Genomic DNA, 57,671 nt, shown 5'->3' on the forward strand with positions numbered 1-57,671 from the left:
TACCTCTACCTCTACCTCTAGTTCTGCTTTTAGTTTGAGCCTTAGCCCAAATCGCTGCGCCATGTTAGCGGCTTGATGTTCTACAGCACCAATAAAAAACGCCGTAACCCATAGGATTACGGCGTGTTCTTTGATGGTACTAGTTTATGGCACTAGTTTATGGCACTAGTTTATGGCATTAGTTTGTGCCGCTAGTTTAAGCGCCGCGCCAATTGCGCATTTGGTTCGCTTCAACCGACAGTACTACGACTTCTGATTGGGTCATTTTATCTTGTAGGGCCTGTTTATCAGGATTGATAAGAATAAATAAGTTACCAATACCAGCCAGTGACCACACCACGCGGGCAAGCGCAGTAACAAAACTTAAGTTTTGTCCATTAGGGTGCTGCACTTTTAAGCGCCATGCTCTCATCCCTAATGTTTGACCGCCGCGGCTCCAAAATAAGGCATAAAAAGCGACGACACAAAGTACGACCCATAACTGATAAATACCTTTATACAGTGGGGTTTGATGCAGTGCATCTGCAATGTGCTCGTAACCATCCATTGAAATAACGCCGCTGCTGGTAAGGCCGACAAACAGGCCAAAACCAATGGCACCGGCAACCATATATACGGCTACAGCCAATAATGAGTCATATATTATGGCGCCACAGCGGCGGATAAAGCTGGCTCTAGGGAAATTAGCGTGGTCTGAATTTATCATGTAAATCCTTTTATTGTTGTTGTCACTAATAATTGGTGATGCCACTAATACAAATGCGCTTAACTCTTAACTCTTAGCGGTTAGTTTTTGACTGTTAGCTTTGCTCGTCATCATCACGAACAAATTTGATGCTACTAAAACCGAAACGGGCAAACTCGGTTTTACGGTAATCTTTTTCTGCTTTAGCCCCTTTTTTAGAGGTCATTGCAATTTGCTGTTCCATAGCCAAGAAGTTGGTTAAATCAATACCTTCAGCTTCAGCCGCAGCTTCGTATAGGTCATGATGTATATCGTAACTGAATGCGATTGTTTTGGTTTTACCTTTAAAGGTATAAATGACTTGGCGAGCCATGGAAACTCCTGAGTTTGGCGGCTTAACATTAGCTTGCTAAGCAACACATACGACTAAGATAAGCTGGCGGTTAAGCATTGATACTTGATTACGCAGCTTTTGAGATTGATACCCCTGAGCAATTTATTTACAGGGGTAAAAATTTGAGGGCTATTATAGCTAAATGCAGCGTTTCAAGATAGCTTTGTCATAATGCAATCAATAAGGATAAAAGATGCACAAAATATCAAGTCTCAAATTGCTGATGGTTAGCTTACTATTGGTAACCTCTAGTGCTGCTATGGCAGGAAAAGAGGCCTTTAAAGCTGGAACTGTGATAAAAGGCTATGGCGAAATCGCGACAATTGACAGCCAACTGGCCTTGCCAAAAGGCATGCAATTTAATATCGCTTTTGATATGAGCAAAGCGGCTAAGGTTGGTGAGGTTAATCGCAGTTTAAATACCCTTGCTAGATTTATTAATATGCATGAGGCTGCAGGGGTTAAATCTAAAGATATTAATTTAGCTATGGTCGTACATGGCAGCGCCGTTGGGGACTTAGCTGATGATGGCTATTATCGCCAGCAACACGGCTTAGCTGCGCCCATCGAAAATGCCAATAAAGCTTTGGTACAGCAATTAACTGAATATGGGGTGAAGGTCTATATTTGTGGTCAAAGCGCAGCGTATTACAACCTTAGTAATCAAGCATTATTGCCTGGAGTTGAAATGGCGTTATCAGCAATGACGGCCCATGCTATTTTGGCGGAGCAAGGCTATAGCCTTAACCCATTCTAAAGCCGTTTCTAAAACCCTTTCTAAAATGTTCGGCTAAACATCATCTTAAAACTCTTTAAGAAACCCAACCAGAAACAAAAAAAAGCGCCGACATTAAGTTAGCGCTTTTCGTTACAGCAGTTAATTAGCGAGTTAAGCCAGCGACTCTACTAATAAACATAACTCTGATAACTGGTTGTTTGGGTATACCAAATAGGTTTTATGATGTTTGATAAGACTGGTTTTTTTATTACCTTGGCTAACCAATAGCCCTTTATTGAGCGCTTGCTCGGCAAAATATTGCTCATCACCACGCACATAGATAGCTAAAGGCTTAATGAGTCTATCTACATCAAAATAGTGCGACAGCTGATGTTCACAAATCACCATACTCGATTGACCATTACCCGCCAGTTTGAGCTTTTTGGCACCTGAGTCTGAAAACGCAGTATCAGTAATAACAAACCATTCGTTGCTATCTAAATGCTCGATAAGCGCATCGATTGCGCCTTTTTCAGATAAGGTCGTGGTGAGCACTTGTTGGTATTGAGTTGCGATACGTTGCAGTAGCTGCGGTAACATGGCGCCAGCGCCTTGGCTGCGAGCCATACGGATCCAGCTATTGAGATCATCTGCAACCATTTTAGGAAAGCGCTTATCCCGTAATGACTCCACCATCCATGCACACAGAAAATGACTTTCTTGGGCAGGGGTTCGCTTGGCTTTTTGCTTTAATGCAGACTCTTGCAAGGCTTTAATCCCTGCTTCAGCTAGGGCCAAAATCGCTTGGTTGTATGTTGGTGCTTGTGTTGTATTTTGCATAAATAACTCCGCCGCAGAAAAATGGGAAGTGCGGCGAGGCTATTGTAGCAAAGGCGAGTTATTGCTGCTGCAAATTATTGCCCTTGCAGTAATTTAGCCGCGGTTAAGATAAGCTCAGGTGCGGGGCGCACTTTATAATTTGGATTTATGTATTGAAAGTGTACCAAGCCGGTTTTATCTGCCAGATAAACTGCAGGCACTGGTAAGACTAAGCGCTGCTCACCTGCAGGTGTGGTCCAAAGAGTATTTTCAACACTGAGCTTGGCGCGGTACATACTAGTGACTTTTTCACTGGTATAAAAGGCAATACCAAATGCTTGGGATGCGGTCATATTTTCATCTGATAGCAATAGGTAATCCAGTTTATTGTCATTCATTGAGGCTTTAAGTTTAGCGGGTGAGTCAGGTGAAATCCCCACTAATTGAAAACCCATTTCAATTAATTTAGGCTCAATAGCTTTAAGTTGGCCCATTTGAACATTACAAAATGGGCACCAACCGCCACGATAGAAAAAGAAGATAGTGGGCTTAGCTGCGGTTAATGCTAGTAGGTTAACCTTATTGCCGGCAACATCTTTAAGGTCAAGGTTCGGGATTTGTTGTCCATTCATTAATGGCATGACGTGGTATTCATCGCTAGCAATAGGTTTAGCCATTGAAGGTAAGCTAAATAAGGCCATTGCGACGACTAATATAAGTTTTTTTAACATGCTGAAATCCATAATCAATTAAAGTGATGATCTTAGTGAGCGCCCTAATTGGCACTTCTTATCGCCGAGTTATACTGGTTATAATATTCGCTGTTACGGCGACAATGATTAGACCTGATCACCACAGTTTTTATTTCATCGAACTTACTTAAAGCGAATAATGAGTTACTTATTGGTTTTTAGGCATAAAAAAAGGCGCTAATAGCGCCTTAATATTGAAATAATAAAGGGATGATTACTTCAGTTTTTTGTACTTAACGGTACTGGTTGATTTACCTACCGTTACGCGGCGACCTTGCATGTTACGCTCACCGACAACTTGCTCACCCGCGCTATCAGCACGTTGTTGTTTCTTCGCAAAGCTACGACGCTTTTGAATTTGCTTTAACAGTAATTCACGGCTGCCAACTTCATAACCTGGCGCAGTAATTCGGCGAATTGGTTGACCGATTAATTTTTCAATATCATGTAAGGTGCGCTCTTCTTCGCGGCTCACAAATGAAATTGCGGTACCTGATTTACCTGCACGTCCGGTGCGGCCGATACGGTGCACATAATCTTCAGCAAGAAATGGTAAGTCATAGTTAACAACATAGCCTAAATCTTGAATATCCAATCCACGAGCGGCAACTTCGGTTGCAACTAGCACACGTACTTTACCTTCAACAAATTCACGTAATGCACGGCGTCGACTGCCCTGGGCTTTTTCGCCATGAACCACAGCTGACGGAATACCATCAAGGTTAAGTTCTTTCACTAGCTTATCTGCAGCATCACGGGTTGCAGTGAAGACTAACACCTGTTGCCAGTTTTTAGTGCCAATCAATTCAGATAGTAATTCACGCTTACGGCGCTGCTCAACGGGATAAACCACTTGGCTTACGGTATCTGCGGTGGTGTTTTGTTTGTCAGCAGTAATGACCACTGGCTTTTCAAGCATTTCGTTAGCAAGCTTCTTAACTGAGGTTGAGAAGGTGGCTGAGAATAATAAGTTTTGACGCTGCTTATTCACGGCTTGAAGAATTTTTTGAATGTCGGTGCTAAAGCCCATATCCAGCATACGGTCAGCTTCATCAAGGACTAAAAACTCAACATTTGAAAGGCTTAAGTTACATGCGTTTAAATGCTCAAGTAAACGCCCTGGGGTTGCTACAATAATGTCAGCACCACGTTTAAGCTTTTGCGCTTGGCTAGTCAGCTTTACGCCGCCATAAATGGTCAGTACTTCCATGTTGATGTTCTTGCTGTAATCAGCAATATTGTCAGCAACCTGAGCAGCTAGCTCGCGCGTCGGGGTTAAGATTAACGCGCGGGTATTTGAATGCTGTAACTCACGTGGGTTTTCAACCATTTTTTGCAGCATAGGTAATGCAAATGCGGCTGTTTTACCAGTACCGGTTTGGGCGCTGGCAAGTACATCTTGGCCACGACGAATTGCTGGAATAGCTTGTTGTTGAACGGGTGTCATAGTTTTATACCCGCAATCAGCGATCGCACTTAATATTTCTGGGGCGAAGCTAAAAGATTCAAATTTCATTGGTATCTTGTTCCTATCATTATCACGTCATTCAACAGTTCAGTGGCTAGTTAACTAAAAATATTAGTTTTCAACCTGCCTGAGTATAGTTCATCGTGCTAGTACCAAAACGACTTAGCATGTCATTTTAACATGGGTTTTAAAGTTCGCTAATGGATCAGCGGCGGCGGAGTATAACAAAGTTTTTTGATTAATTCTTAACTAAGTTTTGTGGTCAGTTTTTAGGGCATGATTATGGCGACGTTATGGCAATTAGAAGCGGGCTCTGAAAACAAAAATGCCCAATTTAAATGGCTTAAAATTGGGCAAGTATGGGGATAATGACTGAGTTATATTAAAGCTCAGTCGTTACCTCAGTTAACCATGCAAGGTCATCACCTGTGAGCATAGTTGATAAGGTGGTAAACACTTTTTGATGGTAGCGATTTAACCAATCAATTTCAGCTTGAGTGAGTAAGGATTTATCAATTAAACGCTTATCAATAGGGATTAGTGTTAAGGCATCAAACTCCAGCATTTCACGCTCAGCATTAACTAGGCTTGGTGATGGGAGCACAGCCACTAGGTTTTCAATGCGAATACCAAATTCATTAGCGCGGTAATACCCCGGCTCATTGGATAACACCATACCTGGCAATAATGGCACGCCATTCACGTTTTTACCAATGCGCTGCGGGCCTTCATGAACACTTAAAAAATGTCCTACGCCATGGCCTGTGCCATGGTCATAATCAAAACCATGTTGCCACAAGTACTGACGAGCAAAGCCATCTAACTGCTGGCCTGATGTGCCTTTAGGGAATTTGGCTTGATCAAGGGCAATATGACCTTTTAATACTAAGGTGACCATTTTTTGTTGCTCAGCGCTGACGTCACCAATGGCAATAGTACGGGTGACATCTGTGGTGCCATCAAGGTATTGCGCCCCAGAATCTACCAAGTAAATGCTGTTCATGGTCATTTGACTTGGCGTGGCGTCATTATGATTGTAATGACACATAGCGGCGTTAGCACCGGTGGCTGAAATGGTATCAAAGCTTGGCTCACGATAAAGCGGGTCAATTAATCTGAATGATTCCAGTTTATCGGCAAGCTGGGCTTCATCATAAAGACGGTTGGCGGCAACTTCCATATCAAGCCAAGCAAGAAAACGACTTACTGCTGCGCCATCACGGATATGACATGCCCGCATACCGCTGAGCTCGGCGGCATTCTTTTGTGCTTTTGGTAGTGCGACAGGATCTGAACCTGTGACTAATATTGCCCCAGCTTGCTTTGCGGTTAGCTGAGTCCAAGCGTTGGTGGTATTAGGATCAGCCAGCAGTTTTACGCCGTTAAGTTGCTTAAGCGCTTCAGCTAACAATGATTCATCTTTAAATTCAACACCAGCGCCAACATGCTCAGTAAAGCCTTGGGGCAGTTTGTTGCTATCTGCAAATAAGGTCATATCACCGTTGGCACTCAGTAACGCGCAGCCTAAGGTGACGGGTAATCTTGGCACATCGTTACCACGAATATTGAGTAACCAACAAAATGAGTCTAAAGCAGCAATCAATGCCATATCGGCGCCTTGCTTGGCAACGATGTCACCAATTTGTTGGCGTTTATCAAGGCTATTATGGCCTGCACCCTCATGGCTGAATAAGGTAATGGGCTCTGTTGGTAGTTTTGGGCGTTGCTGCCAATGGATATCAATTGGGTTTTCAGCAACTGACACTAAGCTAATATCAGCTTTTGTTAATTGATGCTGTGCTTGTTGATACCAAGCTAAGGTATGTAATCGGCTATCTATGCCAACACGTTTACCTTGAGCTAACTTATCAATCAGCCATTGAATTTGCGGCGTATCCGTTAGGCTTTCATAACTAAACAACTGCGCATCAACTTGCAGTGCCACTTGCACTGTGTAACGACCGTCAACAAAAATAGCGGCCGTGTCTTTTAAAATAATAGCCATGCCCGCCGAGCCGGTAAAACCAGTAGCCCAATGCAGCCTTTCATTGCGCTCAGGGACATATTCACCGAGGTATTCATCTGCTCGGGGAATAATAAAAGCATCGAGATTTTGTTGCGACATGGTTTGGCGAATGGCGTCAAGGCGCTGAGTGATCGTATCTGGCATGGTTGCTCCATTGGAGGTGGCTGATTGATTCAGTCTTATTAAGGTAAAGCGATTATCGCAACGGCGGTTTATTTTCAAACAAAGCGCTGACGATAGTCATCATCTGCAGGGTAACCGCAGCGAGTGTAATGTTGAAATACAATTGATAATTTATATTGTATACATTTTGTGGTTGAAGTTTACACTATGCGGATTATCGGATCACTAATAGAATAAAATTTGCTTATCTAGCATTAATTATCGGAGCGTACTATGACAGTCGGAGTCGGAACCCAAACCCCACAACAAGCATTAGCGAGTTTGTCAGATATGACCCATGATGTGGCTGCTATTGGGGTAGGAGAGTTTGAACAGCGAATTAGCCAAGCACAGCAATTAATGCAGCAACAAGGCATTGAAGCCATCTACATTAATGCTGGCACTAACCTGTACTATTTTACCGGTACTCGCTGGTATGCTAGCGAGCGTATGGTTGGGGCGATTATTCCTGCCTGCGGTGAGCTTGAATATATTGCCCCTGCATTTGAGCTTGATACCTTACAAGGTTATATGGCCGTCAAGGGCAAGGTGAATACCTGGCAAGAAGATGAAAGCCCTTTTCAGTTATTTGCCGACATGCTAGCAAATAAAGGCATTAATGCTGGCAAGGTGGGCATTGATGAAGCCAGCGCTTTCTTTATTTTTGATGGTATTCGCAGCGCCAATGATCAACTCAATTATGTGAATGCCAAAAGCATCACTGCCGGTTGTAGAATGATTAAATCGCCAGCGGAGCTGGCCTTGTTGCAACGAGCTAAGGACATGACCTTAGCGGTTCATATTGCTGCCGCTAGTATCTTACGTGAAGGCATTAGCACCAAAGAAGTGGAAGATTTTATCCATCAAGCCCACATCAAGGTTGGCGCGCCAGCAGGTTCATATTTTTGCATTGTATTGTTTGGCGAAGATACCGCTTACCCCCATGGGGTTAAGTCGCCTAAAACACTGGATTTAAACGACACGGTATTGATTGATACCGGTTGTCAGCTAGGCGGCTATAACTCAGATATTACCCGCACTTATGTATTTGGTGAGCCAAGTGAGCGCCAACGTGAATTATGGAATTTAGAGCAACAAGCGCAACTGGCGGCGTTTGCAGCTGCGACTATTGGCGCAACGTGTGCAAGCGTTGATAAAGCGGCTCGAGAAGTAATCGTTAATGCAGGTTTTGGCCCCGATTATGATGTGCCAGGTTTACCCCATCGCACCGGACACGGAATTGGCTTAGATATTCATGAATGGCCCTATTTAGTGCTAAACGATCACACCCAGCTAGCAGCAGGAATGTGCTTTAGTAACGAGCCGATGTTATGTGTACCAGGTGAGTTTGGCGTTAGACACGAAGATCATTTTTATATGACTGAATCTGGCGCTGTGTGGTTCACCCAGCCGGCTAAATCAATTGATGATCCATTTGGGCTAAGCTAGATATCGACATCACTATTTAGTGAGTTGCGATAAACAATATAGATGAACCAATAAAAAATCCCTTGTAGCTTGGCTATAAGGGATTTTTATTTTCTGGCGCTTAAACCTTAAACCTTAAACCTTAAACCTAGAGGCTTAAACTTAGTCGCTAAAACTTAGTTGTCTAAACTTAGCCGTCTAAACTTAGCCACTTAAATTGTGATCTTTAGTCAGAGTAGATTTTTAGCTGATTTCATTCTTAGTTTATTGCTAATAGCTCAACTTCAAAAATGAGTACTGAACCGCCTTGGATTTTACCTGCCGAGCGATTGCCATAAGCTAAGCTGCTAGGAACAAAAAAGCGGAACTTATCGCCCACTGACATTAATTGCACCCCTTCAGTCCAGCCAGGAATAACCCGATTTAGTGGGAAGTCGATACTTTCACCACGTTCAACCGAACTATCAAATACCGTACCGTCGATAAGTGTGCCGTGATAATGAACGGTCACTGTGTCAGTCGCTTTTGGATGCTCAGTTGCATCACCTTTATGCATTATTTCATATTGTAGCCCTGACAAGGTGGTAACGACATCTGGATTTTTTTCATTTTCTAATAAGAAAGCATTGCCTTTAATGATGTTCTCTTTCGAGGCTTTTTCATTGTTTGATTGCGTGTAAAAGTAAAAGATGATCCCTGCGATCACACAAACGGACAAAATGATTTTCATAACTTCTTCTTATGGTTGCTAGCAATAAATGAATGGTACTCACCCAAGTGCAGTGGGTAAAGTGCAGCTAGGTATTTTTACGGCTAAATCATGTTTTTAACAGCTACAGGTTAGTTGGCTGTTTACAAACATACGATATAAGCTTGCAGCGCTGTTAAAACCCTTGATATTGCAGGTAGGCTAATCCTGAAAAAGCCAAAATGTTAATCAATATGCTACAGAGGTAAATCCACTTAAAAGGTGTTTTTTGGGTTTTGTGCCTAAATGTTTGTTGAGCCAAAAGCCCTGCTGGCCAGCCACCGAGTAAGGCAAAGAGGTGTAAAGTGCGCTCTTGTGTTCGCCATGTTTGATTTGCAGCAGCGCGTTTATCAAGCCATGTAATCAAAAAGCTCAACAGGTTTGTAGCGGCAACATAAATTGCCAAAAATGGCCAAATGCTATAACTAAAGAGTGCCATCAAGCATAAGCTGATTAGTGCAAATATTTTCATCAGTGTCATGAATCCTTTTATTCCAAAGTATCAACTTTCATTTTAAATATCAGCTTAACAGCTAGTTTTTACCCAGTCAGTTTTTTGAAACCAGCTTACGCCAAAGTGACTCTAACGGGCCTTGGCTAAAATAGCGCAAATAAAGCGGGGCTAACAGTAATTGCAGCCCACTTAAGCCAAGTGCAATTAAGATATAGTCAACTCTATCAAGGCTGGCGTTAAGCTCAGGCATAAGATAACGAAATAGGCTGACACCTATGATGGATTGTAAAATATAACAACTAAAAGCCAGCTTTCCCACAGCTTGAAAAGGCGCGAGCACGTGAGTGGAATCTTGACAGGCTTTTACTATAAGGTGTAAGTAAATCAATGCCATAGGAATTGCACTTAGCATCATCACTATTGCTGAAAACTCAACTAAAATAGCGCTTGAACTGAAGCTTAACAGGCTATCTAGGCTTGATAATATAATGGCCGCAATAGCGCACTTGATTAAGGTTGTCCGCTCTAATCCATGTTCAAATGCCCCTTGTTGATAAAGTGCCATTCCCCACATCATTAGCCCCCCTAAAAACCACATTAAGGTTAACGGTATAATCAGTAACATGTAACCGACTTGGTTAAGTTGTAATAACACTATGTCACTATAATTTGCAGACCATGCTTGCAGCTGCTGAAGGTGGAATTCAGAGCCGCGATAATAATACTCTGGCTCTACTAACAAGCTCAGCAAGGCCATAACGAGCAGCGAGCCAACAATAAATTGATTAGCCCGTTTTTTTAACTGGGTGATATCGCCGTTGAGGTAATTCAGGGCTAAAAATGCACTAAAGGCATAACTGAGTAATATATCGCCGCCCCAAATAAAAATGCCATGGAGTAAACCAAATACTGCAAGCCATATTATGCGCCGTTTATTAATGGGTAGGCCACTAAACTAGCCGCCTCGTAGCGCTTATATTGAATATATAATCCAGCGCCAAATAGGATAGATAGCAGCGAAATAAAGCGCCCTTCAAGGAAGAAATTACTAAAGACTTCTAAAATGATGTCTGATTGAATTTGAGGGTAATGCTGCGCATAGCCATAAAAGCTATTGTTCATAAAAAAAATGTTCATGAACAAAATACCAATAATGGCGATGCCTCTGAGGGCATCCATATTGGCATTGCGATTACCGTGACTTTCATTAATGGTTAATGACGCTGGTGGTGGCTGTTGAAGTGTATCTGAGGTTAATGCATTAGGGCGATTAATATGAGTTGAAGGATCCATTTCGAGTTCATATCTTTGTTGATTAATTATTGTAATAAAAGACTAACAGCCTGCGGTTAAAATTGATACAGACTGTTAGCTGAGACTACTTAGCGGGTTTTTCTGAAATCCATAATTTGATACTGCCACGAACAACCACTTTGCCTTCAGTATCATAGGCATTAACCGGTACTAACATATCGCCCACTTGCCATTGCTCAGGGGTGACTTCGGCGACACATAAAATATCTGTGCCTGCTTTGGCGCTGTAATCAACCGACATGCCTTTTGGGATCCAGCGTAAATGCTTTGGAATAGACGCTTCTGCCATCACGCCCATGGCCATCTCTAAACCATTACAAATAGCAATTACGTGCACGGTTTTTATGTGGTTGTGTACCGCGCGACGTTTTTTAACTAAAACAGCACAGTGGTTCACTCTTAATGCGGTCACGAGAGGGCGCACGGTAGCAAAGTAGGGCGCTGTTCTTGATACCATCATTGAGAATATTTTATTACCGAAAGGGTATTTAGTGACTTTGTGATACAAGGCTAATACGTGATTGGGTTTATCGTGACTCATAGCAGTCCTTTAATGATTCTAAACGTAGGATTAATGTTGTTTTCAGCCATCTGGTTTTATTTTTATCTGGTCAGATGAGTTTTTGGGGTTTGAGTTTAACATCCTTGTAACGGCTTGCACATAAGCGAATGATATTGATAAAAGATATATTCCTTCACTGAGCTTAGTGCAGGTATAATTTGTTTTATATGCTGTTACTGCTAACCAAGTCACATGACTTTCAGTTTATAAACGTCCAACATAAGATGTTTATCGGCTGGCTTTAAGATAAGGTTTTATCAGGTATTTAAGCTTGTATTTCTCACCTCTAAGGTGTGTTCATTTTATTAATAAGGATTGGTTTTGCATCATTTATTAAATTACTTCAAAGGCATGGCGATGGGCGCAGCCGATGTTGTACCTGGCGTTTCTGGCGGCACAATTGCTTTTATTACGGGCATTTTAGACCCGTTATTAGATGCGATTCGTAAAATTAATCCTTCACTTTTTGGCATTATTAAGCAGCAAGGTTTTAAAGCGGCTTTCATGCACATTAATGGCCCTTTTTTGGTTTGTGTGTTTGGCGGGATCCTAACCAGTATCTTCACGCTGGCAAAACTCATTTCTTGGTTGTTATCTAATCATCCTATACCGGTATGGTCGTTCTTTTTCGGGCTGATTTTATTTTCTGTTGTTCATATGCTTAAGCAAGTGAAAGGGATTAACTTGCTCCAAGTGGCATTATTTATCTTAGGTGTCGCCTTTGCTTGGGCTATCACAGTGCTTAATCCCATTGAGCTTGAAGTGAGTTATTTTACCTTCTTTATATCTGGCTGCATTGCCATTTGCGCGATGATTTTACCAGGTATTTCAGGTAGTTTTATTCTGTTGCTATTAGGTATGTATCCAGCCGTATTAGCTGCAGCCAAAGGCTTTGATATTTTAATGCTGGCTTGTTTTGCCTGTGGTTGTGTTGTGGGCTTACTGAGCTTTAGTCATGTGCTTTCAGCCATGCTACGTAAGTTTCATGATCAAACACTGATGTTTTTAACTGGGTTAATGTTAGGCACCTTAGGTAAAATCTGGCCATGGAAAGAAGTCCTCACTTGGCGTGAAAATTCCAGTGGTGAGCTGGTGGCACTCACTGAACAAAACTTATCGCCAATGCAGTTTGAGCAAATAACTGGTGAGCCATCTCAATTAACCGCTGCGATTATTTGTCTAATTGTTGGTATCAGCTTAGTTTGGGGCTTAGAGAAGTTTGGGCAAAAACACTCGGCTTAAAGCGAGGCGTATTAACTCAAGCGAAAAACATTTTTAGAAGGGCTATGCAGATATTGCGTAGCCCTTTTTTTATGGGGTGGGACAATACTTCTATGTTTACCTTAGCATTGTTAACCTTAGTCAGAACTTCTTGAAAATTAACTGCAAAAGAGTGATTGCTTAAATTGAGTTCAGGACTAATATCAATAAAAAAAGATGATCTATTTAATGATAGTAATCGTAAATATTTCTACGCCATAAGTAGTCGCCACAAGGAGTTGTATAGTGAATACAGAAATCTTTAACTCAGAGAAAATCCAAATAGGTATTAGTAGTTGCTTGTTAGGGCAAAAAGTAAGATTTGATGGCGGCCATAAAAATTCTAATTATTGTAATAAAGATTTGGCGCCATTTTTCGATTACATCAGTGTGTGCCCTGAAATGGCCATTGGAATGGGAACCCCCCGTAAAACCATTAGACAAGAACTTGATGGCGATAAAATATTCGTTAAAAGTGCTGATGGCAGTATCGATGTTACCGACAAACTTGCTGAGTTTAGTGAAAAGCGGGTTAAGGAACTCAACTTTATTGGTGGTTATATTCTCTGCGCTAAATCGCCAACCTGCGGTATGGAGCGGGTGATTGAGTATAAATACGGTACCAATAATGGCACTAAATCTGGTGTGGGAGTTTATGCAAGAAAATTAATGGAGACCTATCCCCATTTACCCGTGGAAGAAGAAGGGCGGCTACATGATCCTTTGATAAAAGAGAACTTTATTACCCGCGTCTATGCTTACCATGAATGGCATTGCTTGCAAGCTGAAGGCTGGACTAAGCACAAACTCATGCAGTTTCATGCCCGTTATAAATACCTATTAATGGCTCACAGCCCACAATGGTATCGTGATTTAGGGCCAATCTTAGCGCAGATTGATGATCTTGAGGCCACAGCACAAACCTATTTTGAAGGCTTTATGACGGCGTTAAAGATCAAAGCGACGCGAAAAAACCATACCAGTACCTTGCAGCACATTCAGGGCTATTTCAAAAAACATCTGTCTAAAGATCAAAAAGAAGAGCTTACCGAATCGATAATGAAATACCGCGAAGGACTATTACCCTTATTGGTGCCAATAACCTTAATTAACCATTATTTACGCGAACACCCAACCCCTTATATTGAAGGGCAGGTGTATTTAAATCCGCATCCAGAAGAACTCAGGTTACGCTACGCTTACTAAGTTGTAATAAACGTGGTCGTATTAACCCTGCGGTTGGCGTAAACCAGATAAGACTTTAGCTAAGAGGTTGTATTAATGAATAGCTTAATTTGGTTTAGGCAAGACTTGCGTCTTGCTGATAACCATAGTGTTGTTGAAGCTTTTGAGCTGGCTCGTCAAACAAATGGTCAAGTTAAAGCGATTTTTATTGCCAGTACTGAGCAGTGGAAAAGTCATGATGTCGCGCCGATTCAAGTGGATTTTATTGAGCGCCATGTCAACCTTTTAGCCCAAAGTCTAGCTGCATTAGGGGTTGAGTTGGAGGTGATAACCTTACCTTGGTTCGACGATGTTATGGACTGGATGCCGCAATACCTAATCGATAATCAAATAGATCAGGTATTTGCCACCCAGGAACCCGAGTTTAATGAACGTAAACGCGATCAACAGCTGATTGATATTGGTGTACCTATCCAGTTTATCGCTCAAGATTGCATTGTTGCTGCAGGGGAGGTCACTAATCTTGCAGGCAAGATGTACAAGGTGTTTACCCCTTTTTCTAAAACCTGGCGTGAGATAGTGTCATCTAGGCGAATTGCCCCTGTGGCAGTGCCAGCGGCTATGGGGCCTGCGCTTAAGGCTCCAAAGACAATTGCATTTGATTACCCCAAAGTCTCTAGTCAGCATTGGCTTGCAGGCGAGGCTGCCGCTAAAGGCATTTTAGACCGTTTCTGCGCTAATAATTTACAGGATTATTTAGCAGAAAGAGACTTTCCTGCCTTAGACAGTACCAGCCGTTTATCGCCTTATTTAGCCATCGGGGTGATTAGTGCTAACCAATGTCTCGCCTCAGTATTGAACCGTTTTCCAGATGCATTAGTGGATGATACTAGTCCTGCTAAAACCTGGGTGAATGAGTTGGCTTGGCGTGAGTTTTATCGGCACCTGTTAGTGGCATTTCCTGATTTGTCTAAAGGCAAAAACTTTAATGAAAATGGCAGCAAAGTAAATTGGCGTAATCATCCCCAAGAGTTCAAAGCTTGGTGTGACGGCGTAACCGGCTTTCCCATTGTTGATGCCGCAATGAGGCAGTTAAATCAAACCGGTTGGATGCATAATCGTTTGCGCATGGTGGTGGCGAGCTTTTTAACTAAGCATTTGTTGGTGGATTGGCGTTGGGGCGAGCGCTATTTTCGACAGCACCTTATCGATGGTGACTTGGCTGCCAACAATGGCGGTTGGCAATGGTCTGCTGGTACGGGCTGTGACGCCCAGCCTTATTTTCGGGTTTTTAATCCGATGAATCAAAGTAGTAAATTTGACCCCGATGCCAGTTTTATCAAGCATTATATTCCAGAGTTGGCCTCGGTGAGTTTAAAGCAAATTCATCAGCCTATATTCAGTGGTGATACTTTGAGTTGTGATGGTATAAACAGCAATGAAATAAGTGAGCAAGATATCAATGCTAACGGCGAGTTATTTGCTTTTGAACGTGAGTTTTCGTCTGCTAAATTGCACTACCCCAGTCCGATAGTTGAACATGCCATGGCGAGAAAGCGTGCCATTGAAGTCCTAAGCGCGCTAAAGCGCTAGGGCTTTCTGGCCTTTTATGAGCAGTATATTTTAATCATATCTCCATTCTTATTTAGTCCTTGCTTCCCCTTTGTTTGCCGATTAAAGCTGGCGAAACGAGTGAGTTAACTTAACCATCTCCCCAATAGTCATTGCTAATGCAGTGACTTGGTTTTGAGCTTATTTGCTCCAAGCACGCTATGATTGTTTGCCTGAGTTCACAGTTTCAATTAGGTTTGTAACAGAATGGCTAATCGCTATTGCTGCTTGGCTCAGAACAGCATAATATAATATGTATATAAAATGCATGTTATGTGTTCACCAAAAAAGGCTTGATTACTATGCTCAATATTGACGACCCAGCAGAAACGGAAAAAACCGCTGCTATTTGGCGTTTAGCTTTTAGGCCTTTTTTCTTGGGTGGCGCAGTGATTGCCATGCTGTATATTCCATTATGGTTAATGGGCTGGTTTACCCCGCAATATAGTCTGTTTAATAGTAACTTTTGGGCGAACGTATTACCTTTATGGTGGCACCCCCATGAAATGTTATTTGGTTTTATTTTAGCTATTGTCTGTGGTTTTTTACTCACGGCAGTGCAAACTTGGACCAATCAACCTAGCCTTAAAGGCATCCCTCTGGCGATTACTTTTATCAGTTGGCTACTTGCTAGGTTACTGCTGTTATTGCCGATGGATATCCCGTTAATTTTACCGGCATTTTTTGATAGTGTCTTTTTAGGCATTGCTGCATTTACCATGTGGCGATGCGTTTATCGGGTAAAGCAATGGCAGAACATTGGTTTTTCAATCATGCTCATGGTAGCGCTTATAGTTAATCTTGTGAGTTATTACGCATTAAACGAACGCAATTTTATTTTAGCTAATCAAATTTGGCAGGGAATGATATTTTGGCTGGCGCTACTGATTACCATAGTTGGTGGACGGGTTATTCCGTTTTTTACCGCCATGCGTTTAAAGGCTACTAAAGCTCAGCCAATTTTTGTTGTAGAAAAGGGCTTGCTGATATTAATGGTACTTTTGGCTGTTCAAGCTATATTTAAGTTATTCCCAGTTGCTGTTGAGCAAGTGTTGTTATTGCTAGCAGGTACGCTGCATTTAGTTCGATTTAGCCGTTGGTTACCCCACAAAACCCTGTCTGAGCCGATGTTGTGGTCATTACATGTGTCTTATTTGTCACTGCCACTATCGCTACTGGGGTTAGGTTGGTTTATCAATGATGACTATGCTTATCGAAGCATGTTGCACTTATTTGCTGTGGGTTGTGTCGCATCTTTATGTTTAGCCATGATTTCAAGAGTGTCACTGGGCCACACCAGTAGAAATATTTACCAAGGGCCTAGCATGGTATTGGCGTTTGCCTGTTTACCCATAGCTGCAATATTTCGTGCCATTATGCCTTTGCTTTTACCCGCTCAAACCCAAATGTGGTTGTGGTTAGCAGGTGGGTTTTGGTTTATGGCTTTTGGATTATTTGTGCTGCATTACAGCCCAATACTTACTCGACCTCGTATTGATGGCAGGCCTGGCTAAGCTGGGTCAGCTAAAAGTGAAGTCACCGTTTTAAGCAATTTAAGTCGTTAAAACTATAGAATTTATACTAGTCAGTTATGTCAGTTTGTAATATTAAGGAAGCACAGTGAACAAACGTTTATCCCTAGTTGCCCGAGATTTAGTGGTTAAATCAAAGGCAGTAAAAGCAGTATCGGTATTATTAAGCTTGAGTTTTTTTGGCGGCGCGGTGGCGTCACAAGCCAAGGATATTTTTGAAACTAAATTTCCTGAACATTATGAGTCATGGGCGGCAACTGAAGAGCAGTCTGAACGTGAAGATATGTTAGCCCAGTATCCAGCTAACATCATCTTATGGGCTGGTTCATCATTTGCCAAAGAATATCACAGCCCAAGGGGGCATCAATTTGCTGTCGCTGATGTTACCCAAACCTTGCGTACTGGTGTGCCACCAAAAGAAGGCGAGAAAGGCACCTCTGCCAGTTGTTGGACTTGTAAAACCCCTGATGCACCAAGACTAATTAATGAGTTAGGCTTTGAAGGTTATTCAGCAAAAAACTTTACCGATTTAGGTACTGAAATTAAAAGCGTGGTTTATTGTAGTGATTGCCATGAAAACGGTTCTGAAAAATTAGCCCTACCAAGGCCTCATGCTCAGAATGCGATGAATAAAGTGGGTCTGCCATTTGCGGAACAATCAGTTTCTATGCAGGGTGCACAAGTTTGTGGCCAGTGCCACGTGACTTATTATTTCCAGCCTGAAAAAAGTAACGTAGTAAACATGCCTTGGATCTTCGGTAGTACAGCTGATGATATTGAGAAGTACTATGATACCCGCCGTTTTTTCGAGTGGATTCACCCTATTTCTAAAACGCCAATACTCAAAGCGCGTCATCCAGAATTTGAGCATTGGAGCCGAAGTAAGCATGCTGAACATAACGTAACCTGTATTACTTGTCATATGCCTGCGGAAGAAAATGAACAAGGTGAGACATTTACCAGCCATAAGGTTGATAAAGCATTACCGTATTTTGATCAAACCTGTAAAGGCTGTCATCAAAGTAAAGACGAAATCACAGCTAAACTGAACAGTGATAAACAAGAAATTGATGCCATGGCACGTAAGGTTGAGGGCCTATTGGTTAAGGCGCATTACGAAGCTAAAGCCGCTTGGGATGCTGGTGCAAATTGGCATCAAATGAATGAAGGCATCATGGGGATTCGTCACGGACAGTGGCGCTGGGATTTTGCCATGGCTTCACATGGTTTATATGCCCATAACCCAGATGAAGGTCGTGAGTTATTAACTAAAGCTATTGAGCAAGCAACCGCTGCGCGTGAGTCTATTGCGGGAGTCCTTAGATTGCTTAAGGTTACCGAGGTGCAATACCCTGACATTAGCAGTAAAGAATCTGCTCATGCTGCGGTTGGAATTGATGAAGTTAAGTTAAGCGAAGAGAAGCAAAAATTCATCAAAGAAGAAGTTGAGAAAAACTGGGACCCAATTGCTGCAAGAGGTTACCAGTGAGCTAAATTTATTAGCTTAAAATAGCGATAGAGACTGATATCGCCAAAGCTGATTATTGTGTTTATTAAAGGCGCTTAGTGAAAACTAAGCGCCTTTTTTATTGTGATCTGCAGCGACTATCGTTGCGTATTAATCATTAACAATCCGATTAAGTAGCATTATTTACTTATTGAAAATCAATGATTATTTAAGTTATTTATCGGTTAAACATAGGACAAAACGTGCAACTAAGCTTACTATTAATCTTGCAGTCGCAATATGACAGCTCGATTTGATTACCAAAGTTTGCAAGGTTTAGCTAAGCGCCACCTAGATTGCTATTAGTTAATCAGCTAATCGTTATTTGAGGTGGTAAAGGAGACATAATGCCAAGTACTGCCAATACCGTAAGTCATTTAACTGAGCCAGCCAGCAATAATGATCTTGCCAGACCACAAATAATTGATGACTTTATCGGCATGTATCAGCAGCTAAATAAAGACAGCTTACACTTGCTCAATCAGGTGTATAGCGATGAGATTATCTTTCAAGATCCATTACACAAAGTTGAAGGTATTGAACATCTCAGCCTGTACTTTGCTAACCTTTATGCCAACGTTGACCATATTGAATTTGATATCAAAGAGGTGAGCTGTAGCCATCAGCAGGCCGCCGTTTTCTGGGCAATGCACTACCGCCACCCTAAATTAAACAACGGCCAACTCATCACTGTTGAAGGAATGAGCCAGCTTAAATTTAGCGATAAAATTACAGCCCATCGCGATTATTTTGATCTTGGCAGTATGCTGTATGAACAACTCCCGTTAGTAGGTCGGTTGATTAAGTTCATCAAAAACAAGGCGTCAGCATAATGGAACAAGCTAACTCTCATCAGGGAAACGTTCATCAATCAGTAGCAAGACCTGCAGTGTTAATCACCGGGGCCAGTTCTGGTATCGGTTTAGCACTATCGATGCTTTATGTTGAAAAAGGCTACATGATATTTGCTTGTGGCCGTAATGAGCAGCGCTTAAATGCCATAAGTGGCGTTGTGCCGCTTGCTTTTGATATTAACGATAAAGCGCAAATTCAAACCGCAGCGCAAACATTATCAGATAAATTAGCCGCATCTAACGCGAAATTACAGCTGGTTATTCTTAATGCGGGTAGTTGTGAATACATTGAAAATCCGCTGCGTTTTGATGGCGCTTTATTTGAGCGAGTGATTCAAACTAATGTCATCTCGATGGGTTATTGTTTAGAGCATTTTTTACCGCTAGTGGCCATTAACGGCAGAGTGGCATTAATGAGCTCAAGTGCGACATACCTGCCTTTCCCAAAAGCGGAAGCTTATGGCGCCTCAAAAGCGGCGGTAAATTACCTCGCTAGCAGTCTTCGCCTTGATTTAAAAGCATTTGGTATTGGAGTCAGTGTTATTTGCCCAGGCTTTGTTAAAACGCCTTTGACCGATAAAAATGACTTTGCTATGCCCATGCAAATTACTGCTGAAAAAGCGGCAATAACAATATTTACAGAATTAAAAAAAGCTAAGGATGAAATTCATTTTCCGAAGCGATTTACCTTATTGCTTAAGGGCTTATCATGTTTACCATCGGCACTGATTAATAAAATTTTAGCGCCGAAAATAAGTTAAGCCTGCTTGAAAAATTAACAATAATTGAAATGCCATTAACTGTAGTCATAGCAAAAATAATAATAATGAGTTGAAGGAATAATATGAAAAAAATAGCAATTGTGGGTTCGGGTATATCAGGGCTGACCTGTGGGCATTTGCTCAGTGAACTTCATCAAGTTAGCGTATTTGAAGCTAATGATTATATAGGCGGCCATACCGCGACCATTGATGTTGAAGTAGGCGGTAAGCCCTATGCTATCGACAGTGGCTTTATTGTATTTAATGATAGAACTTATCCACGATTTCAAAAGCTAATGGCAAAAATAGACGTTGAATCATTACCCACTGAAATGAGCTTTAGTGTACGTAATGTGCAAACGGGATTGGAATACAATGGCCACACCTTGTGGAGCATGTTTGCCCAAAGACGTAATTTATTAAAACCTGATTTTTATAAGTTTTTAGCAGAGATAGTACGGTTTAATAATCAATGTAAGGCCATTTTTGAAGCTAAGAATTACCCGAGTAATAGCTTAGGGGAATTTTTAGATGCTGAAGGTTTCTCTGACTTTTTCAGCGAACATTATATCTTGCCAATGGGCGCTGCAATTTGGTCTGCCAGTATCAATGATATGCGCAAATTCTCACTGCGCTTCTTTATCCAGTTCTTCCATAATCATGGCTTACTTAATATCAGTGACCGCCCACAATGGTATGTATTAAAAGGTGGCTCTCGCAGTTATATTCCTGCGCTTATTGCTCCGTTCAAACAGCGATTGTTTTTAGACTCTGCAGTGACGTCTATCGAACGCAGCGACGATGGGGTTAACTTACGTATTAATGATGGCGAAGTTCAACGCTTTGATGAAGTCATTTTAGCCTGTCACAGTGACCAAGCGTTGGCGATGCTAACCGATGCTACTGACGATGAAAAACAAGTCTTAGGGGCTATGGCATATCAAAATAATGAAGTAGTTTTGCACACAGATACTAATCTACTGCCAAAACGCAAAGCGGCATGGGCTAGTTGGAATTACCGCCTAGAAGGCAAGGATGCAGCTGAAATTGCCGACAGACCTGCCAGCGTGACTTATAACATGAACATTTTACAGCGCTTACCTAAAGATGCGCCGACTTTTTGTGTGACTTTAAATCAAACGGATTTAATTGATGAGTCTAAAATTCTCAGAAAATTTAACTATGCCCACCCAGTGTTTAATGAGTCGAGCATGAAAGCCCAAGGCGAACGTAAACGCATTTGCGGCGTTAACCATACTCACTTTGCTGGCGCCTATTGGTATAACGGTTTTCATGAAGATGGCGTTCACAGTGCACTTGATGTGTGCAATGATTTTGGCATTAGCCTATGAGTGAATTCAGCAGTGGAATATACAGTGGCGATATTATTCATCGACGTTTTACGCCCAAGCAGCACAGCTTCAGTTATCAGATAGCCATGCTGGCATTAGACTTAGATGAAGTGGCCCAGTTGTCTAAGGTTAGCCGTTTATTTAGCGCAGTTGAGCGCTCAGTACTACGATTTAATCCTGATGATTATTTAAATGCCCTTGAAAGCCAGTTTAATTGCTCCCCTGTTGATGCAGCATTGATAGATAAAATGAGCCCGCCGCAAGCGCTGAAACAGCGGGTGTTATGGACGATAGCAAAGCTTGGGGCTCAGACGCAGTGTGACAGAGTCGTGTTTGCTGGCCAAGTGAGGCATTTTGGTTTTTATTTTAGCCCGGTTAACTTCTATTTTTGCTATCAAGGTGATGAAGCGGTTTATATGCTGGCGGAGGTGAGTAATACACCGTGGGATCAGTGTCACTGTTACTTAGTCAATCTCATTAAAACCACCACCACAGATAAAGTATTTCATGTCTCGCCATTTATGGATCTTGATATGCATTATTTCTGGAAGGTGATTGCGCCAAGTAAGCGCTTAAATGTGACTATACAAAACAGGGATGATGCAGACAATAAATTGTTTGATGCGAGTTTACTCCTCAAGAAAAAGGATTTTACCGCCAAAAATATTCGCAGTATGTTGCTCAGTTTTCCGCTAATGACATTGAAAATTATGTTTGGAATTTATTGGCAAGCGCTGAAGTTATTTATTAAACGGATCCCTTTTATCTCTCATCCACAAACTTAAATTAAACCAAATCATGAAATGATGCGTATTGGTTTAGTAATGTTCAACTCATAACAAATAATTTTTGCCTAGCGAGAGTTTTAGTGTATTGAAATCTAACCTGTTGTTTATGAGTAAAAATAAAATTTACAGCTAAAATACTAATAGCGCAGAAAAAATTGCATATAAAAAGTAGTCAGCGGAGAGAGTTATGGAAAATGCGGCAACCAACACCAGCTTAGTGCAAGAGACTATTTCTGACAGCTTTGCGAAGAAGATTTTGCTTAAGGCATTAGCCCACTTGTCAGATGGCCATCTTACCATTGTTAGTTCTGATAACTCTGCAATTGGCAGCTCAGAGCAAAGCTTAAGCTTTGGTAATGTCGATTCTGACTTGCATGCCACTATGCAGGTGTCTCACCCCAGTTTTTACAAGCAGATCATTTGGGGTGGTTCAATTGGCGCTGGCGAAGCCTACATTCAAGGTCATTGGTCGAGCCCTGATTTAACTAAAGTGGTGCAGCTTTTTGCCCGAAACCTCTCATTACTGGATAAAATTGAGCGTTACTTTTCATGGTTTAGTGTTGGTATTAATCGTATCGGTCATTTGTTTAACCGCAATTCATCAACGGGTTCAAAGCGCAATATTCTGGCGCATTATGATTTAGGCAACCCGATGTATGAGCAGTTTCTAGATAAAGAAATGCTCTATTCAAGCGCGCTATACCCGCACCACGATGCCAGTTTAGAACAAGCCCAGCAGCATAAGCTGCAAACCATTTGTGAGCGTCTTGATTTACAAGCGGGGCAAACCGTTCTTGAGGTCGGTACTGGTTGGGGGGCGTTGGCGATATATGCGGCCAAGCACTTTGATGTCACCGTGACCACGACAACTATCTCTGATGCCCAATATGATTACGCACTAGAGCGGGTAGAGCAAGAAGGCTTAACTGACAAAATAACTTTGTTAAAAGACGATTACCGTATTTTGACCGGTGAGTATGACCGCGTGGTGTCCATTGAAATGATTGAAGCGGTAGGTCATGAATATTTACCGGGCTTCTTTAAGAAGTTAGAAAGTTTACTTAAGCCAAATGGGCGCATGTTAATTCAAGCCATTACCATAGCTGATCAGCGCTATGACAGTTACCGTAAAAGTGTCGACTTTATCCAGCGCTATATTTTCCCTGGTGGTTGTTTACCGTCTATCAGTGAAATGATTAAGCACATTGCCAATAAAACTGACATGGTGGTGTGGTCCATCAATGATATGGGTAAAGATTACGCTCAAACCTTAAACCATTGGCATGAAAAATTTGATAAAGCCCAAGACCGAATCAAAGAGATGGGCTATGGCGAAGACTTTATCAGAATGTGGAAGTTTTACCTGAGTTATTGTGAAGGTGGATTTTTAGAAAGAACTACCAGCACAGTTCATTTAGTGGCAGTAAGTCCGCAATATCGTACTGCATTAGCCAGTGGCGCATAACGTATATGCTCTGGGTTAATCATAATATCATCATCAATGTTATTGCCTTTCAGATTATCTGGTGGGCAGGGGTATTAGCTGGCAATCAGCTGCTATATATCCCAGGATTATTGTTGATTTGGCACTTTATCGTCAGCCGTCAACGGGTTTTAGATATCAAAGTGATGCTCAGTTGCACCATTATCGGGGTACTAGTTGACTTAACGCTTACCTTAACGGGGCTTTTTGATTTTACGGTTGTGCCTATATGGTTATTACTGCTGTGGTGTTATTTTGCGATTTCACTTAATTACAGTTTAAGCATTTTTAGCGGCTTACCCATTATTGTTCAAGTGTTAGTTGGTGGCGTATTTGGTAGTTTAAGTTACCTTGCTGGAGCCAACTTTGGCGCGGTCGATTTCCCTCACGGCGATTTGTTTACCACTGCAATTCTAGCCATTATTTGGGCCTTGTTGATGCCGTTATTTTTTCACATTGCCAAGTTCATTCGCCACAAACACGAAGTGAAACAAATTGCCCAGCTTATTTAATTAACCCAGCTTTGTGTACCTAACGGCGGTGCAATTATCAGGCTGTGGTTGGCTGATTATATTGGCTCAATAGAGGAACTCAATATGATGAATAGTTATTCTCGGATAAGCTCGTTAGCAGTTCCTAATGCGCTTGGTGTAAATACACGTGCAATTTTTAACTTAGTTGTTTTGAGCTTAGTTAGGTTTTTTTTTAGTGCCTGTATCTTAGCTGTTATGAGTACAAACGTATTGGCTAACGCACAAGAGTTAAATACTGAGCCAACTCCCGCAGCAGAACTAATTTCATCAGTGCAATCTTCGTCAGTGCCAACGACACCAGCTTCGACAGCATTAGCCACGACAGATTTTAAACTGGTAGGCCAAGCCGATCTGGATTTATTGTGGTTTTCGGTTTACAGCGCCAAGCTAATGTCAGTAGATGGTGAATACAAAAATCAGCAATATCCACTGAAACTTGAAATCCAATACCATAGAGATATTGATGCAGAAGATTTAATTGAAGCTACCGTAGAGCAGTGGCAGCACATTGGTATCGAGCAAAGTCGCATCCCTCAACTGCAGGCTCATCTAGAAGGTATATGGCCTGATGTTAAGCAAGGTGACACTCTAAGCTTTATGATGCACGAGCAAAATAAAGGCCAGTTTTTTTATAACGAACAGCCTTTGGCGATGATCTTAGAACCGGGGTTTGCAGACGCATTTCTTGGCATTTGGTTATCAGAAAATACCAGTAGACCTAAATTACGTCAGCAGTTAATTGGAGTTAAGAAATGATTAAAGCAAGTTTAGCGTTAACGGCATTAAACAGTACGTGGCGACAGTTGCAATGCGCTTACGCTATGGCTAAGAAGTCATCTTTGCTGGTCATTTCGTTAGTGTTATTGACAGCGTGTTCATCAGCATCTATTGAAGATTATGATAAAACCACTCCGGAACTTAATTTACGTAGCTTTTTTGACGGCAAGTTAACTGCGGCGGGTATCGTACAAGACTTCTCTGGCACAGTGACCCGAAAATTTACCGTCACTATGGAAGCCAGTTGGCAAGGTAATAAAGGGGTTATTAACGAGTGGTTTATTTATGATGATGGCGAAAAGCAAACCCGAATTTGGCATATAACCGATTTAGGTAATGGCCAATATGAAGGTACGGCGAATGATATTTTAGGCACTGCGACCGGTGAGGCCAGAGGCAGTGCGCTGCGCTGGGCTTATGACATGATTTTAGAGGTTGATGACTCAGAATATGAGGTGCATTTTGATGACTGGATGTTTTTAGTGGATGAAAGCACCATTATAAACAAAAGCGATATCATCAAATTTGGGGTTACGGTTGCTCAGGTTACGTTAGTCATCAGCAAAGAGTAACTCAAATATCAATGGCTGAAGGCAGATTGAAGGCAGATTGAAGTAGATTGAAGTAAATTGTAGGCATTACAGTAGCGGTCAACTAATACAACTTATATTGACCGCTAAAGCCTCTGGCTTCCTTAACCCTTTAGCTTTGAATTGTCCTGTTGCTTCTTATCATAATACTCAAATGGAAAAACGTTTCTGATCCGTTGGGTGATTTTGTCACCGACATTGGCAGAGACATGTAATCTTACCCCGTTCAGTTTTTCAGCTCTGACAGTACAAGTGAGCTTTTCGTGTTTGGCTATATTTTTACATTCCCGCAGAAATGCTTCAGGGATTTTCCCCGAGTGCTTATCGAGTTTGCCGTTTTTAAAATGCATTTCAAAGACTTTCAATCCTCTGCTGCCTGAAAAAATGAGCTTGTAAGCGATAACCAGAAATAACAGCACAAATAATATTTTAAATAGTGTATCTACCATAACAATATCCTTGTATTTACAGCCTGAGTGCCTTGAATATTAATTGAAATGACTCAGTAGGTTAAATCAAAATTTTCAATGTCTTACTGATTAAAATACTCTGCTAGTTGAGGAATGCAATTATTTTTAACGCTTTGTAATCTAGCTCACATTTACAGGGCATTTAAGCGGCGATTATAAAGGGCGAAATGGGGGCACAGCTTGGTTGTCAGCCAGTTGCTAAATCGTTAGCTCGTTAACCTTCGCAAACTTAGCTAAGATAGTAGTGTCTGCTATTTTGCTGCTAAAGGATACGATTGTGCATTTACAAGACCCCAGTTTGTTACGTCATCAATGTTATATCAATGGGCAATGGCGTGATGCCATATCGACTCATTGCGACACGATTATTAATCCTGCCACCAATAAAGAGCTAGGTACAGTGCCAAGAATGGGCCAGACTGAAACCCAGCAAGCCATTGAAAGCGCCAATAGTGCCTTAGCAGCATGGCAAGCACTCACAGCTAAACAGCGCCAAATAATATTAATGACTTGGTTTGAGCTGATATTAGCCCATAGCGATGATTTAGCGCTGATTATGACCTTAGAGCAAGGTAAGCCATTAGCCGAAGCCAAAGCTGAAGTCGCTTATGCCGCCTCCTTTGTGCAATGGTTCGCTGAAGAGGCCAAACGGGTTTATGGTGAGACCATTCCAGCCCATCAAGCTGATAAACGTATTATGGTGATTAAGCAGGCCGTAGGCGTTACCGCTGCTATTACGCCGTGGAATTTCCCGCTTGCGATGATAACCCGTAAAGCTGCACCTGCATTAGCAGCGGGTTGCACTATGGTGCTTAAACCTGCGCCGCAAACCCCCTTTAGCGCCTTAGCCTTAGCTGAGCTTGCAAGTCGAGCCGGCGTTCCTGCTGGGGTATTTAACGTGATCAGCGGCGATGCCATCGCCATCGGTGCAGAGCTTTGTGCTAACCCCATAGTGAGAAAGTTGTCCTTTACTGGCTCAACCGCTGTAGGCGTAAAGCTGATGCAGCAATGCGCGCCAAGTATTAAAAAGCTATCCCTTGAGCTTGGTGGTAATGCACCGTTTATTGTCTTTGATGATGCTGATATTGACGCGGCAGTTGAAGGGGCTATTCAAGCCAAATATCGTAATGCCGGACAAACCTGTGTTTGCGCTAATCGTATCTATGTTCAAAAAGGCTTATATCAGCAATTTGTGGCAAAGTTTACCCAAGCAGCAGCACAGCTCAAAGTGGGTAACGGCTTAGATGATGGCGTCACTATTGGACCACTAATAAACCAAGCCGCAGTAGCAAAGGTGCAAGCTCATATTGATGATGCGCTACAACAAGGCGGTCAAATTGTATTGGGTGGTAAGGGCGATGCTTTAGGCGCTAACTTTTTTAAGCCGACAGTATTGGTTAATCTAAAGCAGTCGATGAAAGTGGCCAAAAAAGAAACCTTTGGGCCGTTAGCGGCGATTTTTGAATTTGATTCAGTTGAACAAGTGATAAAACAAGCCAACGATACCGAGTTTGGTTTAGCGGCTTACTTTTACGCCAAAGATATCTCTACCGTATATCAAGTATCAGAAGCCCTTGAGTACGGTATGGTCGGGGTTAATACCGGGTTAATTTCGAATGAAGTCGCCCCCTTTGGCGGAGTGAAGTCTTCAGGGCTTGGCCGCGAAGGCTCCCATCATGGTATCGATGAGTATCTTGAAATGAAATATATTTGCTTAGCGGTTTAAAGGCTGCCTTGGTCGTAAATATACGCTTCAATCAAGCTGATAACTGCCTAGCTGTTATTAAACTTGATTATTTAGCGGTTAATAACATGAAGGCTATTTAAGGCAAGAGTAATGTGTTGCATAATTAACCATTAATTCCATAATAGCTTGAGTCTTATGCTTTTCTCTTTTATCGATTTTATCGCTTTAGCGTGTTTCTTCTCATGCTGGGTGGGTTACACTTTTTTTGCCCGTAAAAAGGCCAAAACAACGAACTGTATCGCCCGCTGTTTGCATCAGCATCGTATCTATTGGATGGCGGAAGTGATGACCAAGGAGATCCGTGTGGGTGAGGCAGCATTGTTGGCAAACTTAGAACGTAATATCGCTTTTTTTGCCTCAACCACCTTACTGGTGTTGGCGGGTGTATTGACCTTATTTGCTCAAGTTGAGCGCCTTGAAGAAGTGATCAGCTCTATTCCCTTTGCCGCTGAACCTAATCATGCCTTAGTGCAGGTGAAGTTGGCTATGCTGGCAAGTATTTTTGTATTAGCCTTTTTTCAATTTACTTGGTCAATGCGTCAATATGGCTTTTTAAATGTGATGATTGGCGCAGCGCCCATTGATCGCACACGAAGCAATAAAAACTTGGCAAAGTATTCGCGCCAAATGGCCACGGTGGGCGATCAGGCCGCTCACTCTTACAATTATGGCTTACGAAGTTATTACTTTTCCATGGCAGCGCTTTGTTGGTTTTGGAACCCCATCTTACTGATAATAGCCAGCTTGCTGGTGGTTTATATTCTCTATCATCGAGAGTTTAACTCTCGGGCTGTTAAAGCCATTACTGCGGCGCAAAATTATTTGGAAATCGCTCAACAGGAACGTGAAAGTAAGAACTAAGTACCTGTTTAAGGGCCGTTAGAGCTATTTCAATGGCAAGGTAAGATGGAAAAACCAATGTAATCCGTGTGTTTATAAGAACGGTTTACATTGGTTTGTAATGCGGTGTATTACTCAGCAATTAAAGAGAGCTTATTGCGCTTGTTTTGTGTCTATGGCGTATTCTAAATTGTAGAAATGAGCTTCGCTTTTACCGTTTTCGAACTGGTTATAAACCCCAGCTTTGAAGTAGCTTAGCATGTCTTTCCAGTAGCTAATGTCATGCTTCACTTTAGTGACACCATCAACTTTAATGACCAGCTTTTGATCGCCAACAATGATGTCAAAATGCGTTGGCACATCAGGGGTAAACTTCCCTAAATTCATTCTCACATACGAATTTTTACAAACAGGCGTATCGCGGTTTCCACTGTCTTTACCACAATTCACATTGTTATTTTTGATGATAGCCCAATAATGATCTTTTATGCCTTTTCGGTCGGCTTCGTAAACGACACGCAGTAATGGGTGAGGGATATAACCCACACCATGCTTGCCATCGTCAAAAGTACCTTTGTTGTGTACCTGTAAGAAGGTCATCGCATCATTTTTCGAAGGGCTATTTTCTACGGCTTCTCGTGGATTGATAGGCATTAAATCAGCAGATAGACGATAAAAAGTTTGGCTTTCATCAGATTTGAAGTTTTCTAAGACGCGTAGTTCGTTACGTAACTTATAACCTTCCATATTCATGACCAGGGCTTCAGAGCCTTTATCTACATAAAAGTGCTCATTAACGATACCGCTAAAATTGCTGTCTTGAGCTAATTCATATTTACTGCCGGGTTTTGCGTTTGGTGTTGATATTTGCAGTTTTGAGGCACTTAATATTGATGAAAATTTTGCATAATCAGCAGGCGCTACTTGCTCACCTGTTGCTGGTTTCATCTCGATATTTGAAGGTGTTGGCGTTTCGGAGCTTGATGCACAACCACCCAGTAAACTACTAACAATAAGCGCTAAGGGTAACAGTTTTATTTTTTTCATTTTTATTCCTTTTAACGAAAACCTTGAGCCAAAATGTCATGGCAAACAGCGATGTAACAGTAGTAGGTTTAATTTAATATAATAATACAAATAAACTGTGTTTTAGATCAATTTTTTGTGAAGTTATCATTTGGGGTATGTGTTTTTGTTAAATTTCAGTAAGGCAGCCAAATATAAAAACGCTTTGAGTGTTATTTGCAATCAATGGAATGTTAGTTTGATGTCTTTAGGCTAACAGTGGAATTAAAGTCATGATAAAGCAGCTAGAACTATTTAGTGACTTACATCATTTGTGAGTTTTCAGCCGCTATCTACGTGGAATGATGATGTTGATATTTGTTGGTATTTCGCTAAAGTTAAAATTTTAAACATGAAAAAGCCGCTTGAATAAATCCAAGCGGCCTATCAATAAATTGGTGGCCCCTCCCAGACTCGAACTGGGGACCTGACGATTATGAGTCGTATGCTCTAACCAACTGAGCTAAGGGGCCGACTTAAGATAGTCGTCACTATCGAAAGCGGAAAGAAGTATACGAAGTTTATTCACGGTTGTCACCCGCCAATTGCTGAGAATTGTGACTAAAAGATTCAATTGGTTATCTGTTAAGCAATCATGAGGTTTTTTATATTAAATAAAGTAATTTTGAGGCAAAAAAAAGCCCGAATTAACGGGCTTTCATTATTGTTGCAACTTCTTAGTGAGACTCTATTCGTCTAAGAAAGACTTCAAGATTTCTGAGCGAGAAGGGTGACGCAATTTACGTAGTGCTTTTGCTTCAATTTGACGAATACGTTCACGGGTTACATCAAACTGTTTACCCACTTCTTCAAGGGTATGGTCGGTATTCATATCAATACCAAAACGCATACGTAACACTTTAGCTTCTCGGGCTGTTAGGCCTGCTAGCACTTCATGAGTGGCATTTTTAAGACTTTCGCTTGTTGCTGAGTCTAATGGTAGCTCAAGCGTGTTATCTTCAATGAAGTCACCTAAGTGCGAATCTTCATCATCACCAATAGGTGTTTCCATTGAAATAGGCTCTTTAGCGATTTTCAGCACTTTAAGGATCTTATCTTCTGGCATTAACATGCGCTCTGATAATTCTTCAGGTGTTGGTTCGCGGCCCATTTCTTGTAACATTTGACGTGAAATACGGTTAAGTTTATTAATCGTTTCAATCATGTGTACTGGAATACGAATGGTACGTGCTTGGTCAGCAATTGAACGAGTAATCGCCTGACGGATCCACCAGGTTGCATAAGTTGAGAACTTATAACCACGACGGTATTCGAACTTATCTACTGCTTTCATCAAACCAATGTTACCTTCTTGAATCAAATCCAAGAACTGTAAGCCACGGTTGGTGTACTTTTTAGCAATAGAAATTACTAGACGTAAGTTCGCTTCAACCATTTCTTTCTTCGCACGACGAGCTCTTGCTTCACCGATTGACATACGACGGTTGATGTCTTTAATTGCGCGAATGACTAAGCCGGTTTCTTCTTCGATAGCAGCAAGTTTAGTGCTACAACGAATCACATCGTCTTTAACCATACGTAAGCCTTCAGCATAAGGCTTATTACTGCTCATTTCAGCATGGAACCAAGTTAAGTCAGTTTCATTACCGGTGAAGAACTTAACAAAGTTTTTCTTTGGCATTTTAGCTTGTTCAACACAAAGCTTAAGGATTAAACGTTCTTGTACACGTACGCGATCCATCATAGAACGCATGCTTTTTACTAAGCGATCAAATTGCTTTGGTACTAAACGGAATTCTTTGAAAAGCTCGCCAATGACAAATAAAGCACCGATGGCTTCAGGGTGATCACGGCCTTTTTTCTCAATAACAGCTAAGCCTTTTTCAAACACTTCGCGTAATTGAGTAAACTTCTCTTTAGCTTCTTCAGGATCTGGACCTTTTGGGCCTTCCTCTTCGTCTTCAGCATCTTCGGCATCATCTTCGTCTTCTAACTCTTCTTCTGATAACTCAGAACCAACGTGTGTTGCTGTTGGTGCTACGTCATCATCATCAGGGTTAACAAAACCTGCGATAATGTCAGTTAAACGTATTTCGTCAGCTTCATACTTATCAAACTGCTCTAAAATCATCGCAATCGCTTGCGGATATTCAGAGACAGAACTTTGAACCGTATTAATGCCTTCTTCAATACGTTTTGCGATGACGATTTCGCCTTCGCGAGTCAATAACTCAACTGTACCCATTTCACGCATATACATACGTACTGGGTCAGTGGTACGACCTAATTCACTTTCTACCGTTGCAAGCGCTGCTGCAGCTTCTTCTGCTGCATCTTCGTCGGTGTTGTCCTCAGACATCATCATGTCATCGGCATCTGGCGCTTGTTCAAACACGCGGATGCCCATGTCATTGATCATCTGGACAATATCTTCAATCTGATCAGAATCGACCATGTCAGCTGGCAAGTGGTCATTGACTTCAGCATAGGTTAAATAACCTTGCTCTTTACCTTTAGCAAGCAACAATTTAAGTTGCGACTGCGGAGTATGCTCCATAGATATCATCCAAGTTGGTAACTGAAATAACGACTGGACACCTGCCGAGGCAAAGTGTCAAGCAAATCGTCAATTATAGCTCTATGAACTAAAGTACGCTAGTCCATGACATGACTTAAGGGAACATTTTTTTAATAAAAGATGTTATTTAGCAATGCCTTTCATTATAGAAATAAGCTTCGTGAGCTGAATTTTTTCAGCTTTATTTAGAGTTTGTTTAAGACTCAGTTCCTGATAGCGTTGTTCAATATATTGATTGTTCAACCAGATCAGGGATTGTTTAAACTCTTGAACTAGGTTTTCATCCGCCACTTGGTGGTCCCATTGGGCCAATTTTATCAACGCATTTTTTTGTTCATGCTGACGATAAATCTCAAGTAGTTGTGCGCTGTTTAACTTTCGGTCTCGAGTTAAATTCAATAAATCACTGAGCAATTCGATGCCAGCAATCTTTAAATGTGCAAGTGAGGGTTGTACAGCTAAGCCATATCCTAACTCTGGACGTTGTACTAATAATGCAATGGCTAATCGCAGTGGGGTACCACGCCCTTGTAAACCTTTTTTATTCATAGGTTGTTGCTGTTTTACTGCAAAACCTAACTTTTTCTTTAGATCATCTGCGCTATTCATACCAATTTTATGGGCGAGATTTTCTAATAATAAATTCTGTAACACAGTGTCTTGAACACGTTCGATTAGCGACATAGCTTGTTTAGCCAATGAGCTTTTATCACTACCGAATTTACTGGTTAAGGTCTCAAATAAAAACGCCGGTAAGTCGAGGGCGCTGACCATTAACTCTTCAAAACCGTCTTTGCCTACTTGGCGAACCATGGTATCTGGATCTTCGCCTTGAGGTAAAAACATAAACCTAACGACATCACCAGGCTTTAATAAAGGCAGTGCGGTTTCTAGTGCACGCCAAGCGGCTTCTTTACCTGCTCGGTCACCGTCGTAACAACAAATGACTTCTTTAGCACTACGCACTAACAGCTGAAATTGTTCAGCGGTTGTTGCTGTGCCAAGTGATGCAACGGCATAATCAACACCAAATTGGGCAAGCGCCACAACGTCCATATAGCCTTCAACAATTAATACTTGTTGTGGGTCTCTATGGGTTTGCTTGAGTTCGTAAAGACCGTAAAGCTCATTTCCCTTATGAAATATGGGCGTTTCTGGCGAATTCAAGTACTTTGGTGTTCCATCGCCTAAAACTCGACCACCAAAGCCAACAACTCGGCCTCTGCGGTCGCGAATAGGAAACATTAACCGATCGCGAAAGCGGTCATATCGCTTGCCATTATCGTTGGCAATTAGCATTCCGGCGGTGAGTAATTTGTCTTGTGCTGCAGGGTTTTGGCGATATCGACTTAATAGTCCATCCCAACCATCTGGCGCAAAACCGATTCCAAAATGCTCTACAACATCACTGGAGAGCCCTCTGAATTCTAAATAATCTACAACTTTTTGTTTGTCGCTGTGTTGACGCAATTGATTTTGATAATAAAGATTCGCTTCTTCCATCAATTGGTATAAGTCACGACTTAAACTTTGATCTTTTTTAGGACCAGTACCTTGCTCTCTTGGTACCTCGAGTCCGAGTTTACCGGCAAGCTCTTCAATGGCATCGACAAATTCTAGTCGGTCATATTCCATGATAAAATCAATGGCGTTGCCATGAGCACCACAACCAAAGCAGTGGTAAAATTGCTTGTCTTGACTGACGGTAAAAGAAGGTGATTTTTCGCTATGAAAAGGACAACATGCAGAGTGATTTTTCCCTGCTTTTTTCAAAGGTACACGGTGATCAATTAGATCAACAATGTCAGTTCGAGCTATTAGCTCATTGATAAAGTCACGAGGTATCGCCATAAATGCTATAGGTCTCGCATTACCAAATAGATAAAACAAACAAGCCGTGCAAGGTGCACGGCTTATTCACACATTAACGATCTGTTAGTTTAATTTAGCACGGATTAGACTGCCAATGGCACCCATATCTGCACGACCTTGAACCTTAGATTTTAATGCTCCCATTACTTTGCCCATATCCGCCATGGTTGATGCACCTACCTGAGAGATAGCTTCATCAATGATTGCGGCAACTTCTTCTTCTGTTAAAGGAGAAGGCAAGAAAGTTTCAATGACTTGAATCTCTGCTGCTTCAGCTGCTGCTAACTCCGGGCGATTTGCTGACTCATACTGAGTTATAGAATCGCGACGTTGTTTTACCATTTTGGTTAAAACGGCTATTGTCTGTTCATCAGTCAGAGTTTCGCGGGTATCCACTTCAATCTGTTTAATGGCAGACAGTGCCATACGAATTGTCCCCAAACGCGCCTTATCTTTGGCACGCATAGCTTCTTTCATTTGGTCTTTTAGCTGTTCGACTAGGCTCATAGTGAGATTAGTATAAACGTACGCGACGTGCGTTTTCGCGAGAAAGCTTCTTAGCTAGACGCTTAACAGCGGCAGCTTTTGCGCGCTTACGTGCAGAAGTTGGCTTCTCGTAGAATTCACGAGCGCGAACATCAGCTAAGATACCTGCTTTTTCACAAGAGCGCTTGAAACGACGAAGAGCTACGTCGAATGGTTCGTTTTCACGTACTTTAATAATTGGCATACGCCATCACCCCTTAGGTGTAGTTAATTTGGCACTACCTGTTTTGGTAGATTAACCAAGGCTATTTAAAATGGTGCCGAATTCTACATCGATTACGATGCTTTTGTAAACCCCTTTGTTAATCGCAAATGACAATCAAGGTGTCATTTTTTTGAGACTGATGATTATGCTTGGTGGAATAAAATCTTCTCAACAGGTAGAATTGCCGCCCTTACAAATTTATCAAGACGAGATGCTATGCGGGTTTTAGGTATTGAAACATCATGCGATGAAACTGGAATCGCTGTTTATGATGATGAGCAGGGACTATTATCCCATGCTTTATATAGCCAAGTGAAATTACATGCAGATTATGGTGGTGTTGTGCCTGAATTAGCATCTCGTGATCATGTGCGTAAAATTATTCCATTGATTAAGCAGGCGCTTAAAGAGGCTAACTCTACTGTTGATGATATTGATGGCATCGCTTTTACTAAAGGACCTGGATTAATTGGCGCGCTATTAGTCGGCGCTTGTGTTGGGCGTTCATTGGCATATTCGTGGGACAAGCCTGCAATTGGAGTTCACCATATGGAAGGGCATTTATTAGCGCCAATGCTTGAAGATGATGCGCCTGAGTTCCCTTTTCTTGCTCTGCTGGTATCTGGCGGTCACTCAATGTTAGTGCAAGTAGAAGGCATTGGCCGTTATCAGGTGTTAGGTGAATCGGTTGATGACGCTGCTGGTGAAGCATTTGATAAAACCGCTAAGCTGATGGGGCTTGATTACCCTGGTGGGCCACGTTTAGCTAAGTTAGCAGCAAAAGGTGTTGAGGCAGGTTATAAATTCCCTCGACCAATGACAGATAAACCAGGGCTTAATTTTAGCTTTTCAGGCTTAAAAACCTTTACCGCAAATACCATCGCTAAAGAGCCTGATGATGAGCAAACAAGAGCCAATATTGCCCGCGCTTTTGAAGAGGCAGTGGTGGATACTTTAGCGATTAAGTGTCAACGCGCATTAAAACAAACAGGTTATAATCGCTTAGTTGTAGCAGGTGGAGTGAGCGCTAATACTCGGTTAAGAGAAAATTTAGCGACCATGATGGCTAAGTTAAATGGTGAGGTGTTTTATCCAAGAGGTGAGTTTTGTACCGATAATGGTGCAATGATCGCTTTTGCTGGCTTACAGCGCTTAAAAGCTGGGCAGGTGGAGTCGTTAGAGGTAGAAGGCAAGCCGCGCTGGCCATTAGATACCTTGTCTGCTGTGTAATTAAGTCATTACCTGATATGAAAAAACCTAAGCCATGGCTTAGGTTTTTTTATATCAATAATATAATCAGTTAGATAGTTTGAGTTAAAACTAGTTAGCTTGTTTTTTCTTACGGGAAAGCTTGCTTTCTTCGCCCACTCTCAAGCGCTTAATATTATCTTTATGGCGAATGACAATTAATAAAGAGAGCATTGCCACTGGAATGACAAAGCGCTCGTCTAACCACCATGTGTAAACTGGTGCAAGTATTGCGGTTAAAATGGCGGCTAATGATGAATAGCGAGTAATAATTACAAATACTAACCAAGTAATAATTAACATGGCGGCTAAATCGCCGCCAATAGGAGCCATCGCGCCAAAGGCAGTCGCTACGCCTTTGCCGCCTTGAAAGTTAAAAAAGAGCGGGTAGATGTGGCCTAAACAAGCTGCGATGGCAATGAGCCCTAATGACACCGCATCTTGACCGAGTAAGTAGCTGCAATAGCTGGGCGCGGCGCCTTTAAGCATGTCGAAAAATAAAACTAAGGCAGCAGAGCTTGCGCCACCGATACGAAGTACGTTGGTTGCCCCAGGGTTGCCTGAGCCTTCAGTGCGAGGGTCGGGTAAACCTCTTAATTTACAAACCAAAATGGCACTTGAAATAGAACCGGCTAGGTAGGCGGTTATAATCATCAATATTGTGATTGTAACAGCGCTCAAATTGGTGTCCTTAGTCTTCTTAGGGTATCATCGCCCATTAATTTATATCACTTGATCTTAATGGTTATTATCAGCTTTTAAAACGCTATTTAGAATGGTTATCATTCATAAATAGCTAGCCATTATCCTACTGCTTTAGTTGCTCAGGAAAAAGACAAAAATCATGATAACGGTTAATTGATGTCATTATCAGCTTTTTTAGGCTGTTTTTTTAAAAAAATGAGTAAAACTCGGAGAAAGCATGGATAAAGTACTTATTCGCGAGCTAAAAATTGAAACTGTAATAGGGATCTACGAGTGGGAAAAACAAATACAGCAAATATTGCTCATCGATTTAGATATGGCTTGGGATAATAAAATGGCTGCTGCCACTGATGATTATCAACATGCCTTGTGCTACGAAAGTGTGTCTAATCGCCTCACTGCATTAATCACTCAAAAACCCGTTGAGCTAATTGAAACTGTCGCAGAAATGATTGCCGAGTGTTTGATGACTGAATTTAAGGTTGAAGGCGTTAAAGTGACAGTGATGAAACCTGGTGCGGTACCTACTGCAGTCTCTGTTGGTGTGGTTATTGAGCGCGGTCAATTTTAGTAACATGTTTTAGCACTATTTAATCATCTTTTCATGTTTGTTCTTTATATTACAGAGTGAGTTAATGGCACGTATTTATATCAGTCTAGGCACTAATATTGACCCTGTTGCACACATGCAGTCAGGATTAATTGATTTGCAGCAGCAATTTGGCCCATTACAGTTATCAAGGATGTTTGAAAGTGAAGCAGTTGGGTTTCAAGGTACCAATTTTTTAAATATGGTGGCCGCAGCTGATACCGATATGAGTATTGCTGAGGTGGTTGCCAGCTTTAAACGAATAGAAAAGCAAAATGGCCGCATTCGCGGTGAAAAAAAATTTAGTCCACGAAGTTTAGATATCGACTTACTGCTTTATGATAATGAAATTTGTCAGCAACCGGTTGAACTGCCTCGAGGTGAGATTTTATTTAATGCTTTTGTATTGTGGCCGCTGGCAGAAATTGCGCCGCAATTAACTCACCCAATAACGCATCAACCCTATCAATTACTTTGGGATAATTACGATAAATCTAGCCAGCATATTTGGCCGATTGAGTTTGACTTCCCTGCAACACTGACACGTTAATATTATAAAGGACAATCATGGAAACCATTCAGGTTATTATACTTGCCATCATTCAAGGGCTAACAGAGTTTTTACCGATTTCAAGCTCCGCTCACCTGATTTTGCCGGCGCAAGTTTTAGGCTGGCAAGATCAAGGTCTTTTCTTTGATGTCGCTGTTCATATTGGTTCATTATTAGCGGTAGTGATCTATTTTAGAAAAGAAATATGGCTCATGCTCAATGCGTGGATAGCGAGCATGGTTAAAGGTGTTCATACCCAAGACAGTAAATTAGCTTGGTGGATCATTTTAGCGACATTACCGGCGGTGTTCTTTGGCTTTATGGCAAAAGATTTAATCGAAACCTACCTTCGTGGCCCTGGGGTAATTGCTATCACAACAGTTATATTTGGTTTGCTGTTGTGGGTCGGTGATAAAATGGCCCGTAATGAGCTAACCGAGTATCAAACCGGTTGGAGAAAGGCGCTATTAATTGGTTTTGCTCAAGCGTTGGCGATTATTCCAGGCACGTCACGTTCAGGTATTACCATCACCGCCGCTTTGATGTTAGGTCTAAACAAAGAAGCTGCAGCACGCTTTTCATTTTTAATGTCAATACCGGTGATTTTAGGTGCGGCGATTTTAATGACTAAAGATGCCGTTTCAAGTGACTTGGTGATTAATTACGGTGAGGTGCTACTGGGTATCGTGGTTTCGTTTTTTGCAGCCTATACTTGTATTTACTTTTTCTTGAAAATTATCAGCAAGATTGGCATGACCCCATTTGTGCTGTATCGCCTAACTCTTGGCGCAGTATTATGTGGCTTTATATTCCTGTAATATAAACCACAATAGATTAATCATTATGAGAGACAAAATCATCAATGATTAATAAAATAAAAAACGGGTGTTATCACCCGTTTTTTATTCCTTAAATTTAGCTGTAAAGTCTAGGACGTTTTCTGTAATGAACTCAATTTTGATCTGCCCTAAGTGTGCGACAGCATTGCATTATCATCAGGCCTCAGCAGGCTACTATTGTGATAATAAGCATCATATTGATAAAAATGCCCAAGGCTATTTATCCTTTGTTACCTCAACCAAGTTCAAGGGCGCGAATGAGTCACGTCAGCAACTGCGCTCGAAACGCTTTCTTATGGCTGAAGACTTATTTAAACCGTTAATGGATAAACTGAGTGAGTCATTTAATCAATTGATTGATGGGCGCACCGAACTACAGCACCTGAATTTTAGCTGTGCAGATGGTCTATATTTGCGACACCTTGCTACCAGCACTAATGTTGATGTTAGCCATTGGGGCGTTTCTGAAGCTGAGAACGCACTATTTGCAGCCAGCAAAGAAAATACCCCAGCTAGTCTAATCCTTACCCCTTATAAGAAGTTACCTTTTGCTGATAACAGTTTAGATATCGTGTCGCTATTTGACGTGGCTTTAAAAGGTAAAGAGTGCCTAAGGGTGTTAAAAGACAGCGGTCGATTATTAATGTTAGTGCCCGGTCCTCGGCATTTATGGCAACTGAAGCAGCAGGTATATGACAATTTAGCGGAAAAGCCATTGCAGTTGAATTTACCCAAGCAGATTGAAGTGGTTAATACAAAATCGATTAGCTTTACTGGTGATGTGAGCGGCGAACAAGCGATGACACTGTTGGAGATGAACCACCTTGCATGGCGGGTTAATGATCAATTAAAGCATCAAATTAAGAGTCATCCTGTGACAGGGTTAGAATTTGATTATGTATTGATTACTGCAAAGCTAGCAGAAGCCAAGTAAGTTTATTACAGAGTTAACGTTTGCGCGGCATGCCCTTATGTTGATTTAATCCTGCAGATACAATTAAGGCTTGAAATGGTAAACGACTTAAGTCTGTTTACTATGTTCAAGCCTTAATAATCAACCTATAAAAATAAGCTAATTTTCATGGTTTCTTACTTTTTGTAAGAAGAAGCCATGTTATCGATGCGATCGTTTGCACGCTTAGCTTCAGCTTGAGCGTCCATAGAAGCTGCTTTAGAATCTTTCACATCAGCAGATAATTTGCTTTGCTCTGATTTTAAAGAGCTAACTTCAGAAGATAGTTGATCAACTTTGTTACCTAGGTTAGCAACACTTTCTTCTAAAGCAGTAGTGTTTGCACAACCACCGATAAGAGCAGTCATAGCAACACCAGCAATCATTAATACTTTCTTGTTCATGGAAAATCCCTTCATTATAGGTTGTAATAAGTTGCTGAGGAGTAATACCCAACAGCCTTTTAATTATGTCACAGCTATTGTATTTTGCTACACAAATTGGCAAAAAAAATCATAAAAAACAGCGTAAACCCAATTAATATAAGGATATTCATCTGTAGAAATTTGTAAAAAGGCATAATCTACGGCGTTAGTATTAGGTTAATCACTCTGATATTGAAGTAGTGCTAAGGTTTCGTTTAGTGCATCACGAATGCTTAAACGTTACAATTGCAACGCTTATTGTACTTGGCTTTTTTTATACAGGCTAATGGCCTCAGCTCTGCGTATGCTCAACTGCTGTTTAATTTCTGCGCCCTTAAACCCATCACTAATCACCTGTTGCACATCGACCTCTTTAGCAATGTTAAAGCAATGGGTTAAAAACTCGCTTTGAGGATACTGCGCTTGCTCAAAACCTGTTCGACCTTGAATATCGGCCTGACAACATAATAGTAAGTCTGTTAAGCGTTGCGGTTTGCGCCAAAAATCACCCTTATCAAAAATCTTTATAATGGTTTCAGCGCGTAACTCTAGCGCATTATGGATATTTTGATGTTGGTCGCTGCACAGCAGTGCCAATTCCTTGTATTCATTTGGGGCTTTAATTCTTTGTACTAGCTTTTTGATTATCGGTAAGCCCTTTTGGCCGTGCCCATGATGTTTTGGCCAAAGCTCTGCAGGGGTGATGGCCTTACCTAAATCATGAACCAAAGCGGCAAAACGAATGGTTTTTTTATCAGTGAGCTTAGCCGAGGCTTGCAATACCATCATGGTATGAATGCCTGAGTCAATTTCTGGATGCCATTTTTCAGGTTGAGGTACGCCGAACAAGGCATCTATCTCTGGAAATAGCACCTTAAGCGCCCCACAACTACGCAGCTGCTCAAAAAAGACTTCAGGGTTCTGACTACTTAAAGCTTTATCTAGCTCTTGCCACACGCGCTCAGGCGTTAAATACGCTAACTCGCCTGAGTCACAGATACTTTGCATCAGTGCTATTGTTTCTTGGGCGATAGTAAAACCAAGGTGGGCAAAACGCGCCGCGAATCGGGCAACCCGCAGAACCCGTAATGGATCTTCAATGAATGCATCCGACACATGGCGTAATTGGCGACTTTCAATATCCGCCATGCCGCCATAGGGATCGTATAGATTGCCTTGGTCATCTTGGGCCATGGCATTAATGGTTAGATCGCGACGCAGTAAATCCTGTTCCAGTGTTACCTCTTTATTGGCATCGCAGCTAAAACCAGAATACCCCTGGCCGCTTTTTCTTTCGGTACGTGCTAAGGCATATTCTTGTTGGGTTTTAGGGTGCAAAAAAACGGGGAAATCACGGCCAACTTGACTATAGCCAAGGGCGAACATCTCCTCGGTTGAACCGCCCACTACCACATAGTCTTTATCTTTGACTGGAAGTGATAAAATGCCGTCACGTACAGCGCCACCCACTAAATAGATTTTCATAAATGTTTTTGCCTAAGGAGCTTTATCTTAAGTATCTTAAGATAAATCTTAGCACGACTAACATTTCTGCTGCTAAATTTTGACAAGCAGTACGGCAAGATATAACTTGAACCGTCAGTTATAGATAAGGATTTTTGGCCCGATGTATAAAGCATTTTATGGATTAAATGATAATCCATTTTCAATCGCACCCAACCCACATTATTTGTTCTTAAGCGACCGTCATCGAGAAGCATTAGCCCATTTAACCTATGGTCTGGGCGAGACCGGTGGCTTCGTGTTATTAACTGGTGAGGTTGGCACTGGCAAAACCACTGTGTCACGTTGTTTATTAAAGCAATTACCTGAGCACACGGATACTGCTTTTATACTTAATCCTTCATTAACTGAACAAGAGTTACTGGCAACCTTGTGTGATGAACTTGCCATTAGCTATGGTGATGCTCCTTCAATTAAACAACTGACCGACTTAATCAGCCAGTATTTACTCAATAATCATAAAAATGGCCGCAATACCGTATTAATTATCGATGAAGCGCAGCATTTGCGCCCTGAGGTGTTAGAGCAACTAAGATTACTGACTAACCTTGAAACAGATACCAAAAAACTGCTGCAAGTGATTCTTATTGGCCAGCCAGAATTACAGCAACTGCTTAAGCGTCAAGAGCTACGTCAGTTAGCCCAGCGAATTACCGCAAGATATCATTTGTTGCCTTTGACTGTTGAAGAGATAGCCTTGTATGTGCAACATCGATTACAAGTTGCTGGGCGTTTTGAACCATTATTTTCTAAAAAAGCCTGTAAAGCATTACATAAGTACAGTGGCGGTATTCCACGCTTAACTAACCTGTTGTGTGAACGAGCCTTAATGGCCGGTTATGGCCAATCAAAAGTGCCAATCGATCAGCATATGGTTAAGCAAGCTGCTGCTGAAGTATTAGGTGAAATGCCGGTTGAGACTCGCTCCCATTGGCCTTTAACCATTGCTGCGACATTAGTGATTACCTTTGGGGTGTCTTTTTATGGCTTTTTTCCTCAACAGGTCGGCTCAGAGCAGGCGAGTGCTTTAGTCAATAAACAAGCGGTTGATAAAGTAGCTGTTATTGAAGATGTTGTCCCTGTGGCATTAACACAAGTTAATCGCAATCAAAGCATTGTCCGCGCCGCAATGGCGCAAAGTCGCAGCATTGATAATGCATTTGCTGGACTGTTTGCCTTATGGGGAAAACAACCCATTATTGGTTTATCTTCTTGCCAAGCAGCGACTGAGCAAGGGCTGTTGTGCCATCAGCAGCAGGGGAACTGGAACAGTATTGCAAGGCTTAATTACCCGGCGGTGGTGTATTTAGAAGATCAGCAAGCTAAGCAATTCTATGGGGTTGTGGTAGCTCGCGAAGGTGAGCAAGTATTACTGCAATTAAATGAGCAGCAGCTTTGGGTCAGCAAGGATTGGTTTAACCGTCATTTTAGCGGCACCTTTGAAATTTTATGGCAAACCGATGGAGTAATGCCAAGTGAAATTGGTCAAACATCCAGTTTGTCGCAAATTCAATGGTTAGAAAATAACTTAGCCTTGGTGCAACAACGAGCGCCGAGATTATTAAACCGTTTCGATGATACCTTAGAGCAAGATTTAATGGCCTTTCAGCGTCAACATGGACTTAAATCTGATGGCATAGCAGGGAACCAAACCTTGGTGCAGCTTAACTTATACCTCAGCAAGCAAGGCCCAAGATTAACTAAAGTAGGGCGCAGCTAATGTCTATTTTATTAGATGCCGTGACCAAAGAAAAACAGCAACAGATGGGCGAATTACCTGATGCGGTATTAACCCCAAGGGCTGGTTATAAACCAGCGACTAACCAGCATTGGTTACGTCAGCTTTGGGGCAAGGCGCTGGTGTTAATCTCAGTGATCTTATTAGGTGTGTTATCTGCTTGGGGCTTAGCGAGATTAGTGAAACCGACTTTAACGGCGAATTCAGGGGTAAGTTCTAGTCAGGAAAATGAAGCTGTTAAGCAAGCCACATCGCAACAAAGCCTGAGTTTAAATACCGTTCAAGCGGGCACAGCAGAAATAAGGATTGCTAATAAAGTGGCTTTGCCCTTGGCAAAACCACAAGCTGTTGCTGGCTATGACTTATCTTCAAATAACTCGTCTTTAAATAGCTTATCTTCAAGTGATTCACCTGCAAAGAGTCCATCAAATAGTGGTGATAATACCCAGTATGAATATCGCTTGAATGAGAGTAATCGAGGTCAAGTAAGCTCACTATCGCAAAATGAGCTTGCAGCCACCGCTGTAAGTTCAACAGGTACTGCAAATGCTAGCTCGAATAACTCCCAAAGGCAGTTAACTGCCGCTGAGTTAACCGCGCTCTATGGCGAAGATGCGATTATTTTAGGGGCCAATTCTAACTACAAGCAAACATCGGATTTAACTGCACTGCAGATGAAAGTGGCAACCGCAGCTGAAAACGTCAATTTTGAGCAGCAAGGCGTGAGCAATGAAGTGACCGCTACCCAAAACACCCCAGAAAAAAATCAGTTAACTGCTGAGCAATCGAATAATTTAATGGCCGCTTTTCAAGCCGCTCTTAAAGATGTTGAATATGAAGAATCAGCCAATAAACCTGTGACTGAAGCTGAGTTTGACCCAATCCCTATTCCGAAATCAGATAGCATCCCTAAATACGGTGAGCTACCTGCCAGTGTGCAATTACAAGTACCAGAGTTTAATATTCAGGCTCATGTCTATTCTTCTGATGCAAATAATCGCTGGTTAAACATTGATGGTGCAGAGCTTCAAGAAGGCGATGTGATCAGTGGTAAGCTTAAAATTATCGAAATTAGACCCAGAGATGTGGTACTTGAAATCGATGGCTCAGAGTTTAAAGTGCCAGCAATTTAGTTTGGGTAACTTCTTTAGTTAATCTCTGATTTTAATAAAGGCGCCAATGGCGCCTTTATTGTTTTATGTGTGCTACTAGCGCAGAGTATCGGGCCTGCACAGACTATTAGCGCTTAGTTATTAGCTCTGATTATTTTAGCGCTTAGTCTGAAAGCTAACACCTTAGCTATGGATCTGATTAGCGATTAAAATCGTTAAGCCATAACCCACGGAGTAACACAGTAATAATGCAGGAAAGTATTTTAAGTAACTCACAAAGGTGAGCTCTTTGATCTTACTCATGGCAATAATCCCCGCAGCAGAGCCAATGACTAGTAGTGAGCCTCCGACACCGACAGAATAGGTTAAACCTAACCATTGGGCTGTGGTGAGTACTGGCTCTGCTTTAAGTAGCGCCGCAGTCAGTGGTACGTTATCTAAAATTGCTGAGCCAACTCCGGCAAAATAGTTCGATATCGCTGGGTTATACAGCCCATAAGCCTGCGTCAGTAGCTCCAAAGTGCCAATTTCCTTGAGCATGCCTACAAGCAATAAAATCCCTAAAAAGAATAGTAAAGTGTCAAATTCTACTTGGCGAATGTACTCTAAAATTTGAATTTCTTCTTTTTAGTGTGACTGGTACGCCCAACTAAAAACATCACCGATAATCCAGCAAGAAAGGTAAGCACGGGCGGAATATCAAATAAGATATTAAATAGCATTGTCAGAACAATCGTGACTAAGAAAATCAGTCCGATAATGATATCAATAGGGTTTAGTTGTTTATCTACCGGTGTGGTACTGACATGACCTTCAGCGTTTAGAGAGAATAACAGCGCTAATAGCATCACACTAATGCCGGCAGGTAAAAACAAAATCAGTAGTTGTGACATTTGCACTTTACCGGCAAGAAATATCATTAAGGTGGTGACATCACCCGTTATCAAGGCTACTCCGCCTGAGTTAACCGCGAAGATAATTAATACTGCCATACGGCGACGCATTCGACTTGCTAAATTAAATGTGGTTAATAAGCCTAAGGACACCAAGGTGGCAGTGACATTGTCACAGAAGGTGGATAGTACCAGTGCAAAAAGGCCGACTTGCAGCATCAGCATTCTGACAGAAACTTGCTGCGGAAAGATTTTTTGTACTAACAGCTGGATCATGCCTTTGGCGTTGAGATAAGCCACAAAGGTCATTGTCGACATGAGAAATAACCACAAGGTGGCAATTTCCAGTAAATTGTCGTTTAACTCTGCGGCAATGAATGGGGTTTTGTCGGTGCCAGCAGCAGAGATGAATAAACTAATCCAAGCAATACAGCCGAGAAATAGCGTGGTTTGGCTTTGTTAATATGAGTGACTTCTTCAAACACAATACTGAGTAAGGCAAGTACTGCCAGCGATATGAGAAAGACTTCAAACATATTGATATTTCCATTGCTGCTTAGCAAAGCTAGATTGCTAAAATGAAAGTAGGCAAACCAAGTTAATATTGGTTTGTTTCAGTGCGCGGAATTTCATCACATAAACAGGGTTGTTGCAACTTTGTTCTTATTTGGTTAAAAAAGGGGTTGATAGCAATGCTATCAACCCCTTTTATTTTATCGGGCGATTACAGTGCTTTTAACGCCGCAAAAGCTTTATCTGCTGCCGCTAGGGTCATTTCAAGTTCTTCTTCGCCATGAGCCATTGATAAGAAGCCTGCTTCATAAGCACTTGGTGCTAAGTAAACGCCTTCATCTAGCATAAGGTGATAGAAGTTACGGAAATGCTCCATGTTGCACTTAGTCACTTGATCAAAACTAGTAATAGGGCTGGTGTCTTCAGTGAAGAAGAAGCCAAACATGCCGCCAACATAGTTAATGTTAAGTGGTATACCGTGCTTGTCTGCAGCGGCTTTAAAGCCTTCTGCAATACGTTTAGTTTTTGCTGCTAACTCGTCATAAAGACCGTCTTGGCAAAGGGCTTCCATTTGTGCAAGACCTGCAGTCATCGCAATTGGGTTACCTGATAAAGTACCTGCTTGGTAAACTGGGCCAGTAGGTGCAATAAACTGCATCACATCCTTACGACCACCAAAAGCGCCCACTGGCATGCCGCCACCGATTACTTTACCTAGGGTAGTAAGATCTGGTTTCACATTGTAGTGACCTTGAGCGCCGCTTTTAGACACGCGGAAGCCTGTCATTACTTCATCAATGATCATCAATGCGCCGAATTCATCACAAATTGCTCGCAGGCCTTCTAAGAAGCCGGCAACCGGAGGAATACAGTTCATGTTGCCAGCAACTGGCTCAAGAATAATACAAGAAATCGCTTCAGGGTGTTGCTCGAAGATAGCACGTACTGAATCTAGGTCGTTATAAACCGCGGTAAGTGTGTGCTTTGCAAAATCTTCAGGGATACCTGGTGAGCTAGGTTGACCTAAAGTTAACGCGCCAGAACCTGCTTTTACTAATAAACAGTCAGCATGGCCATGGTAACAACCCTCAAATTTAAGGATTTTGTCACGGTTAGTGAAGCCACGTGCTAAACGAATCGCACTCATGGTCGCTTCAGTACCAGAACTTACCATACGAACTTGTTCAATTGATGGCACCATCTCAATCACTTTTTCAGCCATTTTGACTTCAAGTTCAGTCGGCGCACCAAATGAAAGGCCATTTTCCACAGCGTCTAATACTGCTTGGCGAATTTGTGGGTGATTGTGGCCAAGGATCATTGGGCCCCAAGAACCAACGTAATCGATGTATTTTTTACCATCAGCGTCAAAGATATATGCACCATCGGCTTTTTCGATAAACAGTGGCGAGCCACCGACACCATTAAATGCACGGACTGGAGAGTTAACGCCACCAGGGATGGTTTGTTTAGCCTGTTCAAAAAGCGCTTCTGAGCGGGTCATGTGTAATCCTTTTAAGTCGTTAGCCAATTATTTATCGGCTTTGCGTGAATACCAATTAACGGGGCACTCGTATTGTTGTAGTTGATTTTCAACCCCAAGTGTTAGAGCAAAAAGTGCCATTCTTATAAGTAAGCCATTATCAGCTTGTCTGAAAATTGCCAGACTAGGATGGCTATTTAAATCATTATCTAATTCATTGGCTTGAGCACGAGAGTCTCTTGGCAATGGATGCATTATCACAGTGTTAGATTTACAGTGTTTGGTGTAAATACTGTGATTTAAACGGAATTTTCCGCGATATTTATCCGCTTCATCTTGTGAAGGGAATCGCTCTTCCTGAATGCGAGTTAAATAGAGTATATCAGCCTGATGTAAATTACCTTCTAGCTGATCTGTAATTGTGATCTGATGACCAGCATTTTCAATGTCACTGATCACATAGTCAGGCATTGCTAAGTCAGTTGGTGAAATTAATGTGAACTTCACATCTTTATACATGCATAACAAACGTGACAAGGAATGTACCGTGCGACCATGTTTTAAATCACCGACCATGGCAATGTGCATGCCGCTGATATCTTGTCCGTGATGCCCCAATTCTTTTTGAATGGTAAATAAATCCAATAAAGCCTGTGTCGGGTGCTCGTTAGCGCCATCACCGCCATTTATCACAGGAACGCGGCTGCCTTGTGCGAATTCTTTAACTGAAAAAGCGTCCGGGTGGCGCATAGCGATAACATCTGAATAAGTCGATAATACTCTTGCAGTATCGTAAAGTGATTCACCTTTAGACAATGAGGATGAGCCCATGCCGACGGTTTCTCTTACGTTGCCACCAAGTAAATTAAATGCGCAACCGAAGCTGACTCGAGTGCGAGTACTAGGTTCGAAAAATAAATTACCTAAAATGGCGCCATCAAGCACTTTGGTTCGTTTTTCACGAAGTGCATAAGGGGTCATATCATTGGCAACGTTGAAAATAGTGTTGATTGAATCAATATTCAGTTGGTTAACTGAAAGGATGTGAGAACCTGTAAACTGTGTCATCAGCCTGATTTCCAATTATTAGGCGAGTAAATAGAACTATCTACTCAGTGGTTATGTAGGGTGGCTGAGGCGAGATTTTAACAGAGAGTGAACCAATATTAAATCATGCTAATGATTATTTCTGTTATTTAAGATCTCACGCCAATTATACTTGCCCAGAACGGATTTCTTGCCATAGGTTTGCCCAGCTAATGACCCCAACGACATTATTGGTATTATTCTGATAAATATACACTTCACCACTGCGTTTTAGTGACAATAGCTCGTACACTTCATTTAAGGTTGCGGTATCAGCAACGCCGTGCATCAAATGCCGTGAAAGGGTGGTTTTATCTTCAAAGGACTGCATCTCAAGGCTGAGCATTTCAATTTTGTTATCAGCATTACGTACCATCACTGGGCGGCCTTGCGCACGTTTCATGACTTCAAGCAGTAAGTCATTATCGTCATTAACGATCACAAAGCGTTTATCCATCAGCGCCCGTACGCCTTTCTTTTGCAGCCCAAGATTAACCGGCGGCACTTTATAGCCAAGCCCCATAATGTCCAATTGTTTTAAAAAAACCGAATTGGTATTAAAGCCCTGATAGGCAATCAAAAAGGCGGGGATAGTGACAAACATGGCAGGTAAAATAATCGCAGCGTCATTGGTGAGCTCTAATAGTGCCACTAATGCGGCTAGTGGCGCACTTAAACACACCCCCATCATCGCCGTCATTCCGATCACGGTATAAAGGCCAACATAAGGCGCAATTGACGGGAAAAAAATCGCACTAACAAGGGCTAACATGGCGCCAATTAATGCCCCTATTCCGTACAAGGGGCCAATTAAGCCACCAGGAATGCCAAAACTGATTGCAGCAATGGTGGCGATTATTTTAGCCACAAGCAATGCGCCTAAAAACCATAAACTTGGATGCTCGCTAATGGCGGCTTCAATGGCTAAATCACCAGAGCCTAGTGCTTGTGGCAGTATTAAGCCGATTAAGGTGGTGATGACCGCGGCAATCATTAATCGATAAATTAAAGGCCAATGCTGACCAATGGCGGTCATTTTAAGTAATGAGTGATTAAACAGCGCCGCAGTGCAGCCTAAAACGATACCGCCTATGGCAAGAATTGGGTATTGATCTAACGGAATACGAGTGACGTTGATTAAGTCATATTCATGAATATTGCCGAAAACTAACTGGCTTGATAATGCACCACATATGGCTGAAAGCATGATCGGAAAGAAGTAATGAATCTTGTATTCGCGCACAATCACTTCAAATACAAATAATACAGCGGCTAATGGCGCGTTAAAAATGGCGGCGATACCTGCAGCAATGCCACTGGCACACATAATGCGCACACTGTTGTCAGGCAATTTAAATTTTTCAGCTAAAAAGCTCGCGCTCACCGCGCCAAGGTGAATAGCTGGGCCTTCTTTACCCACTGAAAAATTTGCCACTAGCGCAATTAATGCTTGAAAAAACTGACCCGCAGCCGATGGTAACGGCACTTTGCCGTAATGTAATTTGAATCGGTGTAAGACATAGGCAATGCCCATACGGCGATAGCGTTTGGAACCAATACCAGCCACCAACCAAATAAGTAATGCGCCTAAAATGGGTAAGTAAGTGCGCCAATCACTGACTGTGTCAGTGAAATGGGTGGCTTCAGCAAGGGTATACACTTGTGCCCAGTTCAAGGTTAAGCGAAATAAGATGATCACACCGGAGGTAATGAGAGCAAATAGAAGCGCTAACGCACAAAGTTGCACACTAATTTTCGCTTGAGAAAGTTTATCTCTCAAATCGTTACGAAGATATTTGCGTGTAACTGCTTTGGTGTGAATAATAGCGGCTTTACTAAACTTGAATTGCACTTTATTGCCTAACTTCCATCTGTGGGCATATTGTTAGCATTGTATTTTATTAAAGGCTTGTTACCTAATGTTAAATTATCGTCGCTTGCTGAACCGCTTGCAAGTTTTAGAACGAAAAAAGCGCACTTCAGGTCTGTATTTATTTGGGCTGATTGTGATTAGTTTCACCATTGGGGTGCTGAGCCAACATTTTGTTATGTCAGAAGTGATAGAACCCGAGCTTAATGCGGAAGAAATTCAGGCATTACAAACGGCTTACCAGAAACAATCTCTGGTGATTTCACGGCTTGAAATGGCAGTATCAATTGCTGAAAAAGCCAATAGCAACATGCAAACCATGTTCAAAGAACAACTGCAACAGCAAAAAACTATCGAACAAGAGTTAGCATTTTATCGCAGCTTAGTGTCACCAGAAAAAGAGGTGGATGGCATTGCTATCCATGGTCTCGAACTGTCAAAAGGCTTAGTCGCCAATAGTTATCAATTAAGATTAATTTTGACCCAAAACCAAAAGCGTAAAACCAGCGTTAAAGGGGTTGCAGATATTGTGTTGGTGGGTTTACAACATGAACAGCAAGTTGAAATTTCATTATCTGACATTGATATTGAAAAATTTGCATTTGGTTTTCGCTACTTTCAAATATTTGATACTGAAATGAACCTGCCTGAAGGCTTTGCTTTACAACGTGTAAAAGCGGTAGTGCTAGTCTCAGCTGCCCGCGGGGTACGAGGTGGACGTATTGAGCAAACGTTCGATATCGCAGAGTTACTAGAAAGCTAAAAAAGAACTAAGGGTAATACTTGAACAAATTAGTCAGGTAATAGATAATCCCGATCTGAAACTGAAGTTAGAGGTAGTAATGACTGAACAAACAGATGCAGCAATGCCAATCCAATTTACCGATGCTGCGGCAACTAAAGTTAAAGGGCTGCTAGAAGAAGAGCAGAATCCTGAATTAAAACTTCGAGTATACGTAACTGGAGGCGGTTGTTCAGGTTTCCAGTATGGTTTTACTTTTGATGAAAAAGTGAATGAAGGTGACTTCACTATTGAAAAGCAAGGGGTACAACTGGTTGTTGATCCTATGAGTCTACAATATCTTGTTGGCGGTGAAGTTGACTACACTTCAGGCTTAGAAGGGTCACGTTTCTTCGTGAAAAACCCAAATGCAACAACAACCTGTGGTTGTGGGGCCAGTTTCTCAGTTTAATAGCTAAACTGAGACCAATAAAAAAGCCGTCATGTGACGGCTTTTTTGTGTCTTAAATTGACTATCAAATCAACTAATAATATTGAAGTTCATCCGCGGCTTAAACCACTTCAGCACTTTTGCATTAAAGCTAATCCACACTTGGATTAATGCCAAAATAATTAGCGCTGTAAAGATAATCCAATCAGGCAGTACCATTTGCATAAAGCCAAAATCAAAAGTAGTCGGCCCAGCGACTAAGTTGTCAGGATCATACATGATGACAGGTAGCATGCTATATAAGGCCAGCTGCAAGATCGCGTAGCCACGAAGCATGTATAAAGCCGCTTTTTGACGTCCTGTAATACCGAGCACCATCATTAAGGTCAATATACAGAGCAATACACCTTGCTGGGCCATTAAACCGCTGACGGACGAGATAACGTAGACCGCCAATAAAGCCATTAACCTTTTAGGGAAAACAGCTTTAGTTTGGCTTTCAGCGCTTTGCTCCATTGCGGGAGTATTATCTTTATCAGGGCATATCTCGCTTGTGGTCACATTTTTATCTGTCATGGTTTATATCTGTATTAAAGTATTATGTTTGTGCTTAAGAATTATGTTTTGCTTAAGAGTTAGTGCTTTGATTGCTTTTTCGGCGTTAAACGTGAATCAAGTTCAAATGGTGGGATCACTACACCCAAATCTTCATGAACTGGGAATACGGCAATGAATAAATCATCTTCTTCCATACCGCTTACCCAACGCTGTTGAAATTCATTAAGTGGAATTGATAATGGTTCACAATCACTCCATTCATCAACAGCCCATAATTTTGCCGCATCTTCAGAAGGCCACATTGGAATACAATCTTCATCTTCAGTGGTGAGCATCACGCAGCCATCTTGATCTTGTAGGCTCCAGATTTGCTGCTCTTGCTTAACTTGCTCAACAAGGTAATCGTATCTTGCTTCTGGGGTCATGTTTAATTGGTCGGCAATAGATTTTGGTTTGCTACTCATGGTGTATTCTCAATAAAATAAGTAAATAGGTTGCGGTATTGGCTAAATTGAGCAGCTAAAGAGCAAGCTTTAGCGTTACCAAATCCCGTCGGTGGCTCATGATAACATCGACTTTTAGATTGAAAAAGAAAAGAGCACTCAAGGTGCTCTTTTATTCGTGACTCAATGGCTAATGAGTGTGCTTATGCATTGTCAGCTGGCTTTTCAAAAAAGCGATAAATCAAACCTGCAATAATCGCCCCTGCAATGGGTGCAAGCCAAAATAACCACAGCTGAGATACCGCCCAATCGCCGACAAATAATGCAGGCCCAGTGCTACGAGCAGGGTTAACTGAGGTATTTGATACTGGAATACTGATCAAATGAATTAACGTTAGCCCTAAACCAATCGCAATCGGGGCAAACCCCGCAGGAGCACGAGAGTCTGTGGCACCTAAGATGATTAATAAAAAGAATAACGTCATTACCACTTCAGTAATTAATACCGCCGTTAAACTGTAGCCACCAGGAGAGTGCTCACCAAAACCATTTGAGGCAAAACCGCCTGCTAAACTAAAGCCATCTTGACCTGTGGCAATAAGGTATAAAATACCTGCGCCAGCAATACCGCCAGCCACTTGGGCAATAATATAGGGCGCTAGCTCAGATGCGGGGAAGCGACCCCCAGCCCATAAACCAAATGAAACTGCTGGATTTAGATGGCAGCCAGAAATATGACCAATGGCAAATGCCATGGTGAGTACGGTTAAACCAAAAGCTAAGGATACGCCCAATAGCCCAATACCTACTTCAGGAAAAGCCGCGGCCAATACCGCACTACCACAGCCGCCTAACACTAACCATAAGGTTCCTAGAAACTCTGCAAACATTTTTTGCGAAATACTCATTTAACCTTCCTTAATTTAAATTGAATACTGCTGTACGAACAAAAATTAATCACTACAAAGAGTTAAGCAGTAATTTACCGTTATTACAATGTGACTTTGTACAAGAGAGGGAATTTAAAGAAAAAGTATTAACGCTGAACAAAGCTTGTGGGTGAAACCCCACTCACTTTTGTTCAGTTATATGCATCGCTTTGATATCGAGTTTTGATAGCGAGTTTAGGTACTAGTATTGCTATCTATTCACTTACTAAATAGCGCTGTAAAAGCTGCCAAGGATCGCCGCTCTACTTGCGCCAGTCACAGCGGGTAAGTTGGCCGTTAAGCCGTGGTGATGTCTCATAGCAAGCCAGGCAAAGGCGATGGCTTCAACCCATTTGGGGTCCATACCGATTGCTGTGGTACTTGACAGGGTAAAGTTAGGCACCAGCATGGCTAAACGCTGCATCAACTCAGTGTTAAAAGCGCCGCCGCCACAAACAAAAATATCGCCAGCATCCGTGAGTTGATTAATATCATTGGCGATTGTCTGACAGCTAAGATCAAGTAGCGTGGATTGAATATCCTCTAGTGCTAGATGAGAAAAATTAGCCAATTGCTGCTCAAGCCAAGCATGATTAAATAGCTCTCTACCAGTGCTTTTAGGATAGGCCATGGCAAAGTACGGGTGAGTTAACAGGTGAGTTAATAACTCGGCATTGGTGTTACCTGATGCGGCCCATTGACCTGATTCATCAAAACTGAGCTGCTGCTGTTGCAGAATGAATGCATCCATGAGGGTGTTACCTGGGCCTGTATCAAATCCAATAACCTGATCAGATTCCCCTGGCAAGTAAGTGATATTAGCAATGCCGCCAATATTTAAAATAATCCGTGGTGTGTGAGCTTTAGCAAATAACGCTTGATGAAATGCTGGTACTAACGGCGCCCCTTGACCGCCTAAGGCAATATCTTTGCGCCTAAAGTCTGCAATGACGTTAATACCCGTGGTAACCGCTATGGTATCCGCATCACCAATTTGTAAGCTGAAACCATGCTCAAGATTGGGCATGTGGCGAATGGTTTGGCCGTGACTACCAATGGCTATGACATCGGCTTTATTAATAGTGGTGGTTGCTAATAATTCGTTGACCGCCTGTGCAAACAGTAAGCCCATACTTCTGTCCATGCGGCCCATAATGTTCAGTTCATCATTATTAGGACTACATAGACGGTGTAATTGATGCAGAACATGCTCTGGAATTGCTACCGTATAGGTAGCGATTAAGCGGGTTTGGTTATTGCTAAAATCAACTAAAACAGCATCGACACCATCCATACTGGTGCCTGACATTAAACCGATATAATACTGAGGTTTATCCATGGTATTGGCTCATTTATGAAGCGGGCTAGATTCTGTATGAAACTAGCCCAACAAAGGAATGGGTGACTAGAGAAACGCTAGTTCAATCGCGGCATCATAGGTTAATTACTGGCGTAATGCTGCTGCTTGTTTTGCTCAATTTTAGCCATTATTTGCTTGCTGAGTATATCAAACTGCGCTTTTTCTTTTTTATCAATTGGCTTAGATTGCGGTAACTTGATGGTTCTTGGATTGCGATGCACGCCATTAACGATAAATTCGTAATGTAAGTGAGCGCCAGTAACGCGACCTGTTTTTCCTAAAGTACCAATAATCTGCCCTTGCTTAACGGTTTCGCCACGTTTTACTTTGCGTTTTGTTAGATGCAGATATTTAGTGGTGTAGGTATCGTTATGCTTGATAAAGACATAGTTACCATTGTATTTGTTATAACTTGACTCAATCACTTTACCGCGACCTGCAGCTTTAATAGGGGTACCAATAGCAGCCACATAATCTACCCCACGGTGTGCTCTAACCTGGCCTGTGACTGGGTGTAAGCGACGCGGATTAAAGCTTGAGCTGACATATTTAAAGTCAACAGGTGAGCGAAGGAAGGCTTTTCGCATGCTACTGCCTGTTTCTGAGTAATATTCGCCATCGGTATAACGTACAGCTGTGTAGCGCTCACCTTGGTTAACAAATTCGGCGGCTAAAATGTTGCCGGTACCAATAAATTGGCCATCAACAAACTCTTCTTCAAACATCAATGAGAAATGATCGTCTTTACGTATATCTAGAGCGAAATCGATATCCCAACCAAAAATGTTGGCAAGTTGCATAATATGGTTAGCTGATAAACCGGCGCTGGCTGCAGCGCTCCAAAAATTAGTACTAATATTGGCGGTGATGAACTTCGTTTCTAAGGTAATGGATTTAACATTGACCTTTTCTTCGAATTTATCATCAAACTTTGAAATCAATAGGGTAGAGACTTTGTCCATTTGATAACTAATTTGAGTCACTTCATCTTGGGCATCTTTAGAGACAATAATCTCTTCACCGGGCATGATTTTGAGTAAATTTTTCTTAGATACAGGCAAACGGGTAATTTGATAAACATCTTTTGGACTTAAGCCTGCTCTATTGGCTAAGCCACCAAAAGTGTCACCTTTAGCGACTTTAAAGGTTTTATGTGACAGTAAATCTGCTTCACGATAGGGTACGGCATTTTCAACATCTGCTTGGGTGGCTAATAAGCCGTCTGAGGCTGTCATTAATGGGTTTAAATCAGCAATAGGATTACTTTCTTGCGAAGGGCGAAGCTGAGCATCATTATTGCTTGCCGTTATAGTGTTTGCTGGGGCGCTGCCTCCAGGCGGAGTTGGGGTTCTAAAGGCCAGCGGTACAGAGTATTGGCTTTGTTTGTCATTGTTGCTGACATGACCTTCTTCAGACAAAGGGTCTTGGATGCCAATTCTATCGGAAATATCAACTGTACCAGTGTTAGCTTGTTTGGATGCTTGGGCATTATCAGATGGGAATAACACGATAACTATCGTGAGAATAACTAATGAACACAGTGCAATTTGGTGCACTTTAGGGAGCAATTTAAATAAAGTGATAAACTTTGCCATTGACCTAGGTACCAATTTCTCTTTTTCTTTGTAATCCCCTTAGTGTACACACTTTCAATTACTGTGGCTAACAAGTAACATAGGCGTCTTATTTTTTATCCAAGCTGCAGGAGTAGGTGCCGAAATGGCTGATTTAGACCAAGTGTTAGCAGAAATTAAACGCGGTACTGACGAGATTTTAGTTGAGTCTGATCTGCTAGAAAAACTTAAAGAAGGTCGTCCTTTAAGAATTAAACTAGGTGCAGACCCAACCGCTCCAGATATTCATTTAGGTCACACGGTGATCTTAAATAAGCTACGTACCTTCCAAGAGTTAGGTCATGAGGTGATTTTCCTTATTGGTGACTTTACCGGTATGGTTGGTGATCCTAGTGGTAAAAACACCACGCGCCCGCCATTAACTCGTGAAGATGTACTGGCCAATGCTGAAACATACAAAGAGCAGGTATTTAAAATTCTTGACCCGGCAAAAACCCGCATTGAGTTTAACTCATCGTGGTTAGAGTCACTGGGCGCTGCTGGTATGATCCGTTTAGCATCACAACAAACCGTTGCACGCATGATGGAACGTGATGACTTTAAAAAGCGTTATGCTGGTGGTCAATCAATTGCAATTCATGAGTTTATGTATCCATTACTGCAAGGCTACGATTCAGTTGCATTAAAAGCTGACGTTGAATTAGGCGGAACCGATCAAAAGTTCAACCTATTAATGGGTCGTGAGTTACAAAAAGCGGAAGGGCAAAAGCCACAAACCGTGATCATGATGCCTTTATTAGTGGGTTTAGACGGCGTGAAGAAAATGTCTAAATCGGCACATAACTACATTGGTGTTAGCGAGCCTGCAAATGAGATGTTTGGCAAAATTATGTCAATCTCAGATGACCTAATGTGGAGCTACTTTGAATTGTTGTCATTCCGCCCATTGGCTGAAATTGCACAATTTAAGCAAGATGTTGAAAACGGTCAGAACCCACGTGATATCAAAATTGCCTTAGCAAAAGAAATCATCGCTCGTTTTCATGATCAAGCTCAAGCAG

55 protein-coding genes, 1 tRNA gene and 1 pseudogene (1 of these 57 running past the window's edge) are annotated in these 57,671 nt (G+C 41.8%); 27 read left to right on the forward strand and 30 right to left on the reverse strand.

Annotated elements, in window-relative coordinates; genetic code table 11:
- Positions 1-196: 196 nt before the first annotated feature.
- Together AB4140_RS02705 and AB4140_RS02710 are read right to left on the reverse strand one after the other, a co-directional pair.
- Positions 197-706 carry an RDD family protein gene (locus AB4140_RS02705; RefSeq protein ID WP_102438796.1) on the reverse strand — a complete coding sequence of 170 codons (510 nt, stop codon included), beginning with the start codon at positions 704-706 and terminating at the stop codon, positions 197-199.
- A 94-nt stretch (positions 707-800) separates the two neighbouring features.
- Positions 801-1,058, reverse strand: coding sequence for a DUF2960 domain-containing protein (locus AB4140_RS02710; RefSeq protein WP_102438794.1), 258 nt, complete (start codon positions 1,056-1,058; stop codon positions 801-803).
- A gap of 214 nt (positions 1,059-1,272) precedes the next feature.
- Between AB4140_RS02710 and AB4140_RS02715 the strand changes: the two genes are divergently transcribed.
- Positions 1,273-1,836, forward strand: a complete 564-nt coding sequence (locus AB4140_RS02715) for a DsrE family protein (protein ID WP_102438792.1) — start codon at positions 1,273-1,275, stop codon at positions 1,834-1,836.
- Positions 1,837-1,968: 132 nt separating this feature from the next.
- Here AB4140_RS02715 and AB4140_RS02720 read toward each other — a convergent pair whose 3' ends face one another.
- The 4 genes from AB4140_RS02720 to AB4140_RS02735 all read right to left on the reverse strand — a co-directional run bounded on the left by AB4140_RS02720 (position 1,969) and on the right by AB4140_RS02735 (position 7,006).
- On the reverse strand, positions 1,969-2,637 hold the full coding sequence (locus AB4140_RS02720; RefSeq protein ID WP_102438790.1) for a DUF2913 family protein: 669 nt from the start codon (positions 2,635-2,637) through the stop codon (positions 1,969-1,971).
- 74 nt (positions 2,638-2,711) lie between these two features.
- Positions 2,712-3,347: a peroxiredoxin-like family protein gene (locus AB4140_RS02725; protein WP_102438788.1), complete on the reverse strand. Its 636-nt coding sequence runs from the start codon at positions 3,345-3,347 to the stop codon at positions 2,712-2,714.
- A gap of 235 nt (positions 3,348-3,582) precedes the next feature.
- On the reverse strand, positions 3,583-4,884 hold the full coding sequence (locus AB4140_RS02730) for a DEAD/DEAH box helicase (RefSeq protein ID WP_076541129.1): 1,302 nt from the start codon (positions 4,882-4,884) through the stop codon (positions 3,583-3,585).
- A 334-nt stretch (positions 4,885-5,218) separates the two neighbouring features.
- Positions 5,219-7,006 (reverse strand): aminopeptidase P family protein, encoded by a 1,788-nt coding sequence (locus AB4140_RS02735; protein WP_371999706.1) that lies wholly within the window; start codon positions 7,004-7,006, stop codon positions 5,219-5,221.
- A gap of 252 nt (positions 7,007-7,258) precedes the next feature.
- Here AB4140_RS02735 and AB4140_RS02740 point away from each other — a divergent pair, with 252 nt between their 5' ends.
- Positions 7,259-8,473, forward strand: a complete 1,215-nt coding sequence (locus AB4140_RS02740; RefSeq protein ID WP_371999708.1) for a M24 family metallopeptidase — start codon at positions 7,259-7,261, stop codon at positions 8,471-8,473.
- 238 nt (positions 8,474-8,711) lie between these two features.
- Here the strand turns inward: AB4140_RS02740 and AB4140_RS02745 are convergent, their stop codons facing one another.
- The 5 genes from AB4140_RS02745 to AB4140_RS02765 all read right to left on the reverse strand — a co-directional run bounded on the left by AB4140_RS02745 (position 8,712) and on the right by AB4140_RS02765 (position 11,509).
- Positions 8,712-9,182 (reverse strand): FKBP-type peptidyl-prolyl cis-trans isomerase, encoded by a 471-nt coding sequence (locus AB4140_RS02745; RefSeq protein ID WP_102475551.1) that lies wholly within the window; start codon positions 9,180-9,182, stop codon positions 8,712-8,714.
- 154 nt (positions 9,183-9,336) lie between these two features.
- Entirely contained in the window at positions 9,337-9,681 is a 345-nt protein-coding gene (locus AB4140_RS02750) for a DUF1294 domain-containing protein (RefSeq protein ID WP_371999710.1), read from the reverse strand.
- A 67-nt stretch (positions 9,682-9,748) separates the two neighbouring features.
- Positions 9,749-10,411 carry a DUF418 domain-containing protein gene (locus AB4140_RS02755; RefSeq protein ID WP_371999712.1) on the reverse strand — a complete coding sequence of 221 codons (663 nt, stop codon included), beginning with the start codon at positions 10,409-10,411 and terminating at the stop codon, positions 9,749-9,751.
- A gap of 164 nt (positions 10,412-10,575) precedes the next feature.
- Positions 10,576-10,947, reverse strand: a complete 372-nt coding sequence (locus AB4140_RS02760; protein WP_371999714.1) for a hypothetical protein — start codon at positions 10,945-10,947, stop codon at positions 10,576-10,578.
- A gap of 85 nt (positions 10,948-11,032) precedes the next feature.
- Positions 11,033-11,509, reverse strand: a complete 477-nt coding sequence (locus tag AB4140_RS02765; protein WP_102438779.1) for a hotdog fold domain-containing protein — start codon at positions 11,507-11,509, stop codon at positions 11,033-11,035.
- A gap of 342 nt (positions 11,510-11,851) precedes the next feature.
- Here AB4140_RS02765 and AB4140_RS02770 point away from each other — a divergent pair, with 342 nt between their 5' ends.
- From AB4140_RS02770 to AB4140_RS02830, 13 genes are all read left to right on the forward strand, one after another.
- Positions 11,852-12,772, forward strand: coding sequence for a DUF368 domain-containing protein (locus tag AB4140_RS02770; RefSeq protein ID WP_371999717.1), 921 nt, complete (start codon positions 11,852-11,854; stop codon positions 12,770-12,772).
- Positions 12,773-13,036: 264 nt separating this feature from the next.
- Positions 13,037-13,996: a YbgA family protein gene (locus AB4140_RS02775; RefSeq protein WP_371999719.1), complete on the forward strand. Its 960-nt coding sequence runs from the start codon at positions 13,037-13,039 to the stop codon at positions 13,994-13,996.
- 75 nt (positions 13,997-14,071) lie between these two features.
- Positions 14,072-15,568: a deoxyribodipyrimidine photo-lyase gene (locus AB4140_RS02780; protein ID WP_102531379.1), complete on the forward strand. Its 1,497-nt coding sequence runs from the start codon at positions 14,072-14,074 to the stop codon at positions 15,566-15,568.
- 320 nt (positions 15,569-15,888) lie between these two features.
- Positions 15,889-17,100 (forward strand): NnrS family protein, encoded by a 1,212-nt coding sequence (locus tag AB4140_RS02785; RefSeq protein WP_371999721.1) that lies wholly within the window; start codon positions 15,889-15,891, stop codon positions 17,098-17,100.
- 187 nt (positions 17,101-17,287) lie between these two features.
- Positions 17,288-18,607: an ammonia-forming cytochrome c nitrite reductase subunit c552 gene (locus tag AB4140_RS02790; protein WP_303458948.1), complete on the forward strand. Its 1,320-nt coding sequence runs from the start codon at positions 17,288-17,290 to the stop codon at positions 18,605-18,607.
- Positions 18,608-18,972: 365 nt separating this feature from the next.
- Positions 18,973-19,458, forward strand: a complete 486-nt coding sequence (locus AB4140_RS02795; protein WP_371999723.1) for a nuclear transport factor 2 family protein — start codon at positions 18,973-18,975, stop codon at positions 19,456-19,458.
- Positions 19,458-20,240 carry an SDR family NAD(P)-dependent oxidoreductase gene (locus tag AB4140_RS02800; protein WP_371999725.1) on the forward strand — a complete coding sequence of 261 codons (783 nt, stop codon included), beginning with the start codon at positions 19,458-19,460 and terminating at the stop codon, positions 20,238-20,240. Before AB4140_RS02795 ends, AB4140_RS02800 begins: the two co-directional genes overlap by 1 nt.
- 83 nt (positions 20,241-20,323) lie before the next feature.
- Entirely contained in the window at positions 20,324-21,592 is a 1,269-nt protein-coding gene (locus AB4140_RS02805) for an NAD(P)/FAD-dependent oxidoreductase (RefSeq protein WP_303458840.1), read from the forward strand.
- Complete coding sequence (locus AB4140_RS02810; RefSeq protein ID WP_371999727.1) at positions 21,589-22,377, forward strand: DUF1365 domain-containing protein; 789 nt, start codon at positions 21,589-21,591, stop codon at positions 22,375-22,377. The genes AB4140_RS02805 and AB4140_RS02810 overlap by 4 nt, the downstream gene beginning before the upstream one ends.
- Positions 22,378-22,567: 190 nt before the next feature.
- Entirely contained in the window at positions 22,568-23,845 is a 1,278-nt protein-coding gene (locus tag AB4140_RS02815; protein WP_371999729.1) for a class I SAM-dependent methyltransferase, read from the forward strand.
- Positions 23,846-23,850: 5 nt separating this feature from the next.
- Positions 23,851-24,375, forward strand: a complete 525-nt coding sequence (locus AB4140_RS02820) for a DUF2878 domain-containing protein (protein ID WP_102475539.1) — start codon at positions 23,851-23,853, stop codon at positions 24,373-24,375.
- A 216-nt stretch (positions 24,376-24,591) separates the two neighbouring features.
- The gene (locus AB4140_RS02825; RefSeq protein ID WP_157936284.1) at positions 24,592-25,152 is read left to right on the forward strand and encodes a chalcone isomerase family protein; all 561 of its coding nucleotides are present in this window, start codon (positions 24,592-24,594) and stop codon (positions 25,150-25,152) included.
- A gap of 65 nt (positions 25,153-25,217) precedes the next feature.
- Positions 25,218-25,745: a DUF3833 domain-containing protein gene (locus AB4140_RS02830; RefSeq protein WP_102439149.1), complete on the forward strand. Its 528-nt coding sequence runs from the start codon at positions 25,218-25,220 to the stop codon at positions 25,743-25,745.
- 122 nt (positions 25,746-25,867) lie between these two features.
- On the opposite strand, the gene AB4140_RS02835 is transcribed toward AB4140_RS02830, so the two are convergent.
- Positions 25,868-26,212 carry a DUF3634 family protein gene (locus AB4140_RS02835; RefSeq protein ID WP_102438755.1) on the reverse strand — a complete coding sequence of 115 codons (345 nt, stop codon included), beginning with the start codon at positions 26,210-26,212 and terminating at the stop codon, positions 25,868-25,870.
- A gap of 298 nt (positions 26,213-26,510) precedes the next feature.
- Between AB4140_RS02835 and AB4140_RS02840 the strand changes: the two genes are divergently transcribed.
- Together AB4140_RS02840 and AB4140_RS02845 are read left to right on the forward strand one after the other, a co-directional pair.
- On the forward strand, positions 26,511-27,959 hold the full coding sequence (locus AB4140_RS02840) for an NAD-dependent succinate-semialdehyde dehydrogenase (protein ID WP_371999732.1): 1,449 nt from the start codon (positions 26,511-26,513) through the stop codon (positions 27,957-27,959).
- Between the two features lie 156 nt (positions 27,960-28,115).
- On the forward strand, positions 28,116-28,841 hold the full coding sequence (locus tag AB4140_RS02845) for a DUF599 domain-containing protein (RefSeq protein ID WP_102438751.1): 726 nt from the start codon (positions 28,116-28,118) through the stop codon (positions 28,839-28,841).
- Positions 28,842-28,973: 132 nt separating this feature from the next.
- On the opposite strand, the gene AB4140_RS02850 is transcribed toward AB4140_RS02845, so the two are convergent.
- From AB4140_RS02850 to rpsU, 6 genes are all read right to left on the reverse strand, one after another.
- Positions 28,974-29,867 (reverse strand): polysaccharide lyase family 7 protein, encoded by an 894-nt coding sequence (locus tag AB4140_RS02850; RefSeq protein WP_241900957.1) that lies wholly within the window; start codon positions 29,865-29,867, stop codon positions 28,974-28,976.
- Positions 29,868-30,281: 414 nt separating this feature from the next.
- Positions 30,282-30,358 (reverse strand) — tRNA-Ile (locus tag AB4140_RS02855).
- Between the two features lie 215 nt (positions 30,359-30,573).
- On the reverse strand, positions 30,574-32,403 hold the full coding sequence (rpoD, locus tag AB4140_RS02860) for an RNA polymerase sigma factor RpoD (protein ID WP_102439278.1): 1,830 nt from the start codon (positions 32,401-32,403) through the stop codon (positions 30,574-30,576).
- A 144-nt stretch (positions 32,404-32,547) separates the two neighbouring features.
- Complete coding sequence (dnaG, locus tag AB4140_RS02865) at positions 32,548-34,275, reverse strand: DNA primase (RefSeq protein WP_102439277.1); 1,728 nt, start codon at positions 34,273-34,275, stop codon at positions 32,548-32,550.
- Positions 34,276-34,359: 84 nt separating this feature from the next.
- Positions 34,360-34,803, reverse strand: coding sequence for a GatB/YqeY domain-containing protein (locus tag AB4140_RS02870; RefSeq protein WP_102439276.1), 444 nt, complete (start codon positions 34,801-34,803; stop codon positions 34,360-34,362).
- A 7-nt stretch (positions 34,804-34,810) separates the two neighbouring features.
- Entirely contained in the window at positions 34,811-35,026 is a 216-nt protein-coding gene (rpsU, locus tag AB4140_RS02875; RefSeq protein WP_055024252.1) for a 30S ribosomal protein S21, read from the reverse strand.
- Positions 35,027-35,263: 237 nt separating this feature from the next.
- Here rpsU and tsaD point away from each other — a divergent pair, with 237 nt between their 5' ends.
- Entirely contained in the window at positions 35,264-36,277 is a 1,014-nt protein-coding gene (tsaD, locus tag AB4140_RS02880) for a tRNA (adenosine(37)-N6)-threonylcarbamoyltransferase complex transferase subunit TsaD (RefSeq protein ID WP_076541076.1), read from the forward strand.
- A 90-nt stretch (positions 36,278-36,367) separates the two neighbouring features.
- On the opposite strand, the gene plsY is transcribed toward tsaD, so the two are convergent.
- Positions 36,368-36,976 (reverse strand): glycerol-3-phosphate 1-O-acyltransferase PlsY, encoded by a 609-nt coding sequence (gene plsY / locus AB4140_RS02885; RefSeq protein WP_102439274.1) that lies wholly within the window; start codon positions 36,974-36,976, stop codon positions 36,368-36,370.
- Positions 36,977-37,217: 241 nt separating this feature from the next.
- On the opposite strand from plsY, the gene folB reads away from it, so the two are divergent.
- The 4 genes from folB (at position 37,218) to AB4140_RS02905 (ending at position 39,912) form a co-directional block, all read left to right on the forward strand.
- Complete coding sequence (folB, locus tag AB4140_RS02890; protein ID WP_102439273.1) at positions 37,218-37,571, forward strand: dihydroneopterin aldolase; 354 nt, start codon at positions 37,218-37,220, stop codon at positions 37,569-37,571.
- A gap of 64 nt (positions 37,572-37,635) precedes the next feature.
- Entirely contained in the window at positions 37,636-38,139 is a 504-nt protein-coding gene (gene folK / locus AB4140_RS02895; RefSeq protein WP_102439272.1) for a 2-amino-4-hydroxy-6-hydroxymethyldihydropteridine diphosphokinase, read from the forward strand.
- A 17-nt stretch (positions 38,140-38,156) separates the two neighbouring features.
- Positions 38,157-38,957 (forward strand): undecaprenyl-diphosphate phosphatase, encoded by an 801-nt coding sequence (locus tag AB4140_RS02900; RefSeq protein WP_102439271.1) that lies wholly within the window; start codon positions 38,157-38,159, stop codon positions 38,955-38,957.
- A 127-nt stretch (positions 38,958-39,084) separates the two neighbouring features.
- The gene (locus AB4140_RS02905; RefSeq protein WP_102439270.1) at positions 39,085-39,912 is read left to right on the forward strand and encodes a methyltransferase domain-containing protein; all 828 of its coding nucleotides are present in this window, start codon (positions 39,085-39,087) and stop codon (positions 39,910-39,912) included.
- 155 nt (positions 39,913-40,067) lie between these two features.
- Here the strand turns inward: AB4140_RS02905 and AB4140_RS02910 are convergent, their stop codons facing one another.
- Together AB4140_RS02910 and AB4140_RS02915 are read right to left on the reverse strand one after the other, a co-directional pair.
- A complete protein-coding gene (locus AB4140_RS02910) occupies positions 40,068-40,334 on the reverse strand; it encodes an Lpp/OprI family alanine-zipper lipoprotein (protein WP_076542485.1) in 267 nt (88 codons plus the stop codon).
- Positions 40,335-40,610: 276 nt separating this feature from the next.
- Positions 40,611-41,840 carry a multifunctional CCA addition/repair protein gene (locus tag AB4140_RS02915; protein ID WP_102531387.1) on the reverse strand — a complete coding sequence of 410 codons (1,230 nt, stop codon included), beginning with the start codon at positions 41,838-41,840 and terminating at the stop codon, positions 40,611-40,613.
- Between the two features lie 142 nt (positions 41,841-41,982).
- On the opposite strand from AB4140_RS02915, the gene AB4140_RS02920 reads away from it, so the two are divergent.
- Together AB4140_RS02920 and AB4140_RS02925 are read left to right on the forward strand one after the other, a co-directional pair.
- Positions 41,983-43,599 carry an ExeA family protein gene (locus AB4140_RS02920; RefSeq protein WP_102439268.1) on the forward strand — a complete coding sequence of 539 codons (1,617 nt, stop codon included), beginning with the start codon at positions 41,983-41,985 and terminating at the stop codon, positions 43,597-43,599.
- Complete coding sequence (locus AB4140_RS02925; protein ID WP_371999737.1) at positions 43,599-44,750, forward strand: general secretion pathway protein GspB; 1,152 nt, start codon at positions 43,599-43,601, stop codon at positions 44,748-44,750. The genes AB4140_RS02920 and AB4140_RS02925 overlap by 1 nt, the downstream gene beginning before the upstream one ends.
- Positions 44,751-44,912: 162 nt before the next feature.
- Here AB4140_RS02925 and nhaD read toward each other — a convergent pair.
- The 4 genes and pseudogenes from nhaD to AB4140_RS02945 form a co-directional block, all read right to left on the reverse strand.
- Positions 44,913-46,158, reverse strand: a pseudogene (gene nhaD, locus AB4140_RS02930) (sodium:proton antiporter NhaD).
- A gap of 188 nt (positions 46,159-46,346) precedes the next feature.
- On the reverse strand, positions 46,347-47,639 hold the full coding sequence (gene hemL, locus AB4140_RS02935) for a glutamate-1-semialdehyde 2,1-aminomutase (protein WP_102439265.1): 1,293 nt from the start codon (positions 47,637-47,639) through the stop codon (positions 46,347-46,349).
- 27 nt (positions 47,640-47,666) lie between these two features.
- Positions 47,667-48,686, reverse strand: coding sequence for an aspartate carbamoyltransferase (locus AB4140_RS02940; RefSeq protein WP_102439264.1), 1,020 nt, complete (start codon positions 48,684-48,686; stop codon positions 47,667-47,669).
- Positions 48,687-48,831: 145 nt separating this feature from the next.
- Positions 48,832-50,556: a chloride channel protein gene (locus tag AB4140_RS02945; RefSeq protein WP_371999739.1), complete on the reverse strand. Its 1,725-nt coding sequence runs from the start codon at positions 50,554-50,556 to the stop codon at positions 48,832-48,834.
- Between the two features lie 67 nt (positions 50,557-50,623).
- Here AB4140_RS02945 and AB4140_RS02950 point away from each other — a divergent pair, with 67 nt between their 5' ends.
- Positions 50,624-51,337, forward strand: a complete 714-nt coding sequence (locus AB4140_RS02950) for a DUF6776 family protein (protein WP_102439262.1) — start codon at positions 50,624-50,626, stop codon at positions 51,335-51,337.
- Between the two features lie 79 nt (positions 51,338-51,416).
- A complete protein-coding gene (gene erpA, locus AB4140_RS02955) occupies positions 51,417-51,767 on the forward strand; it encodes an iron-sulfur cluster insertion protein ErpA (RefSeq protein WP_055024237.1) in 351 nt (116 codons plus the stop codon).
- 69 nt (positions 51,768-51,836) lie between these two features.
- Here the strand turns inward: erpA and AB4140_RS02960 are convergent, their stop codons facing one another.
- The 5 genes from AB4140_RS02960 to AB4140_RS02980 form a co-directional block, all read right to left on the reverse strand.
- Complete coding sequence (locus tag AB4140_RS02960) at positions 51,837-52,262, reverse strand: hypothetical protein (protein ID WP_371999796.1); 426 nt, start codon at positions 52,260-52,262, stop codon at positions 51,837-51,839.
- Between the two features lie 119 nt (positions 52,263-52,381).
- Complete coding sequence (locus tag AB4140_RS02965; protein WP_102439261.1) at positions 52,382-52,768, reverse strand: DUF2750 domain-containing protein; 387 nt, start codon at positions 52,766-52,768, stop codon at positions 52,382-52,384.
- A gap of 182 nt (positions 52,769-52,950) precedes the next feature.
- Positions 52,951-53,655, reverse strand: coding sequence for an aquaporin Z (aqpZ, locus tag AB4140_RS02970; RefSeq protein WP_102475599.1), 705 nt, complete (start codon positions 53,653-53,655; stop codon positions 52,951-52,953).
- Between the two features lie 247 nt (positions 53,656-53,902).
- The gene (locus AB4140_RS02975; RefSeq protein ID WP_371999741.1) at positions 53,903-55,015 is read right to left on the reverse strand and encodes an anhydro-N-acetylmuramic acid kinase; all 1,113 of its coding nucleotides are present in this window, start codon (positions 55,013-55,015) and stop codon (positions 53,903-53,905) included.
- Between the two features lie 101 nt (positions 55,016-55,116).
- Positions 55,117-56,631, reverse strand: a complete 1,515-nt coding sequence (locus tag AB4140_RS02980; protein ID WP_102439258.1) for a peptidoglycan DD-metalloendopeptidase family protein — start codon at positions 56,629-56,631, stop codon at positions 55,117-55,119.
- 124 nt (positions 56,632-56,755) lie between these two features.
- Here AB4140_RS02980 and tyrS point away from each other — a divergent pair, with 124 nt between their 5' ends.
- Positions 56,756-57,671, forward strand: the 5' portion of a protein-coding gene (gene tyrS / locus AB4140_RS02985; protein ID WP_102439257.1) for a tyrosine--tRNA ligase. 281 nt of this gene lie beyond the right edge of the window; 916 of the gene's 1,197 nt are visible here — the first part of the coding sequence; the start codon lies at positions 56,756-56,758; the stop codon falls past the right edge of the window.

The sequence above is a fragment of the Shewanella sp. 10N.286.51.B2 genome (assembly GCF_041469265.1).
In the GTDB taxonomy this organism is placed as follows: Bacteria; Pseudomonadota; Gammaproteobacteria; order Enterobacterales; family Shewanellaceae; genus Shewanella.

Coding starts and splice junctions, on each gene's coding strand:
- AB4140_RS02915 (WP_102531387.1), bottom strand. CDS start 41,840: ATGAAAATCTATTTAGTGGGTGGCGCTGTACGTGACGGCATTTTATCA.
- AB4140_RS02730 (WP_076541129.1), bottom strand. CDS start 4,884: ATGAAATTTGAATCTTTTAGCTTCGCCCCAGAAATATTAAGTGCGATC.
- AB4140_RS02725 (WP_102438788.1), bottom strand. CDS start 3,347: ATGTTAAAAAAACTTATATTAGTCGTCGCAATGGCCTTATTTAGCTTA.
- AB4140_RS02795 (WP_371999723.1), top strand. CDS start 18,973: ATGCCAAGTACTGCCAATACCGTAAGTCATTTAACTGAGCCAGCCAGC.
- AB4140_RS02715 (WP_102438792.1), top strand. CDS start 1,273: ATGCACAAAATATCAAGTCTCAAATTGCTGATGGTTAGCTTACTATTG.
- AB4140_RS02910 (WP_076542485.1), bottom strand. CDS start 40,334: ATGAACAAGAAAGTATTAATGATTGCTGGTGTTGCTATGACTGCTCTT.
- AB4140_RS02870 (WP_102439276.1), bottom strand. CDS start 34,803: ATGAGCCTAGTCGAACAGCTAAAAGACCAAATGAAAGAAGCTATGCGT.
- AB4140_RS02845 (WP_102438751.1), top strand. CDS start 28,116: ATGCTTTTCTCTTTTATCGATTTTATCGCTTTAGCGTGTTTCTTCTCA.
- AB4140_RS02835 (WP_102438755.1), bottom strand. CDS start 26,212: ATGGTAGATACACTATTTAAAATATTATTTGTGCTGTTATTTCTGGTT.
- AB4140_RS02805 (WP_303458840.1), top strand. CDS start 20,324: ATGAAAAAAATAGCAATTGTGGGTTCGGGTATATCAGGGCTGACCTGT.
- AB4140_RS02705 (WP_102438796.1), bottom strand. CDS start 706: ATGATAAATTCAGACCACGCTAATTTCCCTAGAGCCAGCTTTATCCGC.
- AB4140_RS02975 (WP_371999741.1), bottom strand. CDS start 55,015: ATGGATAAACCTCAGTATTATATCGGTTTAATGTCAGGCACCAGTATG.
- AB4140_RS02720 (WP_102438790.1), bottom strand. CDS start 2,637: ATGCAAAATACAACACAAGCACCAACATACAACCAAGCGATTTTGGCC.
- AB4140_RS02765 (WP_102438779.1), bottom strand. CDS start 11,509: ATGAGTCACGATAAACCCAATCACGTATTAGCCTTGTATCACAAAGTC.
- AB4140_RS02785 (WP_371999721.1), top strand. CDS start 15,889: ATGCTCAATATTGACGACCCAGCAGAAACGGAAAAAACCGCTGCTATT.
- folK (WP_102439272.1), top strand. CDS start 37,636: ATGGCACGTATTTATATCAGTCTAGGCACTAATATTGACCCTGTTGCA.
- AB4140_RS02760 (WP_371999714.1), bottom strand. CDS start 10,947: ATGGATCCTTCAACTCATATTAATCGCCCTAATGCATTAACCTCAGAT.
- AB4140_RS02780 (WP_102531379.1), top strand. CDS start 14,072: ATGAATAGCTTAATTTGGTTTAGGCAAGACTTGCGTCTTGCTGATAAC.
- hemL (WP_102439265.1), bottom strand. CDS start 47,639: ATGACCCGCTCAGAAGCGCTTTTTGAACAGGCTAAACAAACCATCCCT.
- AB4140_RS02820 (WP_102475539.1), top strand. CDS start 23,851: ATGCTCTGGGTTAATCATAATATCATCATCAATGTTATTGCCTTTCAG.
- AB4140_RS02830 (WP_102439149.1), top strand. CDS start 25,218: ATGGCTAAGAAGTCATCTTTGCTGGTCATTTCGTTAGTGTTATTGACA.
- AB4140_RS02745 (WP_102475551.1), bottom strand. CDS start 9,182: ATGAAAATCATTTTGTCCGTTTGTGTGATCGCAGGGATCATCTTTTAC.
- rpsU (WP_055024252.1), bottom strand. CDS start 35,026: ATGCCAATTATTAAAGTACGTGAAAACGAACCATTCGACGTAGCTCTT.
- AB4140_RS02710 (WP_102438794.1), bottom strand. CDS start 1,058: ATGGCTCGCCAAGTCATTTATACCTTTAAAGGTAAAACCAAAACAATC.
- aqpZ (WP_102475599.1), bottom strand. CDS start 53,655: ATGAGTATTTCGCAAAAAATGTTTGCAGAGTTTCTAGGAACCTTATGG.
- AB4140_RS02735 (WP_371999706.1), bottom strand. CDS start 7,006: ATGCCAGATACGATCACTCAGCGCCTTGACGCCATTCGCCAAACCATG.
- AB4140_RS02960 (WP_371999796.1), bottom strand. CDS start 52,262: ATGGAGCAAAGCGCTGAAAGCCAAACTAAAGCTGTTTTCCCTAAAAGG.
- AB4140_RS02905 (WP_102439270.1), top strand. CDS start 39,085: ATGAACTCAATTTTGATCTGCCCTAAGTGTGCGACAGCATTGCATTAT.
- AB4140_RS02810 (WP_371999727.1), top strand. CDS start 21,589: ATGAGTGAATTCAGCAGTGGAATATACAGTGGCGATATTATTCATCGA.
- rpoD (WP_102439278.1), bottom strand. CDS start 32,403: ATGGAGCATACTCCGCAGTCGCAACTTAAATTGTTGCTTGCTAAAGGT.
- AB4140_RS02850 (WP_241900957.1), bottom strand. CDS start 29,867: ATGAAAAAAATAAAACTGTTACCCTTAGCGCTTATTGTTAGTAGTTTA.
- AB4140_RS02950 (WP_102439262.1), top strand. CDS start 50,624: ATGTTAAATTATCGTCGCTTGCTGAACCGCTTGCAAGTTTTAGAACGA.
- AB4140_RS02755 (WP_371999712.1), bottom strand. CDS start 10,411: ATGGCCTTGCTGAGCTTGTTAGTAGAGCCAGAGTATTATTATCGCGGC.
- erpA (WP_055024237.1), top strand. CDS start 51,417: ATGACTGAACAAACAGATGCAGCAATGCCAATCCAATTTACCGATGCT.
- AB4140_RS02750 (WP_371999710.1), bottom strand. CDS start 9,681: ATGACACTGATGAAAATATTTGCACTAATCAGCTTATGCTTGATGGCA.
- AB4140_RS02825 (WP_157936284.1), top strand. CDS start 24,592: ATGAGTACAAACGTATTGGCTAACGCACAAGAGTTAAATACTGAGCCA.
- AB4140_RS02800 (WP_371999725.1), top strand. CDS start 19,458: ATGGAACAAGCTAACTCTCATCAGGGAAACGTTCATCAATCAGTAGCA.
- folB (WP_102439273.1), top strand. CDS start 37,218: ATGGATAAAGTACTTATTCGCGAGCTAAAAATTGAAACTGTAATAGGG.
- AB4140_RS02980 (WP_102439258.1), bottom strand. CDS start 56,631: ATGGCAAAGTTTATCACTTTATTTAAATTGCTCCCTAAAGTGCACCAA.
- AB4140_RS02940 (WP_102439264.1), bottom strand. CDS start 48,686: ATGACACAGTTTACAGGTTCTCACATCCTTTCAGTTAACCAACTGAAT.
- tsaD (WP_076541076.1), top strand. CDS start 35,264: ATGCGGGTTTTAGGTATTGAAACATCATGCGATGAAACTGGAATCGCT.
- AB4140_RS02900 (WP_102439271.1), top strand. CDS start 38,157: ATGGAAACCATTCAGGTTATTATACTTGCCATCATTCAAGGGCTAACA.
- AB4140_RS02815 (WP_371999729.1), top strand. CDS start 22,568: ATGGAAAATGCGGCAACCAACACCAGCTTAGTGCAAGAGACTATTTCT.
- AB4140_RS02965 (WP_102439261.1), bottom strand. CDS start 52,768: ATGAGTAGCAAACCAAAATCTATTGCCGACCAATTAAACATGACCCCA.
- AB4140_RS02920 (WP_102439268.1), top strand. CDS start 41,983: ATGTATAAAGCATTTTATGGATTAAATGATAATCCATTTTCAATCGCA.
- AB4140_RS02740 (WP_371999708.1), top strand. CDS start 7,259: ATGACAGTCGGAGTCGGAACCCAAACCCCACAACAAGCATTAGCGAGT.
- AB4140_RS02925 (WP_371999737.1), top strand. CDS start 43,599: ATGTCTATTTTATTAGATGCCGTGACCAAAGAAAAACAGCAACAGATG.
- dnaG (WP_102439277.1), bottom strand. CDS start 34,275: ATGGCGATACCTCGTGACTTTATCAATGAGCTAATAGCTCGAACTGAC.